Origin of the sequence: Streptomyces thermoalcalitolerans (assembly GCF_039525155.1) — a bacterium.
Taxonomy (GTDB): domain Bacteria; phylum Actinomycetota; class Actinomycetes; order Streptomycetales; family Streptomycetaceae; genus Streptomyces; species Streptomyces thermovulgaris.
This window is the reverse complement of the sequence record NZ_BAAAHG010000012.1, coordinates 56380-114050: the sequence shown is the minus strand read 5'-3', so window position 1 is coordinate 114050 and position 57671 is coordinate 56380. Positions and strand designations below refer to the sequence as shown.

50 protein-coding genes, 1 tRNA gene and 1 pseudogene (2 of these 52 only partly in view) are annotated in these 57671 nt (G+C 71.5%); 24 read left to right on the top strand and 28 right to left on the bottom strand.

Features of this window, described 5'->3' with window-relative positions:
• Positions 1-62, bottom strand: partial view of an MFS transporter gene (locus ABD224_RS10300; protein ID WP_344049104.1) — the beginning only. The gene continues 1207 nt to the left of window position 1, outside the view; the window shows 62 of its 1269 coding nt (coding positions 1-62); it begins with the start codon at positions 60-62; its stop codon lies off the left edge, out of view.
• A 122-nt stretch (positions 63-184) separates the two neighbouring features.
• On the opposite strand from ABD224_RS10300, the gene ABD224_RS10295 reads away from it, so the two are divergent.
• Entirely contained in the window at positions 185-1201 is a 1017-nt protein-coding gene (locus ABD224_RS10295; protein ID WP_344049130.1) for a LacI family DNA-binding transcriptional regulator, read from the top strand.
• 108 nt (positions 1202-1309) lie between these two features.
• Here ABD224_RS10295 and prcA read toward each other — a convergent pair whose 3' ends face one another.
• The 5 genes from prcA to arc all read right to left on the bottom strand — a co-directional run bounded on the left by prcA (position 1310) and on the right by arc (position 7042).
• The gene (gene prcA, locus ABD224_RS10290) at positions 1310-2059 is read right to left on the bottom strand and encodes a proteasome subunit alpha (RefSeq protein WP_344049103.1); all 750 of its coding nucleotides are present in this window, start codon (positions 2057-2059) and stop codon (positions 1310-1312) included.
• 66 nt (positions 2060-2125) lie between these two features.
• Complete coding sequence (gene prcB / locus ABD224_RS10285; RefSeq protein ID WP_344049102.1) at positions 2126-2971, bottom strand: proteasome subunit beta; 846 nt, start codon at positions 2969-2971, stop codon at positions 2126-2128.
• A 150-nt stretch (positions 2972-3121) separates the two neighbouring features.
• The gene (locus ABD224_RS10280; protein WP_344049101.1) at positions 3122-3340 is read right to left on the bottom strand and encodes a ubiquitin-like protein Pup; all 219 of its coding nucleotides are present in this window, start codon (positions 3338-3340) and stop codon (positions 3122-3124) included.
• A 190-nt stretch (positions 3341-3530) separates the two neighbouring features.
• On the bottom strand, positions 3531-5042 hold the full coding sequence (gene dop / locus ABD224_RS10275; RefSeq protein ID WP_344049100.1) for a depupylase/deamidase Dop: 1512 nt from the start codon (positions 5040-5042) through the stop codon (positions 3531-3533).
• Positions 5043-5275: 233 nt separating this feature from the next.
• Positions 5276-7042, bottom strand: a complete 1767-nt coding sequence (gene arc / locus ABD224_RS10270; RefSeq protein WP_344049099.1) for a proteasome ATPase — start codon at positions 7040-7042, stop codon at positions 5276-5278.
• A gap of 243 nt (positions 7043-7285) precedes the next feature.
• Between arc and ABD224_RS10265 the strand changes: the two genes are divergently transcribed.
• Positions 7286-7591, top strand: coding sequence for a ferredoxin (locus ABD224_RS10265; protein ID WP_344049098.1), 306 nt, complete (start codon positions 7286-7288; stop codon positions 7589-7591).
• Between the two features lie 57 nt (positions 7592-7648).
• On the opposite strand, the gene ABD224_RS10260 is transcribed toward ABD224_RS10265, so the two are convergent.
• From ABD224_RS10260 to ABD224_RS10250, 3 genes are all read right to left on the bottom strand, one after another.
• Complete coding sequence (locus tag ABD224_RS10260; protein ID WP_344049097.1) at positions 7649-8215, bottom strand: hypothetical protein; 567 nt, start codon at positions 8213-8215, stop codon at positions 7649-7651.
• A gap of 240 nt (positions 8216-8455) precedes the next feature.
• A complete protein-coding gene (locus ABD224_RS10255; RefSeq protein WP_344049096.1) occupies positions 8456-9358 on the bottom strand; it encodes a tRNA (adenine-N1)-methyltransferase in 903 nt (300 codons plus the stop codon).
• A 155-nt stretch (positions 9359-9513) separates the two neighbouring features.
• A complete protein-coding gene (locus ABD224_RS10250) occupies positions 9514-11103 on the bottom strand; it encodes a site-2 protease family protein (RefSeq protein WP_344049095.1) in 1590 nt (529 codons plus the stop codon).
• A 189-nt stretch (positions 11104-11292) separates the two neighbouring features.
• Here ABD224_RS10250 and ABD224_RS10245 point away from each other — a divergent pair, with 189 nt between their 5' ends.
• Both ABD224_RS10245 and ABD224_RS10240 read left to right on the top strand, forming a co-directional pair.
• Complete coding sequence (locus ABD224_RS10245) at positions 11293-12276, top strand: RecB family exonuclease (protein ID WP_344049094.1); 984 nt, start codon at positions 11293-11295, stop codon at positions 12274-12276.
• A 14-nt stretch (positions 12277-12290) separates the two neighbouring features.
• Positions 12291-12962, top strand: a complete 672-nt coding sequence (locus ABD224_RS10240; RefSeq protein WP_344049093.1) for a response regulator — start codon at positions 12291-12293, stop codon at positions 12960-12962.
• A 265-nt stretch (positions 12963-13227) separates the two neighbouring features.
• Here ABD224_RS10240 and ABD224_RS10235 read toward each other — a convergent pair whose 3' ends face one another.
• From ABD224_RS10235 to metH, 3 genes are all read right to left on the bottom strand, one after another.
• Positions 13228-14841, bottom strand: coding sequence for an ABC transporter substrate-binding protein (locus ABD224_RS10235; RefSeq protein WP_344049092.1), 1614 nt, complete (start codon positions 14839-14841; stop codon positions 13228-13230).
• Between the two features lie 429 nt (positions 14842-15270).
• Positions 15271-16014, bottom strand: a complete 744-nt coding sequence (locus tag ABD224_RS10230; RefSeq protein WP_344049091.1) for an HAD family hydrolase — start codon at positions 16012-16014, stop codon at positions 15271-15273.
• A gap of 297 nt (positions 16015-16311) precedes the next feature.
• A complete protein-coding gene (gene metH / locus ABD224_RS10225; protein WP_344049090.1) occupies positions 16312-19824 on the bottom strand; it encodes a methionine synthase in 3513 nt (1170 codons plus the stop codon).
• 317 nt (positions 19825-20141) lie between these two features.
• On the opposite strand from metH, the gene ABD224_RS10220 reads away from it, so the two are divergent.
• From ABD224_RS10220 to ABD224_RS10195, 6 genes and pseudogenes are all read left to right on the top strand, one after another.
• Positions 20142-20906 carry an IclR family transcriptional regulator gene (locus ABD224_RS10220; protein WP_344049089.1) on the top strand — a complete coding sequence of 255 codons (765 nt, stop codon included), beginning with the start codon at positions 20142-20144 and terminating at the stop codon, positions 20904-20906.
• A 353-nt stretch (positions 20907-21259) separates the two neighbouring features.
• Positions 21260-22054: an MIP/aquaporin family protein gene (locus ABD224_RS10215; protein ID WP_344049088.1), complete on the top strand. Its 795-nt coding sequence runs from the start codon at positions 21260-21262 to the stop codon at positions 22052-22054.
• A gap of 148 nt (positions 22055-22202) precedes the next feature.
• On the top strand, positions 22203-23738 hold the full coding sequence (glpK, locus tag ABD224_RS10210) for a glycerol kinase GlpK (protein WP_344049129.1): 1536 nt from the start codon (positions 22203-22205) through the stop codon (positions 23736-23738).
• Positions 23739-23746: 8 nt separating this feature from the next.
• A complete protein-coding gene (locus ABD224_RS10205) occupies positions 23747-25363 on the top strand; it encodes a glycerol-3-phosphate dehydrogenase/oxidase (RefSeq protein WP_344049087.1) in 1617 nt (538 codons plus the stop codon).
• A 206-nt stretch (positions 25364-25569) separates the two neighbouring features.
• Positions 25570-26238: pseudogene (locus ABD224_RS10200) on the top strand (FadR/GntR family transcriptional regulator); the annotation flags it as partial.
• 167 nt (positions 26239-26405) lie between these two features.
• On the top strand, positions 26406-27449 hold the full coding sequence (locus ABD224_RS10195) for a PAC2 family protein (protein WP_344049086.1): 1044 nt from the start codon (positions 26406-26408) through the stop codon (positions 27447-27449).
• An 87-nt stretch (positions 27450-27536) separates the two neighbouring features.
• Here ABD224_RS10195 and mshC read toward each other — a convergent pair whose 3' ends face one another.
• The 5 genes from mshC to ABD224_RS10170 form a co-directional block, all read right to left on the bottom strand.
• Positions 27537-28766: a cysteine--1-D-myo-inosityl 2-amino-2-deoxy-alpha-D-glucopyranoside ligase gene (mshC, locus tag ABD224_RS10190; protein WP_344049085.1), complete on the bottom strand. Its 1230-nt coding sequence runs from the start codon at positions 28764-28766 to the stop codon at positions 27537-27539.
• Between the two features lie 223 nt (positions 28767-28989).
• The gene (locus tag ABD224_RS10185) at positions 28990-29820 is read right to left on the bottom strand and encodes an SCO1664 family protein (RefSeq protein ID WP_344049084.1); all 831 of its coding nucleotides are present in this window, start codon (positions 29818-29820) and stop codon (positions 28990-28992) included.
• Positions 29784-30374: a DUF3090 domain-containing protein gene (locus ABD224_RS10180; protein WP_344049083.1), complete on the bottom strand. Its 591-nt coding sequence runs from the start codon at positions 30372-30374 to the stop codon at positions 29784-29786. The genes ABD224_RS10185 and ABD224_RS10180 overlap by 37 nt, the downstream gene beginning before the upstream one ends.
• 111 nt (positions 30375-30485) lie before the next feature.
• Positions 30486-31172 (bottom strand): histidine phosphatase family protein, encoded by a 687-nt coding sequence (locus ABD224_RS10175; RefSeq protein WP_344049082.1) that lies wholly within the window; start codon positions 31170-31172, stop codon positions 30486-30488.
• A 606-nt stretch (positions 31173-31778) separates the two neighbouring features.
• Positions 31779-32834, bottom strand: a complete 1056-nt coding sequence (locus ABD224_RS10170; protein WP_344049081.1) for an LLM class F420-dependent oxidoreductase — start codon at positions 32832-32834, stop codon at positions 31779-31781.
• Positions 32835-32954: 120 nt separating this feature from the next.
• Between ABD224_RS10170 and ABD224_RS10165 the strand changes: the two genes are divergently transcribed.
• Positions 32955-33938 (top strand): aldo/keto reductase, encoded by a 984-nt coding sequence (locus tag ABD224_RS10165; RefSeq protein ID WP_344049080.1) that lies wholly within the window; start codon positions 32955-32957, stop codon positions 33936-33938.
• Complete coding sequence (locus tag ABD224_RS10160) at positions 33935-36238, top strand: helix-hairpin-helix domain-containing protein (protein WP_344049079.1); 2304 nt, start codon at positions 33935-33937, stop codon at positions 36236-36238. Before ABD224_RS10165 ends, ABD224_RS10160 begins: the two co-directional genes overlap by 4 nt.
• A gap of 43 nt (positions 36239-36281) precedes the next feature.
• Here the strand turns inward: ABD224_RS10160 and ABD224_RS10155 are convergent, their stop codons facing one another.
• Positions 36282-37013 (bottom strand): hypothetical protein, encoded by a 732-nt coding sequence (locus tag ABD224_RS10155; protein WP_344049078.1) that lies wholly within the window; start codon positions 37011-37013, stop codon positions 36282-36284.
• A gap of 47 nt (positions 37014-37060) precedes the next feature.
• Between ABD224_RS10155 and ABD224_RS10150 the strand changes: the two genes are divergently transcribed.
• Positions 37061-37249 carry a DUF5703 family protein gene (locus ABD224_RS10150; RefSeq protein ID WP_344049077.1) on the top strand — a complete coding sequence of 63 codons (189 nt, stop codon included), beginning with the start codon at positions 37061-37063 and terminating at the stop codon, positions 37247-37249.
• A 73-nt stretch (positions 37250-37322) separates the two neighbouring features.
• Here ABD224_RS10150 and ABD224_RS10145 read toward each other — a convergent pair whose 3' ends face one another.
• From ABD224_RS10145 to ABD224_RS10135, 3 genes are all read right to left on the bottom strand, one after another.
• The gene (locus ABD224_RS10145; RefSeq protein ID WP_344049076.1) at positions 37323-38444 is read right to left on the bottom strand and encodes a chaplin family protein; all 1122 of its coding nucleotides are present in this window, start codon (positions 38442-38444) and stop codon (positions 37323-37325) included.
• A gap of 240 nt (positions 38445-38684) precedes the next feature.
• Positions 38685-38918, bottom strand: coding sequence for a chaplin ChpH (gene chpH, locus ABD224_RS10140; protein ID WP_344049075.1), 234 nt, complete (start codon positions 38916-38918; stop codon positions 38685-38687).
• Between the two features lie 181 nt (positions 38919-39099).
• Positions 39100-40425 carry a M20/M25/M40 family metallo-hydrolase gene (locus ABD224_RS10135; protein WP_344049074.1) on the bottom strand — a complete coding sequence of 442 codons (1326 nt, stop codon included), beginning with the start codon at positions 40423-40425 and terminating at the stop codon, positions 39100-39102.
• Positions 40426-40634: 209 nt separating this feature from the next.
• Here ABD224_RS10135 and ABD224_RS10130 point away from each other — a divergent pair.
• Positions 40635-40721, top strand: a tRNA-Leu gene (locus ABD224_RS10130).
• Between the two features lie 143 nt (positions 40722-40864).
• On the opposite strand, the gene ABD224_RS10125 is transcribed toward ABD224_RS10130, so the two are convergent.
• Positions 40865-42163, bottom strand: coding sequence for a phosphoribosyltransferase family protein (locus tag ABD224_RS10125; RefSeq protein ID WP_344049073.1), 1299 nt, complete (start codon positions 42161-42163; stop codon positions 40865-40867).
• Between the two features lie 15 nt (positions 42164-42178).
• Positions 42179-42490, bottom strand: coding sequence for a dsRBD fold-containing protein (locus tag ABD224_RS10120; RefSeq protein ID WP_344049072.1), 312 nt, complete (start codon positions 42488-42490; stop codon positions 42179-42181).
• Positions 42491-42616: 126 nt separating this feature from the next.
• Between ABD224_RS10120 and ABD224_RS10115 the strand changes: the two genes are divergently transcribed.
• The gene (locus ABD224_RS10115; protein WP_344049071.1) at positions 42617-42991 is read left to right on the top strand and encodes a YchJ family protein; all 375 of its coding nucleotides are present in this window, start codon (positions 42617-42619) and stop codon (positions 42989-42991) included.
• Positions 42992-43082: 91 nt separating this feature from the next.
• Here the strand turns inward: ABD224_RS10115 and ABD224_RS10110 are convergent, their stop codons facing one another.
• On the bottom strand, positions 43083-43784 hold the full coding sequence (locus tag ABD224_RS10110; protein ID WP_344049070.1) for a FadR/GntR family transcriptional regulator: 702 nt from the start codon (positions 43782-43784) through the stop codon (positions 43083-43085).
• Positions 43785-43927: 143 nt separating this feature from the next.
• Between ABD224_RS10110 and ABD224_RS10105 the strand changes: the two genes are divergently transcribed.
• The 7 genes from ABD224_RS10105 (at position 43928) to ABD224_RS10075 (ending at position 49999) form a co-directional block, all read left to right on the top strand.
• On the top strand, positions 43928-44434 hold the full coding sequence (locus ABD224_RS10105; protein ID WP_344049069.1) for a gluconokinase: 507 nt from the start codon (positions 43928-43930) through the stop codon (positions 44432-44434).
• 119 nt (positions 44435-44553) lie between these two features.
• Positions 44554-45951 carry a GntP family permease gene (locus ABD224_RS10100; RefSeq protein WP_344049068.1) on the top strand — a complete coding sequence of 466 codons (1398 nt, stop codon included), beginning with the start codon at positions 44554-44556 and terminating at the stop codon, positions 45949-45951.
• Positions 45952-46294: 343 nt separating this feature from the next.
• Positions 46295-46810: an NUDIX hydrolase gene (locus ABD224_RS10095; protein ID WP_344049067.1), complete on the top strand. Its 516-nt coding sequence runs from the start codon at positions 46295-46297 to the stop codon at positions 46808-46810.
• A gap of 22 nt (positions 46811-46832) precedes the next feature.
• Positions 46833-47225 carry a YidH family protein gene (locus tag ABD224_RS10090; protein ID WP_344049066.1) on the top strand — a complete coding sequence of 131 codons (393 nt, stop codon included), beginning with the start codon at positions 46833-46835 and terminating at the stop codon, positions 47223-47225.
• The gene (locus tag ABD224_RS10085) at positions 47222-47554 is read left to right on the top strand and encodes a DUF202 domain-containing protein (protein ID WP_344049065.1); all 333 of its coding nucleotides are present in this window, start codon (positions 47222-47224) and stop codon (positions 47552-47554) included. Before ABD224_RS10090 ends, ABD224_RS10085 begins: the two co-directional genes overlap by 4 nt.
• A gap of 202 nt (positions 47555-47756) precedes the next feature.
• Positions 47757-48779: a phosphotransferase family protein gene (locus ABD224_RS10080; RefSeq protein ID WP_344049064.1), complete on the top strand. Its 1023-nt coding sequence runs from the start codon at positions 47757-47759 to the stop codon at positions 48777-48779.
• 5 nt (positions 48780-48784) lie between these two features.
• On the top strand, positions 48785-49999 hold the full coding sequence (locus tag ABD224_RS10075; protein WP_344049063.1) for an acyl-CoA dehydrogenase family protein: 1215 nt from the start codon (positions 48785-48787) through the stop codon (positions 49997-49999).
• Between the two features lie 203 nt (positions 50000-50202).
• On the opposite strand, the gene ABD224_RS10070 is transcribed toward ABD224_RS10075, so the two are convergent.
• Positions 50203-50796 carry a TetR/AcrR family transcriptional regulator gene (locus ABD224_RS10070; RefSeq protein ID WP_344049062.1) on the bottom strand — a complete coding sequence of 198 codons (594 nt, stop codon included), beginning with the start codon at positions 50794-50796 and terminating at the stop codon, positions 50203-50205.
• Positions 50797-51024: 228 nt separating this feature from the next.
• Entirely contained in the window at positions 51025-51786 is a 762-nt protein-coding gene (locus ABD224_RS10065) for an SDR family oxidoreductase (protein ID WP_344049061.1), read from the bottom strand.
• Between the two features lie 162 nt (positions 51787-51948).
• Between ABD224_RS10065 and ABD224_RS10060 the strand changes: the two genes are divergently transcribed.
• Positions 51949-53187, top strand: a complete 1239-nt coding sequence (locus ABD224_RS10060; protein WP_344049060.1) for an exo-beta-N-acetylmuramidase NamZ family protein — start codon at positions 51949-51951, stop codon at positions 53185-53187.
• 127 nt (positions 53188-53314) lie between these two features.
• On the opposite strand, the gene ABD224_RS10055 is transcribed toward ABD224_RS10060, so the two are convergent.
• On the bottom strand, positions 53315-56158 hold the full coding sequence (locus ABD224_RS10055) for a penicillin acylase family protein (RefSeq protein WP_344049059.1): 2844 nt from the start codon (positions 56156-56158) through the stop codon (positions 53315-53317).
• Positions 56159-56447: 289 nt separating this feature from the next.
• On the opposite strand from ABD224_RS10055, the gene ABD224_RS10050 reads away from it, so the two are divergent.
• Positions 56448-57050, top strand: a complete 603-nt coding sequence (locus ABD224_RS10050) for a hypothetical protein (RefSeq protein ID WP_344049058.1) — start codon at positions 56448-56450, stop codon at positions 57048-57050.
• Positions 57051-57221: 171 nt separating this feature from the next.
• Here ABD224_RS10050 and soxR read toward each other — a convergent pair whose 3' ends face one another.
• Positions 57222-57671, bottom strand: the 3' portion of a protein-coding gene (soxR, locus tag ABD224_RS10045) for a redox-sensitive transcriptional activator SoxR (protein ID WP_344049057.1). The gene runs 36 nt beyond the window's last position; the window shows 450 of its 486 coding nt (coding positions 37-486); its start codon lies beyond the right edge, outside the window; the stop codon is at positions 57222-57224.

The window sequence follows — 57671 nt, the reverse complement described above, 5'->3', positions numbered from 1 at the left end:
AGCAGCCGGGCGGCGTGCCGCGCCCGGAGGACCTCCAGGTATCCCGCGATTCCCGCGGCCATCGTCCCGCCTTCCCGCCGGCTCACCCGAGGTGCTGGAGCAACCTACGGTGTTACGTATAACGTCCTCGGTCATACGTACCATGTGCGCTGTTCGCCGGTCCAGACGAAGGAGCAGCTCCGTGGTGGCACGAGAGAGCACGCGCCCCACCAGCCGTGACGTCGCCCGGGCCGCGGGGGTCTCCCAGGCCGCCGTCTCGCTCGTCCTCGGCGACAAGTGGCGCGGCCGGGTGTCCGAGGCGACCGCCGAACGGGTGAGGCAGGCCGCCCGCGCCCTCGGCTACCGGCCCAACCTGGCCGCCCGCAATCTGCGCCTGGGCCGCACCCGGACCGTGCTCCTCGTCGTCCCGGCGCTGACCACCGAGTTCTTCGCCGGGGTCTACACCGGGGCCGCCCGCGTCGCCGCCGAGCACGGCTTCGGTGTCGTCCTCTACCCCTCCCCCGAGGGCATCGGCCCGGCCCGGAATCCCTTCGCCTCCGCCCAGGCCGCCCTGGACGGCGTGATCGCCTCCTCCATGGCCGCCGACGCCCTCACCGCGATCCGCGGCGACGAGCTGCCCCTGGTCATGCTGGACAGCGACCCCGAGGGCAGCCCGGGCGCCGCGACCGTCAACCTGGACATCGCGGACGGCGTACGCCGGATCGCCGACCACCTGCTGGGCCTGGGGCACCGCAGCTTCCTGCACCTCGCGGCGGACGTGGCCTCCTGGACCTTCGAGGTGCGGGCCCGGCAGCTCGCGGCGCGGGTGGGCGCCGTGCCCGGCACCTCGGTGCGCACCGTCCGCTCCGCCCTCTCCTTCGAGGACGCCCGGGCCGCCGTCGAGACCGCGCTCGGCGCCCCCGGCCCCCGGCCCACCGCCCTGGTGTGCGACGACGACATGCTGGCCGTCGGCGCCTACAAGGGGCTGCGCCGCCTCGGACTGCGCGTGCCCGACGACATCTCCGTCACCGGCCTGGACGATCTCGCCCTCGCCACCGCCGTCGACCCCGAGCTGACCACCGTACGGCTGGACGCGGAGCTCTTCGGCGAACGGGGCATGCACGCCCTCCTCGCCCTTCTGGAGGGCCGTGCGCCCGAGGGCGGCGACATTCCCGTGGACCTGGTCGTACGGGGCTCCACGGCGCCGCCGGGCGCCTTCTGAGACGCCGGTGCCCCGGCCGACGGCACGGCCGGGGCACCCGGAGCGAGGGGATGGCCAGGAGAGGGCGGCAAGGATGCGGGGCAGGCGGGTCGTGCCTGCGGGGCCGGGCTACTTCTCCCCGGAGCCCTCCTCGGAGCTCTCCGCCTCCGTCACGGCACCGTCGGCCTGCAGCAGCCGCTGGAGCTGCCGGCCCACGATCCGCTTGAACTTGCGCTTCTGCGGGCGCGTACGGTCCAGCACGGCCACCTCCAGGCGCTCGGCCGGGATCTCCCGCTCGCTGCCGTTGGTGTCGCGGGACAGGGCCTGCACCGCCAGCTTCAAGGCCTCGGCCAGGGACATGCCGTCCCGGTGGCGCTGATCCAGGTAGCTGCTGATCTGCTCGGCGTTGCCGCCGACCGCGACCGAGCCGTGCTCGTCCACGATCGACCCGTCGTGCGGCAGCCGGTAGATCTGGTCGCCCTCCGGGGTCTCCCCCACCTCGGCGACCACCAGCTCCACCTCGTACGGCTTCTCCCCGGCACTGGAGAAGATCGTGCCCAGCGTCTGGGCGTAGACGTTCGCCAGACCGCGGGCCGTCACGTCGTTCCGGTCGTAGGTGTAGCCGCGCAGGTCGGCGTAGCGGACACCGCCGATGCGCAGGTTCTCGTACTCGTTGTACTTCCCGGCGGCCGCGAACCCGATCCGGTCGTAGATCTCGCTGAACTTGTGCAGCGCGCGGGACGGATTCTCACCGACGAACACGATTCCGTCGGCGTACTGCATCACGACCAGGCTGCGACCGCGGGCGATGCCCTTGCGGGCGTACTCCGCCCGGTCGGCCATGGCCTGCTGAGGTGAGACATAGAACGGCGTCGACACCGGTTTATCCGTCCCTTTCTGTCGAAGTCACTGGATCACCCTGAACACAAACCGGCCGGCCGTCGGCTACCGCAGCGCGGCCCGCGGACCGTCGGGCTGCTCCATCCGCTGCTGCAGGACCGAGCGGGCGATCTCGGAGGTCTCGTCCTCGGTGAGCCGGCGGAAGCCGTCCTCGGTGATCACGGTGACGATCGGATAGATCCGGCGGGCGACATCGGGACCACCGGTCGCCGAGTCGTCGTCTGCCGCGTCGTACAGGGCCTGCACCACCAGCGTGGTGGCGTCGGCCTCCGTCAGGTCCTCCCGGTAGAGCTTCTTCAGCGAGCCGCGCGCGAAGAGCGAGCCGGAACCGGTGGCGGCGTAGCCGTACTCCTCGGAGCGGCCACCGGTGACGTCGTAGGAGAAGATCCGGCCCTTCTCGCGGTCCAGGTCGTACCCTGCGAAGAGCGGGACCACGGCCAGGCCCTGCATGGCCATGCCCAGGTTGGAGCGGATCATGGTCGACAGCCGGTTCGCCTTGCCCTCCAGCGACAGCTGCGTCCCCTCGACCTTCTCGAAGTGCTCCAGCTCCAGCTGGAACAGCTTCACCATCTCCACGGCGATGCCCGCCGTGCCGGCGATGCCCACGGCCGAGTACTCGTCCGCCGGGAACACCTTCTCGACGTCCCGCTGCGCGATGACGTTCCCCATGGTCGCCCGCCGGTCACCGGCCAGCACGACGCCCCCCTGGAAGGTCACCGCCACGATCGTCGTCCCGTGCGGCGCCTCGATCGCCCCCTGGACGGGAGGCAGCTGCCGTCTGCCGGGCAGCAGCTCCGGCTGGTACTCGGCGAGAAAGTCCATGAAGGACGAGGACCCGGGCGTCAGGAAGGCAGCCGGCAGACGCCCGGTGCTACGAGGGTTGGGTTCCACGCGATTCCTTCCGCATAAGGCTGCGGCCCCGCCGGGAACGGCCGAGCCGATCATCAAATCCGTGCACGGACCATACCCGTACCGGCGCCGGTCATCCGTCCCGGTGCCGACCCGCTCGCCACGGGCCGGCACCGGGACGAACGCCGTGCGTCACTCGCCGCCCTTTTGAACGAAGCTTCGGACGAAGTCCTCCGCGTTGGACTCGAGCACGTCGTCGATCTCGTCGAGGACGTCGTCCACGTCCTCGCTCAGCTTCTCGTGGCGTTCCTTGAGGTCCTCCGCGGCCTGCGCGTCCTGGGCCTGCTCCTCGATGTCCTCGGTGGAGCGTGTGGCCCTCTGCTGGCCGCCGCCGGTGTCCTTCGTTGCCATAACCCTCACCCCGCTCTGTTCGCCCGACATGGTCGGCATTACGGCCGATCGGTGTTGATCAGACCCTACAAGGCAGGTCCGACATCGGCCCCGCAGTTCCTTCAACGCACGGGGGCCACCTCGATGATTCCCGGCCTACGGCGTTTCCACCCCGGACGTCCCGTCCGGTCCGGTGCCCCCCGGTGTCCTCTCAGCCTCCGGACAGGACCCTGACCAGGTCCTCCGCGGTGCGGCAGCGGTCCAGAAGCTCCTTGACGTGTTTACGCGTTCCGCGAAGCGGTTCCAGGGTGGGGACGCGCTGGAGCGAGTCCCGGCCCGGCAGGTCGAAGATGACCGAGTCCCAGGAGGCCGCGGCGACGTCGTCGGCGTACTGCTCCAGGCAGCGTCCGCGGAAGTACGCGCGGGTGTCCTCCGGCGGCTTCGTACGGGCCCGGTCCACCTCGGCCTCGTCCAGGAGCCGCTTCATGCGCCCCCGGGCCACCAGACGGTTGTACAGGCCCTTCTCGAGGCGTACGTCCGCGTACTGGAGGTCGATGAGGTGGAGCCGGGCGGCGTCCCAGTCGAGGCCGTCACGGCGCCGGTAGCCCTCCATGAGCTCCCGCTTGGCGACCCAGTCCAGCTCGCCGGACAGGCTCATGGGGTCGTTCTCCAGGCGGTTGAGGACGTCCTCCCAGCGGGCCAGGACGTCCTTGGTCTGGTCGTCGGCGTCCGTCCCGAACCGTTCCTCCACGTACTTGCGCGCCAGCTCGTAGTACTCCATCTGGAGCTGTACGGCGGTGAGCGTCCGGCCGCTGCGGAGCGTGATCAGATGCTTGAGCGACGGGTCGTGCGAGACCTGGTGGAGCGTGCGGACGGGCTGGTCGACGGCCAGGTCGACGGCGATGAAGCCGTCCTCGATCATGGACAGGACCAGGGCGGTCGTGCCCAGCTTCAGATAGGTCGAGATCTCGGAGAGGTTCGCGTCGCCGATGATCACATGCAGCCGGCGGTACTTCTCCGCGTCGGCGTGCGGCTCGTCGCGCGTGTTGATGATCGGCCGCTTCAGGGTCGTCTCCAGGCCGACCTCGACCTCGAAGTAGTCCGCGCGCTGGCTGATCTGGAAACCGTGCTCGTGGCCGTCCTGGCCGATGCCGACGCGCCCGGCGCCCGCGATGACCTGGCGGGAGACGAAGAAGGGCGTGAGGTGGCGCACGATGTCGGAGAACGGGGTCTCCCGCTTCATCAGGTAGTTCTCGTGCGTGCCGTAGCTGGCGCCCTTGTTGTCGGTGTTGTTCTTGTAGAGGTGGATCGGCTGGGCGCCCGGCAGCTGGGCGGCCCGCTCGGCGGCCTCGGCCATGATCCTCTCGCCGGCCTTGTCCCACAGGACGGCGTCGCGCGGGTTGGTCACCTCGGGCGCGCTGTACTCCGGATGGGCGTGGTCGACGTAGAGCCGGGCACCGTTGGTCAGGATGACGTTGGCCAGGCCGATGTCCTCGTCGGTGAGCTGGCTGGGGTCGGCGGCCTCACGGGCGAGATCGAAGCCGCGGGCGTCCCGCAGCGGGTTCTCCTCCTCGAAGTCCCACCGGGCCCGGCGGGCCCGGTGCATCGCTGCCGCGTAGGCGTTGACGATCTGGGACGAGGTGAGCATGGCATTGGCATTGGGATGACCGGGGACGGAGATCCCGTACTCCGTCTCGATGCCCATTACTCGCCGTACGGTCATGCGGCCCTCCTTGCCCGGCGACGCCCTCGGTCGTGGGCGCCGCACAAGTACCGCTGGTGCTCGGCTGTCCGTGCGGTGCCCGTCCCCGCACTGCGCGACCCGGCGGTACGAAAGAGCCTAGAACGCCTTTGCGCGGGTGGGGAGATCATTTGTGTCATTGCCTGCTCCATGCGGTGGCCCGGAAACAGCTGACTGCGGGTACCCCCGGAAGGGCACCCGCAGCCGCCCTGTTTTTACAGGTACTGACCGGTGTTCGCCACCGTGTCGATGGAGCGCCCGGTGTCCGCGCCCTGCTTTCCGGTGATGAGCGTGCGGATGTAGACGATCCGTTCGCCCTTCTTTCCGGAGATCCGGGCCCAGTCGTCCGGGTTGGTGGTGTTGGGCAGGTCCTCGTTCTCCTTGAACTCGTCCACACAGGCCTGGAGCAGATGGGAGACGCGAAGACCTTTCTGGTTCTTCTCGAGATAGTCCTTGATCGCCATTTTCTTGGCCCGGCCCACAATGTTCTCGATCATGGCGCCGGAGTTGAAGTCCTTGAAATAGAGAACTTCTTTGTCGCCGTTGGCGTAGGTGACCTCCAGGAAGCGGTTCTCCTCGGTTTCGGCGTACATGTGTTCCACCGCGGCCTGGATCATCGCCTGGACCGTGGCGGTCTTGTCCCCGCCGTGTTCCGCGAGGTCGTCCGCGTGCAGCGGGAGACGCTCGGTGAGGTACTTGCTGAAGATGTCCTTGGCCGCCTCGGCGTCCGGACGCTCGATCTTGATCTTCACATCGAGACGGCCGGGCCGCAGAATGGCCGGGTCGATCATGTCCTCGCGGTTGGAGGCGCCGATCACGACCACGTTCTGCAGGCCCTCCACACCGTCGATCTCGGCGAGCAGCTGCGGGACGATGGTGTTCTCCACGTCCGAGCTGACACCGGAGCCACGGGTGCGGAAGAGGGACTCCATCTCGTCGAAGAAGACGATGACGGGAGTGCCCTCGCTGGCCTTCTCCCGGGCGCGCTGGAAGACGAGGCGGATCTGCCGCTCGGTCTCGCCCACGTACTTGTTCAGCAGCTCGGGGCCCTTGACGTTGAGGAAGAAGCTCTTGCCGGTGGGCTGGCCGGTCACCTCGGCGACCTTCTTGGCCAGCGAGTTGGCGACGGCCTTGGCGATGAGCGTCTTGCCGCATCCGGGCGGCCCGTAGAGCAGGACGCCCTTCGGCGGACGCAGCTCGTGCTCCTTGAACAGATCCGGGTAGAGGTACGGCAGCTCCACGGCGTCGCGGATGGCCTCGATCTGGCTGCTGAGGCCACCGATCTGCTCGTAGCCGATGTCGGGCACCTCTTCGAGGACGAGCTCCTCGACCTCGCTCTTGGGCACGACCTCGTAGACGTAGCCCGACCTGGGCTCGAGCAGGAGGGCGTCGCCGGGGCGGATGGTGACGCCCAGCAGCGGTTCGGCGAGCCGCACCACCCGTTCCTCGTCGGTGTGCCCGAGTACCAGGGCGCGCTCGCCGTCCTCGAGGACCTCCTTGAGGGTGACGATCTCGCCGACGCGCTCGAAGTCCATGGCCTCGACCACGTTGAGCGCCTCGTTCAGCATCACTTCCTGGCCGCGCTTGAGCTCCTCGAGCTCGACGCTGGGGCTGACGTTCACCCGCAGCTTGCGGCCGCCGGTGAAGATGTCGGCGGTGCCGTCCTCGTTGGCCTGCAGAAAGACCCCGAAGCCGGCCGGTGGCTGAGCGAGCCGGTCGACCTCTTCCTTGAGGGCCACGATCTGGTCGCGGGCCTCACGGAGCGTGTTCGCCAGCCGCTCGTTCTGCGCGGACACGCCGGCCAGGTTGGTCTGCAGCTCGACGATCCGCTCCTCGAGAATCCTCGTGTGTCGCGGAGAGTCGGCGAGCTTGCGTCGCAGGACGGCGATCTCCTGCTCAAGGTAGGCAATGTGCCCGGCCGGGTCGTCGGACCCCTGTCCCGGGCGGATGCCGCGGTTCATGTCGTCGTCGTGGGCTGCCACGGTCCTCACCTCCTCCAAGGGGAGCTGGACGCTTCCAGACCCTACCTGGGTGGGTGCCGATTGAAACCCCTAGATCACAAAGACTGTCGAGGTGTGTCCGATCTTCACCCTTGCGCTCTCCCCCACGCCAGGGGAATACCCACCGAACACGAATGGAAAGCCGCCGGATGTAGGGTCGAGTCGTTCAACACCCGTCGGAGCTGGCCGGATTCCCGTGCGGCTCGGCGTGATACGGCAGGAGAGATGGGCGTACAGCAGCGGACCCCGGGCGACGGCGAGGAACTGGAGGTCTGGATCGACCAGGATCTGTGCACCGGTGACGGCATCTGCGCACAGTACGCGCCGGAGGTGTTCGAGCTGGACATCGACGGTCTGGCGTATGTGAAGAACGCCGACGACGAGCTCCTGCGGGACAAAGGGGCGGCAACCCCTGTGCCGCTGCCGCTTCTCACGGATGTGGTCGACTCGGCGAAGGAGTGCCCGGGCGCGTGCATCCATGTGCGTCGCGTTTCGGACAAGACCGAGGTGTACGGACCTGACGCGGAGTGATCACGTCCGCGCGATCCGTGATCATCGTCGGCGTGCCCCCGGCTCCGGGGCACGCGGTCAGACGCCGCGCGCCCCGGCGGGCGTGGAGCGGACGAACACGCCGTCGCGCCACTGCCACTTCACGCTCTCCTCGAGGTCGGGGCAGCAATTGGGCACGTCGGGCGAGGAGTAGCCGAGCAGGGTGGCGGTGACGGCCCCTTCACGGACGGCGAAGTCCGTGACCGTGTACCGGTCCTTGGTGTCGACGAGGGTGGCCACGACCCGGGGCGCGGCCTCGTCGGCGCCCCGGGTGATGACGTAGACGGCGTCGGGCGGAGTGCCCATGGAGGCGTCGCAGTGCACGACGGCGACGGTCTCCGGCCTGCCGTCCTTGTCGAGGTCTCCGGACGCCTCCTTCGCCACCACGGTCTTCACGGGTCCGCAGTCGAGCGGAAACGTCACGCCAGTGGTGCCGGGAGCAGCCACGGGGGTGGGCTTCGCACGGGGGCCGTCCGGCTGGGCGGCGGTGGCGGGCTGCACGACCGAGGAGAGGGCCACCACTGCGGAGACCGCGGTGGCGGTGGCCACCCAGTGGATGGGACGGGTCTGTGTGTGAGCCAGTTCCGGAACGGCGGATTGCTGCACGAGGAGCGTCTCCTGTGAGGGCTGTGCCGGGTGAGGGTGGCCAGCATCGTGCCACACGTCACAGTGCGGGGGAACGCCGGGGTGGGTCCTCGTACGGGCCGTGCGCGGCGGGCGTTGCGGTGCGGCGTTGCGGCGGTGCCGGGTCAATGCGAGGGCGCCGTGGCCGAGTTCCCGGTCGTCGTCGGTAACTCGGCCACGGCGCCCGTGCGTTGCCGGCCGGCAGGACTGGAAGGAGCCGTGTCAGCGGGCGGTGCCCCCGCCGGCGTTGGGGCCCTCGTAGTCCTCGCCGTAGGCGCCCTTGGCGGGGCGGCGGCGGCGCATGGGCGGCTCGACGCCGTCCGCGAGGCGGCGGGCGGTGAGCAGGAAGCCGGTGTGGCCGATCATGCGGTGGTCGGGGCGGACGGCCAGACCCTCGATGTGCCAGGTGCGGATCATCGTCTCCCAGGCGGTCGGCTCGTTGAAGCAGCCGGTCTCGCGGATGGACTCCACGGTCCTCGCGAGCTGGGTGGTGGTGGCGACGTAGCAGCACAGGATGCCGCCGGGGACGAGTGCCTTGGAGACGGCCTCCAGGCACTCCCAGGGGGCGAGCATGTCGAGGATGACCCGGTCGACGTCGGTGTCGGACAGGTTGTCCTGGAGGTCGCCCACGGTGAGCTGCCAGGCGGGGTGCGGACCGCCGAAGTAGCGCTCGACGTTGGCCCGGGCGATCTCGGCGAAATCGGCGCGGCGCTCGTAGCTGTGCAGCATGCCCTGGTCGCCGACGGCACGCAGCAGGAAGGTGCTGAGCGAGCCGGAGCCGACGCCGGCCTCCACGACGCGGGCGCCGGGGAAGATGTCGGCGAAGGCGAGGATCTGCCCCGCGTCCTTGGGGTAGACGACGGCTGCCCCGCGGGGCATGGACAGGACGTAGTCGGGGAGCAGGGGACGCAGCGCGAGGTAGGCGACATTGCCGCTGGTGCGGACAACGGTGCCCTCGGGTGCGCCGATCAGTTCGTCGTGCGGGAAGGACCCCTTGTGGGTGTGGAAGCTCTTCCCGGCCTCGAGCGTGAACGTGTAGTGGCGGCCCTTGGGGTCGGTCAGCTGTACCTGGTCCCCGACCTTGAAAGGCCCGCGGCGGCGGGCGGCACCGGTCGGTTCGGACATGCGACCAGCCTACCGGTCCTGAACCGGCCCCCCGACCACGCGGAGGCGGACGGGCGTCCTGCGGCCGGGCCCGGGCGTCGTCCGGATCCCGCCGCGGGCCGGGTGGCACCGCTCACCGGAGCCGGACCGACCCGAGGCCCCTTCCGGCACCCCTCTCAGGAGGAGGCCGAGGGACGGGCCATGGCCTTGACGAAGGCCTGCTCCACGTCGGCCGCGGAGAGCACGCCGTAGATCTCGCCGGTCTCCTCCACGACGAGGTATTCGGTGGCCGGGGTGGCGCGCAGGGCGTCCAGGAGCTCCTCCCCGGCGAGTTCGGCGGAGACGCGCATGCCGTCGGTGAGCTTCTGGGCGAGGTCGCTGGCGGTGACCCAGGGGCGGCGGTGCTCGGGTACGCCGGCGATGGCGGACTCACGGACCAGGGAGATGGGCTCGCCGTGGCCGTCGACGACGACCAGGGCACGGGCACCGGCGGCGTTGGCGCGGCGCAGGGCCTCGGCGAGGGAGGTGTCGGTCTCGATCGGGACGGCGCGGCGGGTGAGGGTGCGGGCGCGCAGTGCGGGGAGGTGCTCACGCAGCCGGGCCATGCGCAGGCTGTTGCCGGCGCCGGTCCAGATGATCGCGGCGAGGATGGCGGCGAGCAGGGCGTTGGTGAGGGTGCCGGCGGTGTCCTCGGTGGAGCCGACGCCGGGCTGGGTGACCAGGGGCAGGCCGATCAGGACGGCGACGGCGAGTGCGCGGCCGGCCCAGGCGGCGGCGACCGTGCCGCTCATGGGCCTGCCGGTGATCTTCCAGACGACGGCGCGGAGCATGCGGCCGCCGTCGAGAGGCAGACCGGGCAGCAGGTTGAAGGCGGCGACGATGAGGTTGGAGATCATCAGGCCGGCCAGCAGGACGCTGGGGACCGTGCCGGGTTCGGAGAGCCGCAGGGCGAGGTAGAAGACGCCGGAGAGGATCAGGGAGAGCAGCGGGCCGACGAAGGCGAGGACGAACTCGCGGCCGGGGGTCTCGGCCTCCTTCTCGATCTCCGAGACACCGCCGAAGAACTGCAGCTGAATGCGGCGGACCGGCAGCTTGAAGCGGAGGGCCGCGAGGGTGTGGGCGAGCTCGTGGACGAGGACGGAGGCGTAGAAGGCGACCGCGAAGAACAGGGACACCAGGTAGCGGGCGGCCCCGAGCTCGGGCAGGACGCGGTCGAGCTGGCCGCCGAACACCCAGGTGATCAGCGCGGCCACCAGGAACCAGCTGGGTGCCACGTACACGGGCACCCCGAAGGGCCGCCCCATGAGCAGACCGCCTCCGGGCTCCTTCGGCCGTGCGGGCGGGGGCGTCTGCCCGGAGCGCGCGCGGGCGCGGTCCGGGTGGGTGTCACCGACGGGCCGTGTGCGGTCGCCGGAGCCCCGCGCGGGCTCCCCGCCACCGGGGGCCCCGCCGGGGCTCTGCTCCTGACCGTCCCCGGCGCGCGGGGCCGCATCGGCGCCGCCCGGGCGGGTCTGCTCCGCCGGGGCCTCGGCCGGGCCGTCCTGGGACGTCGCGGGCGCGGGCTCCGGGTGCGGCGGGTGCTCGCCGGGGTCCTGCTTCCCTGCCTTCCCTGCGGTCTCGCCTGTCTTCCCTGCGGTCTCGGCGTTCCGGGGCGGGGTGGCACCGGGGTGCGGGGCGTCAGGGGGTGGCGCCCCCGGGCCGGTGCGGCGCTCGGCCGACTCGTCGTTGCCGGAACGCGGCTGCCCGCTCCCGCCGCTCACGTCCACGGTGTCCCCTCGTTCGAAGCACGTCTTCCGCACCTGTCGGCCGGAAGGTCTCGGATCGATGGTATGCGGCCGCGGCGGATGGTTCCGCCCGGCGTCCCAGTGTCTTCCCTGGCACACGGTGTTTTTCCTGCCGCTTTTCCCGGGCCCGTGGCCGGATGGCCGTCGGTGGCGGGCCGTAGGGTGTGCGGCATGGAGACGAGCATGGAGGGCGAGGCGGTCGCCCGCGACAGCGGCCCGGTGCCGGGGGAATCGGTGCAGGAGGCGCCGCCCTCGAGGGCGGCGACCGCGGCGGTGGCGGACACGGACCCGGGGACGGCTCCCCGTCCCGCCGCACCGCCCTCCTCCCTGTCCCCCTCCCGTGCCGGGGACTTCATGCAGTGCCCGTTGCTGTACCGGTTCCGGGTGATCGACCGGCTGCCCGAGAAGCCGAGCGAGGCGGCGACGAAGGGCACTCTGGTGCACGCCGTGCTCGAGCGGCTGTTCGACGCCCCGGCCGCCGAGCGGACCGCGCCGCGGGCGAAGGCGATGGTCCCGGGACAGTGGGAGCGGCTGCGGGAGGCCAGACCGGAGCTGGCGGAGCTGTTCGCCGACGACCCGGACGGCGAGCGGCTGGCCCGCTGGCTGGCGGAGGCGGAACAGCTCGTGGAGCGCTGGTTCACGCTGGAGGACCCGACACGGCTCGAGCCGGCCGAGCGGGAGCTGTTCGTGGAGGCGGAGCTGGACTCGGGGCTCAGGCTGCGCGGGATCATCGACCGGGTGGACGTGGCGCCCACGGGCGAGGTGCGGATCGTCGACTACAAGACGGGGAAGGCACCCCGCCCCGAGTACGCCGAGGACGCGCTGTTCCAGATGAAGTTCTACGCCCTGGTGGTGTGGCGGCTGAAGAGGATCGTGCCCCGGCGGTTGCAGCTCGTCTATCTCGGCAGCGGTGATGTGCTGACGTACGACCCGGTCCCCGCCGATCTGGAGCGGGTGGAGCGCAAGCTGCTGGCGCTGTGGGAGGCGATCCAGCGGGCCACCGAGACCGGTGACTGGCGGCCGCGTCCCACGAAGCTGTGCGGCTGGTGCGACCACCGGGCCCACTGCCCGGAGTTCGGCGGCACTCCCCCGCCCTACCCGTTGCCCCTGAGACGAATCCCGGCGCCGGAGCAGGGCAGAATGGGCGCGGACTAGCGAAGGAGACTCACGTGGCCATCCGCGTCCTACTGGTCGACGACCAGCCGCTGCTGCGCACCGGATTCCGGATGATCCTGGAGGCCGAGCAGGACATCGCGGTCGTGGGCGAGGCCGGAGACGGTCAGCAGGCTCTGGACCAGGTGCGGGCCCTGCAGCCCGACGTGGTGCTGATGGACATCCGCATGCCGCGGATGGACGGCGTGGAGGCGACCCGGCGGATCACCGGCTCGGATCGCAACGGTCCGGCGAAGGTGCTGGTGCTGACCACCTTCGACCTCGACGAGTACGTGGTGGAGGCGCTGCGCGCCGGCGCGAGCGGCTTTCTCCTCAAGGACGCGCCCGCGGACGAGCTGGTGCAGGCGATCCGGGTGGTCGCGGCCGGCGAGGCGATGCTGGCGCCGAGCGTCACACGCCGGCTGCTGGACAAGTACGCCACGCATCTGCCCTCCGGCGAGGAGTCGGTGCCGGAAAGCCTGCACACCCTCACCGACCGCGAGATCGAGGTGCTGAAGCTGGTGGCGCGCGGGCTGTCGAACGCGGAGATCGCCGCCGATCTGTTCGTCAGCGAGACGACCGTGAAGACCCATGTCGGGCATGTGCTGACCAAGCTGGGCCTGCGCGACCGCGTGCAGGCCGCGGTGTACGCGTACGAGAGCGGTCTGGTGCGCCCCGGCTCCCAGTAGTCCCAGTAGAGAAGTCGGGCGGCACGGGCCCGGCGAGGTCCCGCGCGGCACGAGAGCGCCCTCTCCCGGAGGACCGGTGAGAGGGCGCTTCTGATCCGGCTTCTGGTCCGGGGTGCGCGCGGCTGTGTGACGGAGGTTCGGCTCTTTCCCGCACCGCTGGGCGGGGCCGGTTTCCTCGGCGCGGGTGCCCTGCCCCGGGTCCGGCACCGGAGCGCCGTGTCCGGTGCCGGACCCGGCCCTGGGACACAGGGCCGGGAGAAGGGCCTCAGCTGTTGCCGCCTCCGGTACCGCGGCCGAGCTCCCACAGCTGGAGCGTCGCGGAGGAGTTGAGGGCGTACGCGGTGCCCGTGACGGTGTTGCGGGCGGCCACGTACTGCTTGCCCTGCCACAGCGGCAGCACCGGGACGTCGTCGGCGACGATGTCCTGAATCCGGGTCAGGCTGGAGGAGGCGGAGAGCCGGTCGGCCTGCCGGCGGGACTGCGGGATCAGGTTGTTGCGGATCTCGCTGTTGGCGTACGGGCTGCCGAGGGTGTTGCCCTTGTCGAGGAACGGGGCCAGGTAGTTGTCGGCGTCCGGGAAGTCCGGGAACCAGCCCATGCCGTAGACGTCGTACTTGCCCTTCTGCTCGGCCGGACGGTAGGTGGCCCAGGGGGTTCCCTTGATGTCGACGTCGAACAGACCGCTGGCGTTGAGCTGCTGCCGGAGGACCTCGAACTCCTTCTTGGTGGCCGGGCCGTAGTGGTCGGTCGTGTAGTGCAGCGTCAGCTTCACCGGGGTGGTGACGCCGGCCTTGGACAGCAGGTTGCGGGCCTTGTCCACGTTCGGATCGCCGTACTTGTTGAAGAAGGAGTTGGAGTGGCCGGTGATGGTGGCCGGGACGATCGAGTACAGCGGCTCGGCCTGATTGCCGTAGACCTCGGAGACGAGCTCGGTGCGGTTGATGATCTGGGCCATGGCCTCGCGCACGGCCGTGTTCTTCACCGACGCGGCATCGGTGTTGAAGCCCAGGAAGCGGATCTCCAGACCGGGCGTCTCGACGACCTCGATGTCGTCCTTGGAGTTGCCGGAGAGCTCGCGGATCTGCTCGGGCGACATGGTGCGGGTCATGACATCGATGTCGCCCTCGTTCAACGCCTTGCCCATGGACTCGGCGTCATGGAAGGTGCGCAGCTCCACCTTGTCGTTGTTGAGCTTCAACGTCCCCTGGTAGTGGGGGTTCTTGGTGAAGACGAGCTTGACCGCCTCGTTGTTCTGGACCTCGGCCTTCATGGTGTACGGGCCGGAGCCGTCCAGTTCGAAGCCCTCGCGCAGCTCGCCCTTCTCGTACTTCTTGGGGTTGACGATGCCCGCGACGGGGGTCGACAGCTTGTACGGGAAGGTGGCGTCGGAGGTGTTGAGGTGGAAGATGACCTCGCGGTCGCCCTGGGTCTCCACGGTGTCGATGGTGGACAGCAGGCCCGCCACACCGCTGTCGGCGTTGATGGCGCGGGCACGGTCGATGGAGAACTTCACGTCGGCCGCGGTGATGGGGTTGCCATCGGCGAACTTCAGGCCTTTGCGCAGGGTGCAGGCGTACCGCTCGTTGCCGGTGTCGGTGAAACCGCACTTCTCCGCCGCCTCGGGGACGGGGTCGCCGTCGCCCTTGGGCTGGATCATCAGGGTCTGCACGGTCTGACGCAGGATGTTCCAGGTGCCGACGTCGTAGGCGTACGCCGGATCGACGGGCGCGGGGGCATCCTTCGAGGCGGTGAACCGGTCCGTGGTGCCGACGACGATGGCGTCGCCGTTCTCACTGCCGCTGTCGGAACTGCCGCACGCGGCGAGTACCGGCGCAAGCAGACCGACCACGGCCGGCAGCACCAAAGTCTTGCGGTTCATGCTCGAGTTTCTCCAGAGCTGTCAAGTCCGTGTACCCGGCATGCAAGGGGTGTTGCTTCGGATCACGGGGTGGGGTTGATGTTCCGCAATGAGGTTAGTCGGCCTTCGCAGTGGGGTTCACAGCCGCACAGTTGAGTTCCCATCACACAGCGGAACCGGGCGCGGACGTTCCGAAAAACCCGCGACCACAAGGATTCGTGCAGTGTCTCACCAATCGGGACACATGGGCGCGCCCACAGCCCTCGAAAAGAGAGGAGCGTCACACTTCAAACCCCTTGTCGGCCCCCTGAGAGGTGGGGAACGTCACATGAACCACCGGGGGCGGCACCGTCGAAATCCGGCCGTCCCGCGGCACGGGAATTTCCTCGGATGCCCTTCGCAAGGCTTTTCCCAGGTGTTCCCAAGTGTTTTGCACGCTGGGTGAACGGGTCAGCGCATTTCTGTCATCAGACCGCGCAGAAATGACAGATCCACGTCTTCCAGGGAGGAAACGACGGTGCGCCGGGGGGCCGGTGCGATGGGGGCGATGGAGGGTACGGCGACCACCTGGCAGCCGGCGGCCTCCGCCGCGGCGACTCCGGTCGCGGTGTCCTCGATCGCCGCGCACCGGGCCGGATCCACACCCAGTCCGACGGCGGCCAGCAGGTAGGGGTCGGGGTGCGGCTTGGTGCGGGAGACCTCGTCGCCGGCCACGGACAGGGCGAAGTGATGGGAGCCGAGCGTGTCCAGAACGCGGTCGATGATGCGGCGGTGGGAGGCCGAGACCAGGGCGGTGGGGATCTTGTGCGCGGACAGTTCGGCCAGCAGCCGTGCGGCGCCGGGCATCAGCGGCAGCGAGCCGTCGATGCGGGCCTCGAAGGCCTCGTTCAGCAGGACGGTGACCTCCTCGAGGGTGACGGAGGCGCCGGTGGCCTCGATCAGGAAGCCCGCGCTGCGGGTCATGGGTCCGCCGACCACGACATGTCTCCAGGACTCGTCGAGTCTGTGTCCGAGCGCGGCGAAGACCTCCACCTCCACGTCCCACCAGAAGCCCTCGGTGTCCACCAGTGTGCCGTCCATGTCGAGGAGCACGGCCTGCAGTTCCGCTGCTTCGACGGCCGTGGGGGTCTTCCCCGTCCGGACGGGGCCGAGGGTCTGGGAAAGGGAGCCGAGTGCGGGGACGGTGCTGGTCATCCGACGTGCCTCCTTGAGGGACAAGCAGGCCGGTCCCCCGCGGGGAACCGGCCTGCAATGGACCGACCAGTGTACGACGCTCCCGGTCGAAATGCCTCGCAACGGACACCGCGACGGCCCGGACGGCCTGGTTCGCGCCCGTACGCCGGGAAGCCGGCGGCGCGGCGCCCGCGGCCGTGTCCCGGGCGGGCGTTCCCGCCCGGGACACGCCGGGACAGGGCCGGGACCGGTGGGAACGGGGCCGGGACCGGCGGGAACGCGCCGGACAAGGCCGGGAACGGACCGCGGACGGAGGCGTCAGCGGGCGTTGAAGTACTTGGCCTCCGGGTGGTGGATCACGATGGCGTCGGTGGACTGTTCGGGATGGAGCTGGAACTCCTCCGACAGGCGGACACCGATGCGCTCCGGCCGGAGCAGATCGGCGATCTTGGCGCGGTCCTCCAGGTCGGGGCAGGCGCCGTAGCCGAGGGAGAAGCGGGCACCGCGGTACTTCAGCTCGAACATGCCCTGGATCTCGTCCGGGTCCTCGTGCGCGAAGCCCAGTTCGGCGCGGACGCGTGCGTGCCAGTACTCGGCCAGGGCCTCGGTCAGCTGCACGGACAGGCCGTGCAGCTCCAGGTAGTCGCGGTAGGCGTCGGACGCGAACAGCCGGGCGGTCTCCTCGCCGATCCTCGAGCCGACGGTGACCACCTGGAGGCCCACCACGTCCGTCTCGCCCGACTCCTCCGGGCGGAAGAAGTCGGCCAGGCACAGCCGCCGGCCCCGGCGCTGGCGCGGGAAGGTGAACCGGGTGCGCTCGTTGCCCTCCTCGTCCAGGATGATCAGGTCGTCGTCCTTGGAGACGCAGGGGAAGTAGCCGTAGACCACCGCGGCCTCGAGCAGGTTGTCCGTCTGCAGCCGGTCCAGCAGGCCGCGCAGCCGGGGGCGGCCCTCGGTCTCGACCAGTTCCTCGTACGTCGGCCCGTCACCGGTGCGGGCCTGCTTCAGCCCCCACTGGCCCTTGAACAGCGCGTTCTCGTCCAGCCAGGACGCGTACTCCTTGAGCTGGATGCCCTTGATCACCCGGGTGCCCCAGAACGGCGGGGTCGGGACCGGGTTGTCCGTGGCGACGTCCGAGCGGACGTGCCCCTCCTCCGGGAGCCGGTCGGCCTCCACCGCCGACGCCCGTACCCGGCGTCGCCTGAGTTCCGGCAGCCTCGCTCCCGGCACGCCCCGCTTGACCCCGATCAGCGCGTCCATCAGCTTCAGGCCCTCGAAGGCGTCCCGGGCGTAGCGGACCTCGCCCTCGTACAGCTCGTACAGGTCCTGCTCGACGTAGGCCCTGGTCAGAGCCGCTCCGCCGAGGATCACCGGATAGGTCGTCGCCAGGCCGCGGGCGTTCAGCTCCTCCAGGTTCTCCTTCATGACCACCGTGGACTTCACCAGCAGTCCGGACATGCCGATCACATCGGCCTTGTGCTCCTCGGCGGCCTCCAGGATCGCCGAGACCGGCTGCTTGATGCCCAGGTTGATCACGTTGTAGCCGTTGTTGGACAGGATGATGTCGACGAGGTTCTTGCCGATGTCGTGCACGTCCCCGCGCACGGTGGCCAGCACGATCGTGCCCTTGCCGGCCTCGTCGGTCTTCTCCATGTGCGGCTCGAGATGGGCGACGGCCGCCTTCATCACCTCGGCGGACTGCAGCACGAACGGCAGCTGCATCTGCCCGGAGCCGAACAGGTCGCCGACCACCTTCATGCCGTCCAGCAGGGTGTCGTTGACGATGTCCAGGGCCTTGCGGGTCTTCAGGGCCTCGTCCAGGTCCTGCTCCAGGCCGTTGCGCTCGCCGTCGATGATCCGCCGCTTCAGCCGCTCCTCCAGCGGCAGCGCGGCCAGCTCCTCCGCCTTGCTCGCCTTCAGCGACTTCGCCGTGGTGCCCTCGAACAGCTGCATGAGCTTCTGCAGAGGGTCGTAGCCCTCGGACCTGCGGTCGTAGATCAGGTCCAGGGCCGTGCGCACCTGCTCCTCGTCGAAGCGGGAGATCGGCAGGATCTTGGCGGCGTGCACGATCGCCGAGTCCAGGCCCGCTTTGACGCACTCGTCCAGGAAGACGGAGTTCAGCAGGATCCGGGCGGCCGGGTTCAGGCCGAAGGAGATGTTGGACAGACCGAGGGTGGTCTGCACTCTCGGGTGCCGCCGCTTCAGTTCGCGGATGGCCTCGATGGTGGCCATGCCGTCCTTGCGGGACTCCTCCTGACCGGTGCAGATGGTGAAGGTCAGGCAGTCGATGAGGATGTCCTCCTCACGGATGCCCCAGGTGCCGGTCAGGTCGGCGATCAGCCGCTCGGCCACCTCCACCTTCCTCTCGGCGGTGCGGGCCTGGCCCTCCTCGTCGATGGTCAGCGCGATCAGCGCCGCACCGTGCTCGCGGGCCAGCGCGGTGATCCGCGCGAACCGCGACTCGGGGCCGTCGCCGTCCTCGTAGTTCACCGAGTTGATCACCGCACGGCCGCCCAGCTTCTCCAGGCCGGCCCGGATGACGTCGACCTCGGTGGAGTCCAGCACGATCGGCAGCGTCGACGCGGTGGCGAGACGGCCGGCCAGCTCCTGCATGTCCGCGACGCCGTCCCGGCCCACGTAGTCCACGCACAGGTCGAGCATGTGCGCGCCCTCGCGGATCTGCTCCCGTGCCATCTCCACGCAGTCGTCCCAGCGGCCCTCCAGCATGGCCTCGCGGAACTTCTTCGACCCGTTGGCGTTCGTCCGCTCGCCGATCGCCAGGTAGGAGGTGTCCTGCCGGAACGGGACGCTCTGGTACAGGGAGGCCGCACCCGGCTCGGGGCGCGGGTCGCGCCGTGCCGGCGTCAGGTCCCGTACCCGCTCCACCACCTGACGCAGATGCTCCGGCGTCGTGCCGCAGCAGCCGCCCACCAGGGACAGGCCGTAGTCACGGACGAAGTGCTCCTGGGCGTCCGCCAGCTCCGGCGCGGTCAGCGGGTAGTGCGCCCCGTCCTTGGTGAGGACGGGCAGCCCGGCGTTCGGCATGCAGGACAGCGGGACGCGCGCGTGCCGGGACAGGTAGCGCAGGTGCTCGCTCATCTCGGCCGGGCCGGTCGCGCAGTTGAGGCCGATCATGTCGATGCCCAGCGGCTCCAGCGCGGTGAGCGCCGCGCCGATCTCCGAGCCGAGCAGCATCGTCCCGGTCGTCTCCACGGTCACCGACACGATCAGCGGCACCTCGTACCCGGCGACCCCCATCGCGCGGCGGGCGGCGATCACCGCGGCCTTGGTCTGCAGCAGGTCCTGCGTGGTCTCCACCAGCAGGGCGTCCGCGCCGCCCGCGAGCAGGCCCTCGGCGCTCTGCTGGTAGGCGTCGCGGAGGGCGGTGAACGTGGTGTGCCCGAGGGTGGGCAGCTTGGTGCCGGGCCCCATCGAGCCGAGGACCCAGCGGGGCCGGCCGTCCCGGCCGGCGAACTCGTCCGCCGTCTCCCGGGCTATCCGGGCGCCCGCCTCGGACAGCTCGGCGATGCGGTCGGCGATGTCGTACTCGGCCAGGGCGGTGAGGTTGGCGCCGAAGGTGTTGGTCTCCACGCAGTCCACGCCCGCCTCCAGGTAGGCGGCGTGGACCGAGCGGACGATGTCCGGCCGGGTGAGGTTGAGGATCTCGTTGCAGCCCTCGAGGTTCTGGAAGTCCTCGAGCGTCGGCTCCTGGGCCTGGAGCATGGTGCCCATCGCTCCGTCGGCGACCACCACACGGGTGGCGAGCGCTTCGCGGAGAGCGGCCACACGGGCCTGGACGTCGGCGGAAGAGGTCAGCGGCAACGAGGCCATGAAGAGGCTCCCTCGGGTGCGACGGCTGTCGGCTTTGCGCCCTTCCCCCGGAGGCGGAGCGCCGGTTCCGAGGAACGGGGCGCACAGCTCCCCGAGGGGGCGCACGTCGCCAGCGTAGCCGGGACCGGACCCCGGCGAGCCGGGCGTCCACCAGGCGGACGAGGATGACCGGCGGGTCATCCTGAGGGCCGGGCCGTACAACAGGCACCGGCCACCCATTGGCAGCAAGTCGGCATGGACCGGTAGTGTTCGGCATTGCCGAACGGGCGGCGCGGGAGTCGTCCGCCGACGGTCGGAGGGACGGAGGCAGGACGGCGATGGCACGGAACATCCAGTCGCTCGAGCGGGCGGCCGCGATGCTGCGACTGCTGGCGGGCGGCGAGCGGCGGCTGGGCCTGTCGGACATCGCCTCCGCGCTGGGTCTGGCCAAGGGCACCGCCCACGGGATACTGCGCACCCTGCAGCAGGAGGGCTTCGTCGAGCAGGACGAGGCCTCCGGGCGCTATCAGCTGGGCGCGGAGCTGCTGCGTCTGGGCACCACCTATCTCGATGTGCACGAACTGCGGGCGCGTGCCCTGGTCTGGACGGACGACCTGGCCCGCTCCAGCGGAGAGAGCGTCTACCTGGGCGTACTGCACCACCACGGCGTGCTGATCGTGCACCACGTCTTCCGCCCCGACGACAGCCGGCAGGTGCTGGAGATCGGCGCGATGCAGCCGCTGCACTCCACGGCCCTGGGCAAGGTGCTCTCGGCCTACGACCCCGTGGCGCACAGCGAGGCGGTCGAGGCCGACCGCAAGGCGTTCACGGACCGCACCGTGTGCGACCTGGAGGGCTTCGAGCGCATCCTCGACCTCACGCGCGCGCGGGGCTACGCCTCCGACGTGGAGGAGACCTGGGAGGGCGTCGCCTCCATCGCCGCCCCCATCCACGACCGGCGGCGGATGCCGGTCGGCGCGGTCGGCATCACCGGCGCCGTGGAGCGGGTGTGCCCTCAGGGCGAACTGCGGCCCGAGCTCATCGCGGCGGTGCGGGACTGCGCCCGCGCGGTCTCGCGGGACCTGGGCGCCCGGCGGTTCTGAGCGCCCTCCCTCCCCGGCCGCCCCCCTGCCGGACCCCATCACCGGATCTCACATCACCGGATCACATCGCACAGGCCGGTACGCCCTGCCGTACCGGCCTTCCGCATGCCCGCGGCGGACCCCGTCGCCCACGCCTCATAACGATCACATTTTCGACAGCAGAACCCTTGACGCCCACCTGACGGCAGGGCGAGACTCCCGTCCATCGGTCGGCATTGTCGAACATCTTTTGGCAATACACGCTAGAGTGCGACAACGCCAGGGCCGGTTATCGCTCTCATCCCCCCAGGGGCGCCAGAGCCCATGGAATCCGGGGCCGACTCCCCCGGACGAAGGACGTGAAGGAGTCTCGGGTGTCCAGCTCCGACATCTTCATCGGCGAGACCATCGGTACCGCCGTACTCATCCTGCTCGGCGGCGGGGTCTGCGCCGCCGTGACCCTGAAGGCCTCCAAGGCCCGCAACGCCGGCTGGCTCGCCATCGCCTTCGGGTGGGGCTTTGCCGTGATGACGGCGGTGTACGTCTCGGGCCCGGTCTCCGGCGCCCACCTCAACCCGGCCGTGACGCTCGCCCTCGCCATCAAGAACGGCGCCTGGGCGGACGTGCCCGTCTACGTCGCCGGCCAGCTGCTCGGCGCCATGATCGGCGCGGCTCTGGTCTGGGTCGCCTACTACGGCCAGTTCCGGGCCCACCTCACCGACCGGGAGATCGTCGGCGGTCCGGGCGCCCAGGCCACCGCCGCCCAGGCGGTCGAGGCCCGGGAAAAGGGCGCCGGCCCGGTCCTCGGCATCTTCTCCACCGGTCCCGAGATCCGCAACGCGGTGCAGAACCTCGCCACCGAGATCGTCGGCACGGTCGTGCTGATCCTCGCGGTCCTCACCCAGGGCCTGAACGACCAGGGCAACGGCCTCGGCGTCCTCGGGGGCCTGATCACCGCGCTCGTCGTCGTCTCCATCGGCCTGTCCCTCGGCGGCCCCACGGGCTACGCGATCAACCCCGCCCGCGACCTCGGCCCCCGTATCGTCCACGCCCTGCTCCCCCTGCCCAACAAGGGCGGCTCCGACTGGAGCTACGCCTGGGTGCCGGTGGTCGGCCCGCTCGTCGGCGGCGCCGTCGCCGCGGGCCTCTACGACGTGGCCTTCGCCTGATGAGCCCGGCACTCCCCGTTCCTTCCTCCCCTCCCACCCACCCGGCGACTCCCCTCCCGCCCGCCCGGCGCACCGCACTCGCCCCGACCACCGCCCCATCGACCACGGACCCCAGGAGCACACAGTGACCGACGCCCGTCCCGCCGGCATCGCATCCCACGGCCAGGGGCCGTTCATCGCGGCCATCGACCAGGGCACCACCTCCTCCCGCTGCATCGTCTTCGACCGGGACGGCCGGATCGTCTCCGTCGACCAGAAGGAGCACGAGCAGATCTTCCCCAGGCCGGGCTGGGTCGAACACGACGCCACCGAGATCTGGACCAACGTCCAGGAGGTCGTCGCCGGAGCCATCCGGAAGGCCGGCATCACCCGCGACGACATCAAGGCCATCGGCATCACCAACCAGCGCGAGACCACCGTGCTGTGGGACAGGAACACCGGTGAGCCCGTCCACAACGCCATCGTCTGGCAGGACACCCGCACCGACGCCCTGTGCAAGGAACTCGGCCGCAATGTCGGCCAGGACCGCTTCCGCCGCGAGACCGGCCTTCCCCTCGCCTCCTACTTCGCCGGCCCCAAGGTCCGCTGGCTGCTCGACAACGTCGAGGGCCTGCGCGAGCGCGCCGAGGCGGGCGACCTGCTCTTCGGCACCATGGACACCTGGGTCGTCTGGAACCTGACGGGCGGCCCGAACGGCGGCAGACACGTCACCGACGTCACCAACGCCTCCCGCACCCTCCTGATGAACCTCCACACCATGGAGTGGGACCCGAGGATCTGCCAGTCGATCGGCGTGCCGCCGCAGATCCTGCCCGAGATCCGCTCCTCCGCCGAGGTCTACGGCGAGATCAAGGGCGGCAGGCTGGGCGAGCTGCTCGGCGGCATCCCGGTCGCCTCCGCCCTCGGCGACCAGCAGGCGGCCCTGTTCGGCCAGACCTGTTTCTCCGAGGGCGAGGCCAAGTCGACGTACGGCACCGGCACCTTCATGGTGATGAACACCGGTGACAGGATCATCAACTCCTACAGCGGACTGCTGACCACCGTCGGCTACCGGATCGGCGACGACAAGCCGGTCTACGCCCTGGAGGGCTCGATCGCCGTCACCGGCTCACTGGTGCAGTGGATGCGCGACCAGATGGGCCTGATCTCCACCGCCGCCGAGATCGAGACGCTGGCGCTCTCGGTCGAGGACAACGGCGGCGCCTACTTCGTGCCGGCCTTCTCCGGCCTGTTCGCCCCGTACTGGCGCTCCGACGCCCGCGGTGTGATCGCCGGCCTGACCCGGTACGTCACCAAGGCGCACCTCGCGCGCGCCGTCCTGGAGGCCACCGCCTGGCAGACGCGGGAGATCGCCGACGCCATGACCAAGGACTCCGGGGTGGAGCTCACCGCCCTCAAGGTCGACGGCGGCATGACCTCCAACAACCTGCTGATGCAGACCCTGGCGGACTTCCTGGACGCCCCCGTGGTGCGCCCGCTGGTCGCCGAGACCACCTGCCTCGGCGCCGCCTACGCCGCCGGTCTCGCCGTCGGCTTCTGGAACAGCACCGACGACCTGCGCGCCAACTGGCGCCGGGCCGCCGAATGGACCCCCCGTATGGACGCGGAGACCCGCGACCGCGAGTACAGGAACTGGCTCAAGGCCGTCGAACGGACCATGGGCTGGCTCGAGAACGAGGAGTAGAAACCGCGATGACCAGTCGGTCCACCCTGCAGACCGTGCCTGCCCTGGGGACGCGCCCGGCCTCCGGCCCGAATCCGAGCCGCGCCGAGACCCGGGAGCAGCTCTCCAAGGCGACGTACGACCTCCTCGTGATCGGCGGCGGCATCCTGGGCATCTCCACCGCCTGGCACGCCGCGCAGTCCGGTCTCAGGGTGGCTCTGGTCGACGCCGGCGACTTCGCCGGCGCCACCTCCTCCGCCTCCTCCAAGCTGCTCCACGGCGGTCTGCGCTATCTGCAGACCGGTGCGGTGAGGCTGGTGGCGGAGAACCACTTCGAGCGCCGTGCGGTCTCCCGCCAGGTGGCCCCCCACCTGACGAACCCGCTCACCTTCTACCTCCCCGTGTACAAGGGCGGGCCGCACGGCGCGGCGAAGCTCGGGGCCGGTGTGTTCGCCTACTCCGCGCTGTCCGCCTTCGGCGACGGCGTGGGCCGTCTGCTCAGCCCGGCGAGGGCCGTGCGGGACGTGCCCGAGCTGCGCACCGAGAACCTCAAGGCCGTGGCCGTCTACGGCGACGGCCAGATGAACGACGCGCGCCTGGCGCTGATGACGGTCCGCGCGGCCGTCGAGTCGGGCGCGGTCGTCCTCAACCACGCCGAGGTGACCGGGCTGCGCTTCACCCGGGGCCGGGTCACCGGCGCGGAGCTGAAGGACCGGCTGTCCGGCGACGAGTTCGGGGTGAACGCCCGGCTGGTGCTGAACGCGACCGGACCGTGGGTGGACCATCTGCGCAGGATGGAGGACCCGAACGCGGCGCCGTCCATCCGTCTGTCCAAGGGCGCGCACCTGGTCCTCAAGCGCACCTCGCCGTGGCGGGCGGCGCTGGCCACCCCGATCGACAAGTACCGCATCACCTTCGCCCTCCCCTGGGAGGACATGCTGCTGCTCGGCACGACCGACGAGGAGTACGAGGGGGACCCGGCCGAGGTCGCGGTCAACGACAAGGACATCACCCAGATACTCGACGAGGCCGCGTTCTCCCTGCGCGACCAGCAGCTCGACCGCGGCCTGATCACCTACGCCTTCGCCGGTCTGCGGGTGCTGCCGGGCGGGCCCGGCGACACCGCCAAGGCCAGGCGCGAGACGGTGGTGACCGAGGGCAGGGGCGGCATGCTGTCGGTGGCGGGCGGCAAGTGGACGACCTTCCGGCACATCGGCCGTACGGTGCTGAAGAAGCTCCAGACACTGCCGGGCGCCCCGCTGGGCGAGGACTTCGAGCCGGTCTCCTCGCTGCCGAAGAGGATGCCGCTGCCGGGCCTCTCCCACCCGCGCGCGGTCGCCCACCGGCTGCTGGTGGACCGTCCGGCGCCCGGTCCGCGCATGGCCGCCGACACCGCCCGGCACCTGGCCACCCACTACGGGTCGCTGGCCTTCGACATCGCCCGGCTGGCGAACGAGAACCCGGAGCTGGGCGAGCGGATCCACCCGGACGCCCCGGAGATCTGGGCGCAGGTCGTCTGGGCCCGCGACCACGAGTGGGCCGAGACCCCGGAGGACGTGCTGCGCCGGCGGACGACGCTGACCATCCGCGGTCTGGCCACGGACGAGATCCGGGCGAAGGTGCAGGAGCTGCTCGAGGCGAGGTGACCGCCGGCAGGGCGGCGGCCGGCTCCCTCCGCACGGGGACCGGCCGCCGCCCTGCCTCCGTTGCTCCCTGTCTCCGGTGTCTCCTGTGTCTCCGATATCCCCGTTGCCTCCATTGCCGTCATCGCCTTCATCGCCCGCGTTGTCTTTCTCGCGCGCCTCCATAATGTGCTCAGACATCCGATGTCTGAGCGACCGGGAGGCCCGGCATGGCGGTGACCGACGAGGCGATCGAGAAGATCAAGAGCATGATCGTCTCCGGCGCGCTGCGCCCCGGCGACCGGCTGCCCAAGGAGAGCGAACTCGCCGCGGAACTGGGCCTGTCGCGCAACTCCCTGCGGGAGGCGGTGCGCGCGCTGTCGCTGATCCGGATCCTGGACGTGCGGCAGGGAGACGGCACGTACGTCACCAGCCTGGACCCGCACCTGCTGCTGGAGGCAGTGGGTTTCGCCGTCGACGTCCACCGCGACGACACGGCGCCGGAGTTCCTGGCGGTGCGCCGCATCCTGGAACCGGCCGCGACCGCGATGGCGGCCACGCGCCTTGGCGAACAGCAACTGGACGCGCTCGAAGCCCTGCTGGACGCGCTCGGCGACACGCCCTCGGTGGAGGAACTGGTCACCTGCGACCTGGAGTTCCACCGGGGCATCGCACGGGGCTCGGGCAACTCGGTGCTCTGCTCCCTGCTCGACGGGCTGTCCGGGCCCGCCGCCCGGGCCCGGATCTGGCGCGCCCTGATCCAGGAGGGCGCGGTCGGCCGCGCCCTGCACGAGCACCGCGCGATCCTCGGGGCGCTGCGCGACCGGGACGCGGAGGCGGCACGGTCCTGGGCGACCGTGCACATCGCGAGCGCCGAGCGGTGGCTGCGCTCCGCTCTCCGCGCCGATGGCGCTCCTCTCCGCTCCGGTGCCGCTCCCGAGGTGTTCGATCATGGGGAACGGGGCAGTCATCCGTTCACTCCCCCGTGCAAGGGGGCTGCGAGCGTCCCCGCCGCACGCCGTAAGGTTGGTGGGTCAGGCGAGGGCACGTCGGAAGGAGGCACTGGGTGATCGAGCTCGAGGGGGTTCCCGAGCTGATCGACCCGGTCATGGTGGCCGCGTTCGAGGGCTGGAACGATGCCGGCGACGCCGCCTCCGCCGCGGTCGCGCATCTGAACAGGGAGTGGAAGGGCGAGGTGTTCGCGGCGCTGGACGCCGAGGACTACTACGACTTCCAGGTGAACCGCCCCACGGTGTTCATCGACAACGGCACACGCAAGATCACCTGGCCGACGACGAGACTGTCGGTGGTCCGGGCCGACGGGGAGAAGCCGCGTGACCTGGTGCTGGTCCACGGCATCGAACCGTCCATGCGCTGGCGCTCGTTCTGCAACGAGCTGCTCGGCTTCGCCCACGAGCTCGGTGTGGAGCTGGTGGTCCTCCTGGGAGCGCTGCTCGGCGACACTCCGCACACACGTCCGGTGCCGATCAGCGGGACCACGTCGGACCCGGACCTGGCCCGCCGGATGGACCTGGAGGAGAGCAAGTACGAGGGGCCGACGGGCATCGTGGGCGTGCTGCAGGAGGCCTGCACGCACGCCGGGGTCCCGGCGGTCTCGCTGTGGGCGGCGGTGCCGCACTACGTCGCGCAGCCGCCGAACCCGAAGGCCACGCTGGCCCTGCTCAACCGGCTGGAGGACCTGCTCGACCTGCGCATTCCGCTGGGCGAGCTGCCGGAGGACGCACGGGCCTGGCAGGTCGGGGTGGACCAGCTGGCCGCCGAGGACAGCGAGGTCGCGGAGTACGTGCAGACGCTGGAGGAGGCCCGGGACACCGCGGAGCTGCCCGAGGCGTCGGGCGAGGCGATCGCCCGCGAGTTCGAGCGGTATCTGCGGCGCCGGGACCGCAGCGGTACGTCGTCGGGCGGGTCCGCCGAGGCGGACGGCGCCGAGGGCGGCTCGTACCGGCGGGAGGGACCCGGGGGCCGTGCACGGCCGTCGGGTCCGGCGACGCCGGAGACCGGGGCCGCCGGCACCGCTGACGGCACGGATGCCGGGGGCGGCACAAAGGACGCCGACGGCACGGACGGCGAGGACTCGTCGGAGGAGTGAACAGTGCGGGGGCGGTGCGCGTGACGCGCACCGCCCCCGGTGTCCGATGCCCTGTCCGGCGCTCGGCGTCCGGTTTCGGCGTCCGGCTCAGAGAGCCACGCCCAGCAGGGCGTCCACGGCGCGCGAGACAAGGCCGGGAGCGCCGGTGTCGTCGCCTCCCTGCTCCTGCTGGAGGGCCACCCAGCGGTCGACCGCGGCGAGCGCCGCGGGGGCGTTCAGATCGTCGGCGAGGGCGTCGCGGATCTCCTCGAGCAGCGCGTCGGCGGACGGGCCGTCGGGCCGGGAGACGGCCGAGCGCCAGCGGCCCAGACGGGCCACGGCGTCCTGGAGGACCTGATCGGTCCACTCCCAGTCGGAGCGGTAGTGGTGGGCGAGGAGGGCGAGCCGGATGGCGGCCGGGTCCACGCCGTCGCGCCGCAGCTGCGACACAAAGACCAGATTGCCCTTGGACTTGGACATCTTCTCGCCGTCGAGGGCGACCATGCCGGCGTGCACATAGGCCTTGGCCATCGGGAACTCGCCGGTGAGCACCTGGGCGTGCGAGGCGCCCATCTCGTGGTGCGGGAAGGCGAGGTCGGAGCCGCCGCCCTGGATGTCGAAGCCCATGCCGAGGTGCTTCAGGGCGATCGCCACGCACTCGATGTGCCAGCCGGGCCGGCCCCGGCCGAGGGAGCCGCCGTCCCAGCTGGGCTCCCCGTCCCGGGCGGCCAGCCACAGGACCGGGTCGAGGGGGTTCTTCTTGCCGGGGCGGTCGGGGTCGCCGCCACGCTCGGCGGACAGCAGACGCATCGTTTCCGCGTCCAGGTGGGAGACCTCGCCGAAGTGGGGGTCGGACTCGACGGAGAAGTACACGTCCCCCTCGAGCTCGTACGCCGCGCCCAGGTCCCGCAGCCGTTCGACCAGCGGGACGATGCCGGGTATCGCCTCCACGGCGCCGACGTAGTGCCGGGGCGGCAGCATGCGCAGAGCGGTCATGTCCTCACGGAACAGGGCCGTCTCCCGCTCGGCCAGCCGCACCCAGTCGACGTTGTCGCGCTGGGCCCGCTCCAGCAGGGGATCGTCGACGTCGGTCACGTTCTGGACGTAGTGGACCTGCCGCTTGGTGTCGAGCCACACACGCTGCACGAGGTCGAACGCGTTGTAGGTCGCCGCGTGCCCCATGTGGGTCGCGTCGTACGGGGTGATGCCGCAGACGTAGATACGGGCGACGGGACCGGGCCGAAGGGTGACCAGGCCCCCGGTCGCGGTGTCATGGATCCTCAGGTCGCGGCCCCGGCCCGGCAGGGCGGGGACCTCGGAAGCGGGCCAGGCATGCATGTCATGAGCGTAACCGGACCGCGGTCCCGTACACGAACCGGACCGGGCCGGTTGACCGGAAAAGCGCTCTTGCGCGATTCCGCCGGATGTGCCGCCGCCCGCCTCCGACAGGGCGGCGGTCCCGCGCCTGCCGCCGCCCGGTGCGGCCGGGTGCGGCCGTCCGTCGCCCGACGGCCGCACCACGCCGACGACCGGCCTCCGCCGGCCCCTGCCAGCTGCCGGCCTATATCGGCGGCCAGGGGATCGCCGGCCAGTCCCCGGTGGGCTCCGGGTGGGTGCCGGTGGTGAGAAGGGTGCGCACGCGCGCGCGTGTGGCATCGAGTTCGGCCGGGGTGATCAGGGAGGCCAGACGGGTGGCGAGGGGGGCGTCGTCGGCGAGGGCCTCCTCGAGAAGGCCGAGGACCTCCAGGATCTCCGGTGGGAGGGGTTCACCCGCCCAGCCCCACAGCAAGGTACGCAGCTTGTTCTCGACGTTGAAGGTGACGCCGTGATCGATGCCGTACAGATTCCCGTCGGGGGTGGGCAGCAGATGGCCGCCCTTGCGGTCGGCATTGTTGATCACGGCGTCCAGGACGGCCAGGCGGCGCAGCCGTTCGTCGTCCGCGTGCACCAGCAGCGCGGTACGGCCCTGGCCGACCTCGGCGAACCCGATCGCCTTCCAGCCCGGTCCCGGCTCCTCGGCGTCCAGCAGCGCGAGCAGCCCGCCGTCGGCGGTCGCCTCGACCCACAGCTGCACCATGCCCTCGCCGTACGGGCCGTCGCGCAGCACGGTGGGCGGCACCAGGCCCCAGCCGGTCGCCTCGGAGACCTCGTACGCGGCCACTTCCCGCGCGGCGAGCGTGCCGTCGGGGAAGTCCCACAGCGGGCGCTCCCCCGCGACCGGCTTGTAGATGCAGGACGCCTCCTGGCCGTCGTACGCGACCGTGCACAGCAGCGCCGCGTTGGACGCCTCGCGGATCCGGCCGCGCACGGTCAGCTCGCCCCGGGCGAGCAGCTCGGTGGACGCCGCTTCGGGCGTCACACTCCGCGGCGGTATCCGTTCTGGCGCGGACATACATGTCCCTCCGGGTCGAGCGGGAGACTGCACAGCGGACACGGCGGCCGTCCGGCGTTGACGACGTCCATGGCACGCTTGGCGAACGCCCTCGCCTGCGCGCCGGTGAGCCGGACCCGCAGCACCGGGGGGCCGTTCTCCTCGTCCTGCAGCAGCCGCTCCTCGGCCTCGGCGAGATCCTCCTCCGACTCCACGTCGATCTCGACGAGCGCCTGCGCCTCGACGATCAGGCGCTGGTCCTCACCGTCCCAGGCAAGTGCCATGGTGCCGACCCGGAACTCCTCCTCGATGGGGGTCTCCAGCGGGTCGGTGTCGGTGATCTCGGCGGGCGCCACGGCGGGCACGGCGGCACTGCCGCCGCTGCGGCGCACCACCTCGTCGAGCAGTTCTTCCATGCGCTCGGCGAGCGCGGCGACCTGGGTCTTCTCCAGGACCACGCTGGTCACCCGTGAGCCGGCGGAGGCCTGGAGGAAGAACGTACGGCGCCCGGGCAGTCCGACCGTCCCGGCCACGAAGCGGTCCGGGGGGTCGTAGAGGAACACCTGACGGGACACGTCCTGTCTCCATGGGAATCGTGTGAATGGCGGAATCGGGAGAGCCGACGGGATCGGCGCATCGACCCGGCCGGCATGTCGGCGACCGCTTCACCCTACTGCGGCCGACGATCACGGTGCGCCCGCACCGCCTCCGACGGGTGCGTCGTCGTCCGCGGACTCCTCGCGCGGCACCAGGGACGCGAAGTCCCCGGTGTCCCCGAGCCTGACCAGAAAGGGCCGCAGCCGGGTGTAGCGGATCGCGGTGACGGAGCACGGTTCGACCGAGATCCTCTGGAAGAGGTCCAGGTGCAGGCCGAGCGCGTCCGCGACGAGGGACTTGATGATGTCGCCGTGCGAGCACATCAGGTAGACCGCGTCGGCTCCGTGGTCGCGCTCCACGCGCGCGTTCCACTCGCACACCGCCTCGACGGCACGTGCCTGCATCGCACGCAGGGACTCGCCGCCGGGGAACGCCGCCGCCGAGGGGTACGCCTGCACCACCTCCATCATCGGCTCGTCCTTGAGCTCGGCGAGCTTGCGGCCGGACCAGTCGCCGTAGTCGCACTCCCCGATGCGCTCGTCGATGTGCGCCGTCAGCTGCGGCCGGGCCTCCAGCAGCGGCCGTATCGTCTCCTGGCAGCGCTGCAGCGGGCTGGTGACGACCTCGGCGATCGGCAGCCCGTCGAGCCGCCCGGGCAGCGCCGCGGCCTGTGCGGCACCGCGTTCGTCCAGGGCGATCCCGGGAGTCCGGCCGGCCAGCAGTCCGGCGGTGTTCGCGGTGGAACGTCCGTGCCTGACAAGGATCAGCGTGGGCATGCGGCCAGCGTAGGCGTACGGACGGTCCGGGCGGTGTCCCGGGACGAAACCCGGGACGAAACCCGGGACGAAACCCGGGACAAAAGGAGAACACATTCTTCGACACCTCTCCCGGACGGCGCGGAGGACCTCTCCCGGACGGTGCGGAGGGTCGGAACCAGCCCGGTTTCCCCGAGGACTGGAGGCGGATGTGCGGGCCCGGTTCTCGCTCGGCGCGTCGTGCGCGCCCGGTTCCCGCCCCGTGCGGGACGCGGCTCGGCCGATCGGGCGTACGGTCCTCCCGCTCCGCCCCGGGGGCCGCGGCACGCCCGGAGGGGCCCGCTGATCGTCGACTGCGCCGTCCACCGCGACGGCCGCCGCACCCCGGGCCCCGGGACTTCTCCGGCGCGCCGGCCGAGGCGCGGGCCGCCGGGGGTTCGTCCGGGTGGAGCCGTACGAGCCGGACGAGCAGGAGTCCGGTCCGGTCGCCGAGGAGCTCGCACTGCCTCCGCCGGCGGTCGAGGACGCCCTGAAGGCCCATCAGCGGCCCAAGCCGAGGGAAAGCCTCTGTGCTTGCCGGGCGTGGTCGGCGTGGCCCCGTCGGACGTGCCCCGGTGACCCGCTGCTCTACGCCAGCCCCGCGCGCTCCAGGGCCTCGACACCGGCGCGGAGGGAGGCGAGCCGCTCCTCCAGGGTGAGGCCCGCGGGGGCGAGGGTCAGCGTGGTGACACCGGCCTCCGCGTACGCCTTCATGCGGTCCGCGATCCGGTCGACGGAGCCGAGCAGCGTGGTCTGGTCGATGAGTTCCTGCGGTACGGCGGCCGCGGCGCCCTGCTTGTCGCCCGAGAGGTACTTGTCCTGGATCTCGGCCGCCGCCTTCTCGTAGCCCATGCGGCAGGCCAGCCGGTTGTAGAAGTTCTGCTTGCGGCTGCCCATGCCGCCGACGTACAGCGCGGTGTAGGGACGGAAGGTGTCGGCGAGCCGGGCCACGTCCCTGTCGTCGCCGACGGCGAGCGGCAGGGTCGGGCAGACGTCGAAGCCCTCCATGGTCAGACCGGCCTTCTCGCGGCCCGCGCGCAGGTGCTTGATCGCCGTCTCCTCCAGATGGCCGGCGGAGGGGAAGATGAGCAGGGCGCCGTCGGCGATCTCGCCGGTCTGCTCCAGGTTCTTCGGGCCGATGGCGGCGATGTAGAGCGGGATGCGCTCGCGCTGCGGGTGCACGGTCAGCTTGAGCGGCTTGCCCGGGCCGCCGGGCAGCGGCAGCGTCCAGTGCTCGCCCTCGTACGTCAGCCGCTCACGGGACATCGCCTTGCGGACGATCTCGACGTACTCACGGGTGCGGGCCAGCGGCTTGTCGAACTTGACGCCGTACCAGCCCTCGGAGACCTGCGGACCGGAGACGCCGAGACCGAGCCGGAAGCGACCGCCGGACAGCGAGTCCAGGGTGGCGGCCGTCATCGCCGTCATCGCGGGCTGCCGGGCGGGGATCTGGAAGATGGCCGAACCGACGTCGATGCGCTCGGTCTGCGCGGCGACCCAGGCGAGCACGGTGGCCGCGTCGGAGCCGTAGGCCTCGGCCGCCCAGCACACGGCATAGCCGAGCCGGTCCGCCTCCCGTGCGACGGCCAGGTTGTCCGTGTCCATCCCGGCACCCCAGTAGCCGAGGTTGATCCCGAGCTGCATGCCGTTCCCCTTACCGGTCAGTAACGTCTCTTGTCCCGGGAACACTAGCGCGGGCCGGAGGGATTGTGGGTCCCCCACGGGTGACCCACGTCTCAACTCCGGCCAGTAATCTCGGCGTCCATGGAGCAGAGGTATCTCGGCCGTACGGGCCTGCGTGTGTCCCGCATCGGCCTCGGCACCCTGACCTGGGGCCGGGACACCGACGAGCACGACGCCGCGGACATGCTGAAGGTGTTCTGGGAGGCGGGCGGCACCCTCGTCGACACGGCCGACGTGTACGGCGACGGGGAGGCCGAGTACCTGCTCGGGCGGCTCATGGATGGCCTGGTGCCCCGCCGTGACCTGGTCATCTCGACCAAGGCGGGCAGTGTCCCGGACCCGGACCGCCGCTTCGACTGCTCCCGCGGCCATCTGCTGGCGGCGCTGGACGCCTCGCTCGCCCGTCTCGGCACGGACTACATCGACGTGTGGCACATCCACGCCTACGACCCCCACACACCGCTGGAGGAGACCCTTCAGGTGCTCGACCTGGCCGTGCGCAGCGGCCGGGTGCGCTACGCCGGGGTCTCGAACTTCTGCGGCTGGCAGCTGGCCAAGGCGGCGACCTGGCAGCTCGCGGCGCCGGACACCCGGACGCGGCTGGCGAGCGCGCAGATGGAGTATTCGCTGCTGCAGCGGGGCATCGAGCGCGAGGTGCTGCCGGCCGCCCTCGACCTGGGCATCGGCCTGCTGCCCTCCTCGCCGCTGGGCCGCGGTGTGCTGACCGGCAAGTACCGCAACGGAACGCCGCCGGACTCGCGGGGCGCCTCGGAGCACCTGGCGCCCTTCGTCGAGCCGTACCTCGACGACACCGCACGCCGCATCGTGGACGCGGTGTCCACGGCGGCGGACGGGCTGGCGGTGACCCCGCTCCAGATCGCCCTCGCCTGGGTCCGCGACCGCCCCGGCGTGACCGCGCCGATCGTCGGCGCCCGCACCGCACAGCAGCTCACGGCGGCATTGTCAGCGGAGGCACTTAGTCTTCCTGACGAGATCTGCCGGGCGCTCGACGACGTGTCGGCGCCCGTGCACCGCTATCCCGATCACGACTGGAGCACGCTGTGAGCGAGCCGGAGAGCACCCCACACTCCGGACCTGACACCCCGGAGCCCGGCCCGGGAGCCGGCCCCTGGGACACCGGCACCGCGACGACGGAGAGCGACGAGCGGGACGACGCCGCGGAGCACGACGGTGCGGCTCCGGCAGCCGACTCGGACACGGGGGTCGGCTCGGATGCGGAGACGGGTGCGGACACGGGGGCCGATACGGACGCGGGAGCGGATGCGGACGCTCCGGCCGGCGCGGACCCGGCGGACGGTGCCGGCGCGGCCGGGCTGTCCGAGGCCGAGGCGGAGCTCGCGGCCCAGCGGATCGAGCGGGAGCGGATCGAGCGGCGCAAGGCGGCGAAGAAGGGGCCGATCGACAGCGGCAGGAAGCTGAGCGGCAAGGCGGCCGCTCTGCTGGCGGCGGTGCGGGCCGTGGAGAGCGGGAAGACCCCTCCGGCCGACCTCTTCGCCGAGCCGCGGACCGCGCCCCGGCAGACCGCCTCCGAGTCGGCACGGCGGCCCGGGTCCGTCTCCGTCGAAGCGGCCCCCGCGCCCATGGCCCCCATGCCCGCGGTCCCCGCGCCCGAGGTCGTCCAAAGGGTGCGCCGCGTGCTGAGCGAGGGGGGCGCCCCGGAGACGCTCGCGCCTCGGGTGGCCGCGGCCCTCGGGGAGGGCGCGGAGGAGCGGCTGCGCGCCGACCCCTGGCAGCTGCTGCGTGTGCAGGGCGTACGGCCGGAGCAGGCCGACGGGTTCGCGCGTGCCCTGCTCGGCGCGGAGTGCGGCCCAGGCGACGAACGGCGCGGCCGGGCCTTCACCGTGTGGCTGCTGGAGCAGGCGGCCCTCGCCGGGCACACGGCGCTGGACGCCCCGGCGCTGACCGCCGCCCTGGCCCAGCGGGCGGTGCCCGACCCCGACGCGGCCCTGCAGAGCACCCTCGCGGAGGGCGAGGCCCTGGCCTTCCAGGACGCCCCGGCCGCGGGTGAGGAGGGCGAGCGCCCGGTGCGCGTCCTCGTGGGCCTGGAGCGGTACGCACTCGCCGAGGAGAGTCTCGCCGACGGACTGGCCCGGCTGCTCAACTCCGCACCGAAGGAAGGCGGTTCGTCCGAGGACTGGGAGCGGGCCGCCGCCTCCGCCCAGGGTTCCGCCGCCGAGCTGCTCCGCGCGGTCGCGGGCCACAGCCTCGTCCTGCACACCGGAGGCGAGGCCTCCCGCACGGAGCCCGCCCGGCTGCTGGACGAGGCGCGGCGGCTCGGGCTGCGCGCATGGGCCGCCACCCACAGCCCGCTCGGCCGGGACGGCTTCGCGGAGCTGCTGCGGCAGTCCCAGGAGGCCGACGGGACGTCCGCGCCTCCCGTCGCCACGGTGGCCGGACTGCTGTCCGGCGCCGAGGGCCCCGGCCGGGACGACGACGGCTCGCTCGCCCTGGACCTCCTCGTCGTGCTCGACGCCCCCCAGCTGGACGTGGAGACCGCGGCCCTGCTCGTGGAGTCGCTGCCGGACGGCGCCCGGCTGGTGCTGGCCGGCGATCCGGGGGTGCTGTGGTCCGTGGGGCCCGGACGGGTCTTCGCGGATCTGCTGGCGGCGCGGGTCTGCCCCCGGATCGCCTCACGGGTGCCCGACCCCGGCCCGCTGGGCGAGCTGGTCTCCGGCATCGGCATCGGCGAGCTGAACGAGGTGGCGGCGCCCGACCGGGAGGTCGTGATCGTCCCGGTGCGGGACGCGGGCGAGGCCGTGCACCGGACCGTGCAGCTCGTCGTGGACTCGGTGCCGCGGGCCATCGGCGTCCCGGCCGAGCGGACGACGGTGATCACTCCGGGTCATGGGGGCGCGGCCGGCACCCGCGCGCTGAACGCGGCCCTGAAGGCACGGCTCCACCCGGGGCCCGGCCGCTTCGGCGGCTTCGACCCGGGCGACCGGATCGTCTACTCCCCCGCCCCGGGCCGTACGCTGCCCGGTCATGTGGTGAAGGGCGACGCCGAGGGGCTGCACCTGTCCTGCTCGGGCACCCCCGTGGTCGTGCCGAGGGAGTGGGTGGAGACACGGGTGCGGCACGGGTGGGCGCTGACCGCGCACCAGGCGGTGGGCTGCCGGTGGCCCGCGGTGGTCGTGGTGCTGCCCGGTGACGCGACGCGGGCGCTCAGCCGGCCGTGGGTATACACGGCGTTCAGCCGGGCGAGCCGTCATCTGTCCGTGGTGCACGGGGCGGAGCAGGCGCTCCCGCGGGCCGTGGCCGAGGTGCCGGCGAAGCCCCGTACGACCCGTCTGCCCGACCTGCTCCGCGCGCAGACGCAGGCGGCGGAGGAACGGACGGCGGGCTGAGATCCGTCGCCGTCGTCGCAGCCCTCCCGTCGTCCGCCGCCGCTCAGCGGTCGAGCGCGTCCAGCGGCTCCAGGTCCTCGTCGTCGGGTCCGATGTCGAGATCGTCGTCGTCGATGTCGGTCCCGTCGACACCGACGACATCATCGTCGTCGTCCTCGTCGTCGTCCTCGTCGTCGAAGACCGCGCTGACGTCGAAGCGGCAGACGACCCGCTCCGGATCGACGTGGTCGAAGGGCGCCTCCAGCCAGTCGCCCGGGTCGGCGGGCTCGTCCGCGGCCGTGACCCACAGGGTGGAGTCGCCCTCCTCCAGGCCGAACTCGCTGTGCCGGGAGGCGATCTCGTCCGGTTCGAACTCACTGAACAGGATGCCGAGCGCCCCGGGAACCGTCCTGGAGGCGTTCCCGTCGTCGCCCGTGCCGGCCTCGCTGTCCGCAGCCTCCACCCGCCGGGCCTGGGCCAGCAGCCGACGCGGCTCGACCACGGAGTAGTCGCGGCGGATCAGCACGCTGATCGCATGCGGTTCCTCCGGTCCCGTGTACGGCGGCAGCGAGTCGTCACCGGGGATCTCGAAGGGTGTGACCTCGTCGTAGCGGTCGTAGAGCAGTTCGTCGTACGCCTCTGCGGCCGCGGCCAGCTGATTGAACGCCTCGTAGACGGCCGGGTCGTCCTCCCCCGACCTGCGTTCGACCGCGGCCAGGTGGCGGTCGAGCGCGGCCTTGAGCGCCTCGGCGGCGGCGCGTACCTCGGCAGCGGTGGGCTGCGCAGCATCAGACATAGTGCAGACGCTATCCGTACCGGGCCCAAGACCGCACAATGGTTGCGATGCCGGAATACGAATTTGTCGACGTCTACGTACCACGGGGAGTCTCCCGCAAGGAGACGACACAACTACTGACGGACCACGCCGAGTACGGACATTGGGAGTTGTACCGTCTGAGCCTGATGCGCGACGGCAGCCGCAAGGTGCGGTTGCGCCGGCGGATCATCCGCCAGGTGCGTGCCACGTGGTGAGCTGAGACGGCCGGGCCGCAGCGGGCCCCGCGTCCGCGGGGCCCGCTCCGTCATGCGCACCGCAGGCGGGTGGTCACCGAGCGGTGGACCGGGCCTTGCGGTACAGTACGGCGCCCGCGAGCAGCGCTCCGGCGCCCGCCGGCAGAACGGCTCCCAGGGGCAGGTCGCTGCCGGTGTCGGCGAGCTGCGCCCGACCGCCGGACGCGGTGGACTGCGTGCCCGGCTGGTTCACCTGCACGGAATCCCCGGGGGTGCCACCGCCCGGAGCGGGAGGCGTGGTCGGCGTACCGGGGTGGGCGGGAGTGCCCGGCCGGCCCGGCTGGCCCGGGGTGCCGGGGTCTCCCGGCTCGCCCGGCTGACCCGGAGTACCGGGGTTCCCCGGCTCGCCCGGCTGACCCGGAGTACCGGGGTTCCCCGGCTCGCCCGGCTGACCCGGAGTACCGGGGTTCCCCGGCTCGCCCGGCTGACCCGGAGTGCCAGGGTTCCCCGGCTCGCCCGGCTGACCCGGCGTCCCAGGGGTGCCGGGCGTGCCCGGAGGCGTGTCCTGGCCATCTCCGCCGCCATTGGCACAGCGGTTGCCCGTCGCCGGATTGCCCGCGCCGATCACATCGACACTGTTGCCGCAGACATTGACCGGCACGTGGACCGGCGCCTGCACCGTGTTACCGGACAGCACACCCGGCGAACCACCGGCGTGCCCAACGGCGTGCGAGCCGGTGTGCGAGCCGGCGCCCCCGGACCCGTGGCTGGCACCACCCTGATTGCCGCAGCCGTTGCCCACCGCCGGGTTGAGCAACCCGGCAACACTGACCGTGTTGCCGCAGACATTGACCGGCACGTGGACCGGCGCCTGCACCGTGTTGCCCGACAACACCCCCGGCGAACCACCGGCGTGCCCAACGGCGTGCGAGCCGGTGTGCGAGCCGGCGCCCCCGGACCCGTGGCTGGCACCACCCTGATTGCCGCAGCCGTTGCCCACCGCCGGGTTGAGCAACCCGGCAACACTGACCGTGTTGCCGCAGACGTTCACCGGCACATGGACCGGCGCCTGCACCGTGTTGCCGGACAGCACCCCCGGCGAGCCGGACGTGGCGCCGGACGCGCCCGCGTCGGCGTGGGCGTAGCCACTTGCGGCGGCGATCACGCCGGTGGCTGCGGCCACAGTCATCAGGCCCTTGCGGGTGACCTGTCGCATATCGCTGAATCCCTGCTTTCGGCCTCTTCGGCCTCTTCTGGCTCTTCTGACTTTCGGAACTTCTCGGTCTCGGCTCTTCGAACGTCGAAAGTCCTTCGAATATCGAAAAGCCTTCCGGAACACGTATTCGCCCCGGCCGGAAATCGCCGTTGCGACCACAGGAAACCGGCCGGGCCCGGAGCGCATGGCGTGCGCTCCGGGGCCGACGGGTCTCAGACCCTCACGGGGTGAGGCACAACGTCACTTGTTCATGCAGGCGTTGCCGAAGGCGGGGTTCAGCAGCCCGATCACCGAGATCGTGTTGCCGCAGGCGTTCACCGGCACGTGGACCGGAACCTGCACGACGTTGCCGGAGAGCACACCCGGGGAGTGCGCGGCGGCACCCTGAGCGCCGGAGTCGGCAGCGGCCACGCCGGCACCCGCGAGAACCAGTCCACCGGTGGCAACCGCGGCAGCGACGACCTTCTTGATCATTAATTCCTCCTCGTTGCTAACGCGATCTCTCTTGGTGATCGCATCACTTGTAACGAGGAGGGAGTAATGGAGCTACGAGCTTATCGTCGCATTCACCCTTCCTTGGTCATCTCCGTACACGCGGCCGATTATTCGGGGCTCTTCGGGGGCCGTCCGCACCGGAGAACATCCGAAAACGCCCTCAGGATGCGTCGATGAACCGATCAAGCACACGTACACCGAACTTCAGACCGTCCACCGGCACCCGCTCGTCCACCCCGTGGAACATGCCTGCGAAATCCAGCTCCGGCGGCAGCCGCAGCGGCACGAAGCCGAAGCAGCGGATGCCCAGATCGTCGAAGGACTTGGCGTCGGTGCCGCCGGAGAGCATGTACGGGATGGCCTTGGCAGCCGGGTCCTCCGCCACCAGCGCGGACTGCATCGCCTCCACCAGGGCCCCGTCGAAGGTGGTCTCGACGGCCTTGTCGGCGTGCACGTCCTCGCGCTTGACCTTGGGCCCGAGGATCCGGTCCAGATCGGCGAGGAACTCCTCCTCGTAGCCGGGCAGGAACCGCCCGTCGACATGCGCGGTGGCCTCGCCCGGGATGACGTTGACCTTGTAACCGGCGTTCAGCTGTGTGGGGTTGGCGGTGTTGCTCAGGGTCGCGCCGATGAGCTTGGCGATGCCGCCGAGCCTGGCGATCGTGCCGTCCATGTCCTCCGGGTCGAGCTCGACGCCGAGCGCGTCGCCGAGTTCGTCGAGGAAGGCCCGAGTGGTCTTGGTCACCCGCACCGGGAACTTGTGCCGCCCGAGGCGGGCCACGGCCTCCGACAGCTCGGTGATCGCGTTGTCCCGGTGGATCATGGAACCGTGCCCCGCAGTGCCGGCCACGGTCAGCTTCATCCAGTGCATGCCCTTCTCGGCCGTCTGGATCAGGTACAGCCGCCGCTGTTCGCTGACCGTGAAGGAGAAGCCGCCCACCTCGCTGATCGCCTCGGTGACCCCCTCGAACAGGTCGGGGTGGTGGTCGACCAGGTAGCGCGCCCCGTACGTCCCGCCGGCCTCCTCGTCCGCGAGGAACGCCAGCACGATGTCCCGCGGGGGCTTGCGGCCGCTGCGCAGCCGGTCCCGTACGACCGCCAGCGTCATCGCGTCCATGTCCTTCATGTCGACCGCGCCGCGGCCCCACACGCATCCGTCCGCGACCTCTCCGGAGAAGGGGTGGTGGGTCCAGTCGTCGGCGTTGGCCGGTACGACGTCGGTGTGGCCGTGGATCAGCAGCGCGGGCCGGGAGGGGTCCTCGCCCTCGATACGGGCCACGGTGGAGGCGCGGCCCGGGTGCGACTCGAAGATCTTCGGCTCCAACCCCACCTCGGCGAGCTTCTCGGCGACGTACTCGGCGGCCTTGCGCTCGCCCGGCCCCGAGTGGTCGCCGTAGTTGCTGGTGTCGATCCGGATCAACTCGCGGCAGAGGTCCACGACCTCGTCCTCTGCGGTGACGCTCCTGGTCGTGTCCGTCTCGCTCACGCTGCTTCCTCCCACTGTGCGCCGGTGGTCCACCGCGTATGCCGGTGGCCCCCTCATCCTCCCCCTCTCCTCGCCCCGTCCCAAGTGCCCCGCCCCGTCACCCCCGGCCCGCAGACCGTCCGGCACGCGAGCCGGGTGATCGAGCCCGCCCGAAAGCCTGGTAAGGTTTCCTTCGTCGCCGCGGGAGTCCCCCGCGCGACACACGCCTCGTCCGGGTGGCGGAATGGCAGACGCGCTAGCTTGAGGTGCTAGTGCCCGTATAGGGCGTGGGGGTTCAAGTCCCCCCTCGGACACCACACGGAAACGGTGTCGGCCGACTTCTTCGGCCGGCACCGTTTTCTTGCTTCCTCCGCCGTTTCCTGCTGCCTTCCTTCTGCCTTCCTCGCTCCCCTTCGCTCTCCGTCCGTCTTCCGCCTGTCTTTCTTCCGGCCGCGCAAAGTCACACGTGCGCCGCCGCCATGTGGTCCGTGAACCAGTCGCGGGCCAGTTCCGTCACCCTCTCCAGGGCGCCGGGCTCCTCGAAGAGATGGGTGGCGCCGGGGACCGTGACCAGCCGGTTCTCGCAGTGCAGGCGGGCCTGCGCCTGCCGGTTGAGATCGAGGACCATGAGATCGGCCCCGCCGACGATCAGCAGCGTGGGGGCGGTCACCGCCGGGAGCCTCGGCCCCGCGAGGTCCGGCCGGCCCCCGCGGGAGACCACGGCGGCGATACGGGCGTCGGGTTCCGCGGCGGCCCAGAGGGCGGCCGCCGCACCGGTGCTGGCGCCGAAGTAACCGACGGCCAGGCCTTCCACGGCGGGCTGGGCGCGCAGCCAGGCGGTGGCATCGGTGAGGCGGCCGGCCAGCAGCACGGTGTCGAACACATGGGCGCGGTCTTGTGCCTCGTCCTCGGTGAGCAGGTCGAACAGAAGGGTGCCCAGACCGGCCTTGTGCAGGCCGTCGGCGACGAAGCGGTTGCGCGGGCTGTGGCGTCCGCTGCCGCTGCCGTGGGCGAAGACCACGACGCCGGTGGCGTCGGGAGGCACGGTCAGGTGGCCGCCGAGGTGTACGGCCCCGGCCACCACCTCCACCTCGCGGTCGGCCACTGCGCGGCCGGCCGGGCAGCGGCCCGCCGCCCGGCGGAGGAAGGCGACCACGTCCTCGTCGTCGAGCTGGGCGAAGTCGGCGTAGAACTGGCCGACCGCGAAGAAGTCCGCCGGAGTGGCCAGGCAGACCAGTTCGTCGGCCTCCCCGGCGAGCCGGTCCGTCCAGTCCGGTGGCGCGACGGGGACCGCGAGGACGACCCTCGCCGCCCCCCGCGCACGTACCGTGCGGCAGGCCGCCCGTGCGGTGGAGCCGGTGGCCACGCCGTCGTCGACGATCACGGCGGTCCGGCCGGCGACGGCGACCGGGGGCCGCTCGCCCCGGTAGCGGACGGCCCGCCGCTCGAGCTCGCGGCGCTCGCGCTCCTCGATGCGGGCCAGCATCTCGGGCTGGACCCGGGCCGCGCGCAGCACCTCCTGGCCGAGGACGCGCACACCGTCCTCGCCGATGGCTCCCATGCCGAGCTCCGGCCGGGAGGGCACCCCCAGTTTCCGTACCAGGCACACGTCCAGGGGTGCGTCGAGGGCCTCCGCGACGGCCGCGGCGACCGGCAGGCCTCCCCGGGGCAGACCGAGCACCACGACGTCCTGGCCCTTGAGATGTTCCAGACGGGCGGCCAGCCGCCGGCCCGCCTCGGTACGGTTCGCAAAGAGCACTGTCGGCTCCTTCGTTCACTCCCTGGGCTCCCACAGGGGGGCGGGGGACGTCGCCTCGGACGCTCCCACCGCCTTGATGTCGCCGTTGGCGGCGCGCAGCAGCTCACGGCCCAGCGCGATCAGCGCACGGCCGGCCGCGAGTTCCTCGCCGATCTCGGGCACGTCCGGGTCGTACGGGCTGCGGTGGGCCCTTGCGCAGGCCTCCAGGACGTTGTCGCCGGTGTCCAGGACGACCCGGGCGGTGGTCTCCGGGTCGTGCTCGGACAGGTACAGGCTCAGCCGCCACTCCTTGGCGGACGGAGGCCGGTTGCCCACGGGTCGGGTCATCGTCGGTCCCTCCTCGGCCGGGCCGGACATGCGGCACGGGACGGCGCCCTCTTCCACTGTGCCCCCGCCGGGCGTGCGCCGCACCGGTGGCGGGACGCCCCGCCCGGCGGGGACAGAATGGGGGGCATGACCACGCGTTCCTGCCCGTGCGGGCTGCCCGGGCCGTACGAGAAGTGCTGCGGCCGCTATCACCGCGGTGCCGCCGCGCCGACCGCGGAGGCGCTGATGCGCTCGCGGTACTGCGCCTTCGTCCGCGGGGACGCGGGATATCTGCTGCGGACGTGGCATCCGCGCACCCGGCCCGCGCGGCTCGACCTGGACCCTGGAATGCGCTGGACCGGGCTCGAGGTGCTGGACACGACGGGCGGTTCCGCCTTCCACACCACCGGGACGGTGACGTTCCGGGCGTCCTACCGGGGCGGCTCCCTGTACGAGCACAGCCGGTTCGAGCGGCTGGACGGCGCCTGGGTGTACGTGGACGGGGACTTCCCCGAGACGTAGGCGGAACGGACGCGCAAATCAGGGCAGACCAGAGCAGATCAGGGCAGATCGGGACGGACGCGGAGCCCGCGGGGCGCGTGGGCGGCCGGGGCTACGGCGCCAGGATGTCCAGTTCCCGCAGCGCGCCGACGGTGATCTCGCGGGTCAGGCGCTCGGCGCGCTCCGCGTCGCCCGCGCGGACGGCCTCGGCGACCTGCACATGGAGGGTGACGGCGGCCGGGTCGGGGTCGTCGAACATGACCTCGTGCCGGGTGCGGCCGCTCAGGACCTCGGCGACGACGTCGCCGAGGCGGGCGAACATCTCGTTGCCGGAGGCCGTGAGGATCACGCGGTGGAAGGCGATGTCGTGCACCAGGTACTCCTGCAGCCGGTGGCCGCGTGAGTTCGCCACCATGCCGAGGGCGCACTCGGTGAGTTCGGCGCACTGCTCGGGTGTGGCGTGCTGCGCGGCCAGGCCGGCCGCGACCGGTTCGACCGCGGAGCGCAGCACGGTCAGGGAGCGCAGCTGCCGGGGCCGGTCGGCGCCCGCCAGGCGCCAGCGGATGACCTGCGGGTCGTAGACGTTCCACTCCGACTGGGGCAGCACGGTCACACCGACCCGGCGGCGTGAGGCGACCAGACGCATGGACTCCAGGACGCGGACCGCCTCGCGCATGACGGAGCGTGACACGTCGAAACGCTGTGCCAGCTCGTCGGTTCTCAGCACGCTGCCCGGCGGGTACTCCCCCGCGGTGATGGCTGGGCCAAGGATGTCCAGTACATGGCCGTGCAGCCCCCGGCCCGGTGCGCTCATGCCCCACAGAGTACGGCGTGGATCAAGGAACTCAAAAGTCAGACTTATACATCACAGACTCTTGAATTTGTCGTACCTATGGGTTTCAGTATGGCGGACGTCGGACATCGACGTCGCTCGTCGAGGAAGACAGCGAGGCAGTGATGCGCACCCCCCACGTCGTTGTGGTGATGGGCGTCGCCGGCACGGGCAAGACCACGATCGGTCCGCTGCTCGCCGACCGGCTCGGCGTCCCGTACGCCGAGGGCGACGACTTCCATCCCGAGGCCAACATCGCCAAGATGACGGCCGGGATCCCGCTCGAGGACGAGGACCGGTGGCCGTGGCTGGACGCCATCGGCGCCTGGGCACGCGGGCGGACGGGACGGGGCGGGGTGGTGAGCAGCTCGGCGCTGAAGCGGTCGTACCGCGACCGGCTGAGGGCCGCGGCTCCCGGGATCGTGTTCGTCCATCTGACGGGCGACCGGGAGCTCGTCGAGCGCCGTATGGCGAACCGCCGGGGCCACTTCATGCCGACGGCGTTGTTGGACTCCCAGTTCGCCACACTGCAGCCGCTCCAGCCGGACGAGCCGGGCGTCGCGGTCGACATCTCCGGCACCCCCGAGGAGATCACCGCGCGTGCCCTGGCCGCGCTGGAGGACCTCGGCTAGCACCGCCCAGCCGACCGAGGCGCGGCCGCCCCAGCGGTGACGTCTCTCCCCGCGGTCACCGACTGCGGTACACCCCCCACTCCCCCTGAAACACCCCACCTCATCTGCAAGGGAACACCGTGACCAGACTCAGCGTCGAGATGCTGGCAGCGGACGCGCCCCCGCCGATCACCTCGGCCGGACACGCTCAGCTGGGCATCGCCGTCCTGGCGGGCATCGCCGTCATCGTCCTCCTCATCACCCGGTACAAGCTGCACGCCTTCCTGTCACTGACCATCGGGTCGCTGGTGCTCGGCGCGCTCGCCGGGGCACCGCTCGACAAGGCGATCAGCAGCTTCACCTCCGGCCTGGGCTCGACCGTCGCCGGTGTGGGCGTGCTGATCGCCCTCGGCGCGATCCTCGGCAAGCTGCTCGCCGACTCCGGCGGCGCCGACGAGATCGTCGACACGATCCTGGCCAGGGCCCGGGGCCGGGCGATGCCGTGGGTGATGGTGCTGATCGCCTCCGTGATCGGTCTGCCGCTGTTCTTCGAGGTCGGCATCGTGCTGCTGATCCCGGTGGTGCTGATGGTGGCCAAGCGCGGCCACTACTCCCTGATACGCATCGGTGTCCCGGCACTGGCCGGTCTGTCCGTGATGCACGGCCTGATCCCCCCGCACCCCGGCCCGCTGGTCGCGATCGACGCGGTCGGCGCCAACCTGGGCATCACGCTGGCGCTCGGCCTCCTGGTCGCCATCCCGACGGTGATCGTCGCCGGTCCGCTGTTCTCCGGGTTCGCGGCCCGCTGGGTGGACGTCCCCGTCCCCGACCGGATGCTGCCCCAGCGCCCGTCAAAGGAGCTGGAGCGGCGTCCCGGCTTCGGCGTCACGCTGGTCACGGTGCTGCTGCCGGTGGTCCTGATGCTGGCCAAGGCCCTGGTCGACATCGTCGTGGACGACCCCGGGAACATGACCCAGCGCGTCTTCGACATCATCGGTTCCCCGATGATCGCGCTGCTGGCCGCCGTGCTCGTCGGCATCTTCACGCTGGGCCTGCCGGCCGGGTTCGGCAAGGAGCAGATCGCGCGGACCGTCGACACGAGCCTCATGCCCATCGCCGGCATCCTGCTGATCGTCGGCGCGGGCGGCGGCTTCAAGCAGACGCTGATCGACTGCGGTGCGGGTCAGATGATCTTGGACATATCCAAGGACTGGTCGATCCCGGCACTGCTGCTGGCCTGGCTGATCGCGGTGGCGATCCGGCTCGCGACCGGTTCGGCGACCGTGGCGACCATCTCGGCGGCCGGTCTGGTCGCCCCGCTCGCGGCCGACATGTCGACCACCCACACCGCCCTGCTGGTTCTGGTCATCGGCGCCGGCTCGCTCTTCTTCAGCCACGTCAACGACGCCGGGTTCTGGCTGGTGAAGGAGTACTTCGGCATGAGCGTCGGACAGACGGTCAAGAGCTGGTCGGTCATGGAGACGATCATCTCGGTGGTCGCCGGTGCCCTGGTCCTGCTGCTGTCCCTGGTGATCTAGGGGCCCGGCGGGAGGGCTCGCCCCTCCCCGGCCTCAGTGTGTGGACCGGCCGCCACGTGCATGGCGGCCGGTCCTTGTTCCGCATGGGTTGTGTCATGGGTTCCGCAGGGGCGGCGCGTCGTTCCGCATGGGCGGCGCGGCCGGTCAGCCCTCCTGAGGGTTCACACCCCCTTGTCCTGACGCAGTCGGACACCTGCCGTCGTCTTCCCGTGTCCCTCGGCGCGGACCCGCCCGGAGCGTCCGCTGTCGCGGCTTGGAGACGCCCTGGAGCAAACCGGCGACGGGAGCCGTGGTCCCGTCGAACAGCTGCGTCGGTCATGCGCGCGGCTGATTGGATGGCCCCATGAGCGCTGCGGAGGAGATCCTCGACATCGTCGACGACCACGATCGCGTCATCGGGCAGTCACCGCGCGGGGAGGCGTACGCCAGGAAACTGCGCCACCGCTGTGTCTTCGTGCAGGTGCGGGACGCCGAGGGGCGGCTCTTCGTGCACCGGCGCACACCCGCCAAACTGGTCTTCCCCTCGCTGTACGACATGTTCGTCGGCGGGGTCGTCGGGGCCGGTGAGACCTACGACGACGCGGCCCTGCGCGAGGCCGAGGAGGAGCTGGGGGTGACGGGACTGCCCCGCCCCGAGTACCTGTTCAAGTTCCTGTACGACGACGGCGCCGGCCACACCTGGTGGTCGGCGGTCTACCAGGTCCGCTGCGATCTGCCCGTGCGGCCGCAGGCCGAGGAGGTCGCCTGGTACGGCTTCCTGTCCGAGGACGAGGTGGAGCGCCGTCTGCGGGAGTGGGAGTGGGTGCCGGACGGGCTGGCCGCCTACGAACGGCTGAAGGCGTACCGGTCCACGCGGTGAGCGGGCCCTAGAGTTCCCTCGCGTGATCGACTTCGTACGGAACGTCCGGCTGTGGTTCGCCCCCGAGGAGGTCCGGGAGGAGGGCAGCACCCCCGACTACCGCTTCTCGCTGGCGAACGAGCGCACCTTCCTCGCCTGGCTGCGCACCGCCCTCGCCCTGATCGCCGGCGGCTTCGCGGTGGACCAGTTCCTGCCCCGTCTGCGCTGGGGCTGGCGCATCGGGCTCGCCCTCACACTGCTGGCCGCGGGTGTGCTGTGCTCCCTGCGCGCGGTCGACCACTGGGTGCGCTGCGAGCGGGCCATGCGCCGCGGCGAGGACCTGCCCGCCTCGCGCTTCCCGGCCGTACTGAGCCTGATCGTCGCGGCCGTGGCCGTCGTCATGGTCGTCGTCGTGTTCGCCGGATGGGCCGGATGAACACGGGCACACGGTCACCGGGCCCCGACCGGGACCCCGGTCTGCAGCCGGAGCGGACCCGGCTGGCCTGGCGGCGTACGACCCTGGCCTGCACCGTCGTCACCGCCCTCGCCGCAAAGTCGGCCCTGCACGGCGGCGCGTCCGCACCCGGTCTCGCCGTCACCGCCCTGTGCTGCGTCCTGTGGGCGGCCTTCCTCCTGCTCGCCCAGCTCCGCATCCGCGCCCTCGCCCGGCCGGGACGCCCTCCGGCCCTCACCGCCCGGCACGCCACGGCGGCGGTCCTGTGCACGGTCGCCGTGGCGGTCTGCGCGGCGGCGCTGGTCTTCTGAGCGCCCCCTGTCCCCTTAAGTACTCCCATAAGTGCCCCCACGCACCGGCCGGAGCCGCGGTGGCACACGCGCCCCGCGCAGAGGGGACCCGCCGTACCGCCCACCGCCGTGGCGACGGACATGTCCGGTCGGCACACTGGACGGCATACCGACCGGTCGGCATCATGGTCGCGTCCCCTCTCCCCGGCCCACAGGAGCGCCGATGAGCCCCGACCACCCGCCCGGACTCGACCTCGACCGGCTGCGCGGCCTGCTCGACCGGGAGCTGCCCGGTCTGGCCCAGGGCCCCCTGACCGGCCGGCTGATCGAGGGCGGCCGGTCGAACCTGACGTACGCGGTCTCGGACGGCACCTCGCGGTGGGTCGTACGGCGTCCCCCGCTCGGCCACGTCCTGGCCACCGCACACGACATGAGGCGCGAGCACCGGGTGATCAGCGCCCTGCACCCGACCGACGTGCCGGTGCCGCGCCCGCTGCTGCTGTGCGAGGACGAGGAGGTGCTGGGCGCGCCGTTCTATGTCATGGAGTTCGTCGAGGGCACCCCGTACCGCACCGCGGAGCAGCTCGCCCCGCTGGGCGAGGAGCGCACCCGGAACGCCGTGCTGTCGCTGGTGGACACCCTCGTCGAGCTGCACGCGGTGGACCCCGCCGAGGTGGGCCTCGCCGACTTCGGCCGGCCCGAGGGCTACCTGGACCGGCAGCTGAGGCGCTGGAGCAAGCAGCTGGACGCCTCCCGCAGCCGCGACCTCGCCGGCATCGACGAACTGCACGCGGCGCTCGGGCGCACACTGCCCGACTCCCCCGCGCCGGCCGTCGTGCACGGCGACTACCGGCTCGACAACGTCCTGATCGGGGCCGACGACCGGATCACGGCGGTCCTCGACTGGGAGATGTCCACGCTCGGCGACCCGCTGACCGACCTGGGCCTGCTGGTGATGTACAGCCGGCCGCCGGCCCTGCCGGACTCGCCCGTCTCCACCACCGCCCTGGCCCCCGGCCACCCCTCCCCCGCCGAGCTGATCGAGCGGTACGCCGCGCGGTCGGGGCGCGATGTCTCGGCCGTGTCCTGGTACACGGCGTTCGCCTGCTTCAAGCTGGCCGTGATCCTGGAGGGCATCCACTACCGGTACACGCTCGGCCGGACGGTCGGGCACGGCTTCGACCGCATCGGCGACCTCGTCCCCGTCTTCATCGAGCACGGGCTGACCGCTCTTCAGGAGGGCTGAGCGACATGGACTTCGCGTTCGACGCACGCACCGAGGAACTGCGCGCCAGGCTCCTGGCCTTCATGGACGAGTACGTCTACCCGGCCGAGGCGGTGGCCCGGGAGCAGCGGGCCGCGCTGCCCTCCCCCTGGGACACCCCGCCCGTGGTGGAGGAGCTGAAGGCCGAGGCGCGCCGGCAGGGCCTGTGGAACCTCTTCCTGCCGGACGCCGAGTACGGCGCCGGGCTGACCAACCTCCAGTACGCCCCGCTCGCCGAGATCACCGGCCGCTCCCCGCAGCTGGCGCCCCTCGCCACCAACTGCGCGGCGCCGGACACGGGCAACATGGAGCTGCTCGCGCAGTTCGGCGACGAGTGGCAGAAGAAGCAGTGGCTCGAGCCCCTGCTCGCCGGTGAGATCCGTTCGGCGTTCGCGATGACCGAGCCGGAGGTGGCCTCCTCGGACGCCACCAACATCACCACCCGCATCGAGCGGGACGGCGACGAGTACGTCATCACCGGCCGCAAGTGGTATATCTCGGGCGCGATGCACCCGGACTGCACGATCTTCATCGTGATGGGGAAGACGGACCCGGACGGGCCGGACCCCCACCGCCGGCAGTCCATGGTGCTCGTGCCGCGTGACACGCCCGGTGTCACCGTCGCGCGGGCGATGCGGGTGTTCGGGTACGAGGACCACTTCCACGGCGGTCACGCCGAGGTGGTGTTCGACCACGCGCGCGTGCCGGTGTCCCATCTCATCGGCGAGGAGGGCGGCGGGTTCGCCATCGCGCAGGCGCGCCTCGGCCCGGGCCGTATCCACCACTGCATGCGGCTGATCGGCATGGCCGAGCGGGCGATCGAGCTGATGTGCCGGCGGGCGGTGTCCCGCACGGCGTTCGGCAGGACGCTGGGCCAACAGGGTGTGGTGCAGAACTGGATCGCGGACGCGCGGGTGACCGTCGAGCAGCTGCGGCTGCTGGTGCTGAAGACGGCGTGGCTGATGGACACCGTGGGCAACCGGGGCGCGCACACCGAGATCCAGGCCATCAAGATCGCCACACCGCGGGCGGTGGTGGGCATCATCGACCGGGCGATCCAGCTGTACGGCGCGGGGGGTGTCAGCCAGGACTTCCCGCTGGCGGAGCTGTACGCGGCAGCGCGCACGCTGATGATCGCGGACGGTCCGGACGAGGTCCACCAGCGATCGCTGGCACGGCGGGAGCTGAGGAAGTATCTGTGACATGAGGGGGCGGCCGGGGAAAGGTCCTCGCCCCGCCGCCCCCGCTCGTCCGAGGACCGTGTCCCCGATGCCCCCGGTCCTCTCTTAAACGGCGCCGGTCCTCTTGATTGAGCGGCGCCGGCCCTCCTCGGCACCGAACGGGTTCCGCGGACTTCCGTTCCCGAAACCGGACGGAAAGCCGGACGGGCCGAAGACGCCGGCCCCTACGGGCGCAGCGCCCGCATCAGCAGGTCCGCCAGATGGTCGGCGACCTCCCGGGGACTCAGCGGGCCGTCCGGGCGGTACCAGGTCGCCAGGTGGTGGACCGAGCCGAAGTGGTAGTCGACCACCAGGTCGGCCGGGGTCGCCGTGGAGAAGACGCCCGTCCGCTGGCCCTCCTCGACGAGCGCGCGGAAGCGTTCGTGGTAGCGCCGGCGCTCGGCACGCACCTGCCTGTTCTTCTCCGGGCTCAGGTGGTGCATCGAGCGGAAGAAGATCATCGCGTCGTCGAGGTTCTCGATGGTGGTCACCACCACGTCCGCCGCCGCGTCCCGCAGCCGCTTCTCGACCGGCTCGTCGGCGTCCGCGAAGGCGTCCAGGCGCTCCTGCTGAAGGCGCAGCACGCGTGCGTACACCTCGTGCAGCAGGTCCTCCTTGGAGCCGAAGTAGTGGTAGAGCGCTCCCTTGGTGACACCGGCCGCCTCGACGATCTCCTGCACCGAGGTGCGGTCGTAGCCCTGTTCGGCGAAGAGCCGGGTGGCGGCGGCCAGGAGCCGCTGCGGCACCGGAGCGTCATCCGAGTCCGTCGTCCTGGGCACCTGCCGCCACCCGCCTTCCGTGGTCCTACTCGCTGCCGTGCTCTCGGGAACGAAGCTCCCGACGCAGGATCTTCCCACTTGCCGCCTTCGGCGCATCCGGCAGGATCGCGGCCCGCCGCGGGTGCGCACGGGCGGCCGGTCTCCTCCCCCGGTGTGCGTTCCCCCGGTGTGCGGCACGTGCGGCCGGGACCGTTTCGCCGGTGGCGCCGGGGCGGTGGCGGGAGGCGGTCACCGGGTCTCCTCCCAGGTGCGCTGGAGGCGGTTCATGCCCGCCAGCCAGCGGTCGGGGTCGGCGGCCCGGGCCCGGTGGAAACCGGCGACCTCGGGGTGCGGCAGGATCAGGAAGCGGTCCTCCTCCATCCCCTTGAACAGGGCGTCGGCCACGTCCTCCGGTTCGATCGCGGTCGGCCGGAGCACCAGGTCGCCCGCACTGCCGGCGCCGTCCAGCATGTCGGTGCGCACGCCCTGCGGGCAGATCGCGTGCACCTTGATCCCGCGGTGACGGTAGGTCAGCGACAGCCACTCGGCGAAGGCGAGGGCACCGTGCTTGGTGACGGTGTACGGGGCGGCGCCGATCATGGTGAGCAGTCCGGCCGCGGAGACGGTGGAGACGAACCGGCCGCTGCCGCGCTCCAGCCAGGCGGGGAGCAGCGCCCTGGCGGCGCGGACATGGGCCATGACATGGACGTCCCAGGCGCGCGCCCAGACCTCCTCGTCGGCCGCCTCCGAACCGGCGGACGGCAGGCCCGCGTTGGCGCAGTAGACGTCGACCGTGCCGCCGAGCGCGTCACGGGCCTCGGCCACGATCTCGGAGGCGTCGCCCGGCACCGCGATGCCGCCGATCTCCTCGGCCACGGCCTCCGCCTTGGAGGCGTCGAGGTCGTTGACCACGACCCGTGCTCCCTCGGCGGCGAACCGGCGGGCCAGCGCGGCGCCGATGCCCCCGCCGGCCCCGGTGACGACCACTCCCGCATCCCGCACGGCTTCCATCCTCGGTCTCCTTCCGCATGGCTGCGACACGGGCCCCTCGGCTCCGCGCCAGACTAACCGGTCGGTATGTGCCAGGGAAGGGGCGGGCGCAGCACCGTGGAGGGGGACCGCGGCACCGCAGGGGGCTCGCGGTCGGCACCGTCCACTCCACGGAGGTCACCCATGCACATGTCCAGACGAGGTGTGCTCGCAGCGGCCACGGCGGCCGTCACGGCGTCCGCACCGGCGGCCGCGTCCGGGCGCCGCGGGCCCGGGCGGTTACGGACCGGTTTCGAGCGTCTGGCCGCCGACGGCTACGCACTGCTGCGCGGGCAGCGGGTGGGGATCGTCACCAATCCGACCGGCGTCACCCGGGACGTACGGCATGTCGTGGACGTCATGCACGCCGATCCCCGGGTGAACCTGGTCGCCGTCTTCGGCCCCGAGCACGGCTTCCGGGGCACCGCGCAGGCGGGCGGCTCCGAGGGCCGCTACGACGACCCGGCCACCGGGCTGCCGGTGTACGACACCTATCTCAAGAGCGGGCGGCCCCTGGCCGACGTCTTCACCGCCTCCGGCGTGGACACGGTCCTCTTCGACATCCAGGACGTGGGTGCCCGCTTCTACACGTACATCTGGACGCTGTACGACTGCATGGAGGCCGCCGCCCTGGCCGGCAAGCGGTTCGTGGTGCTGGACCGGCCGAACCCGGTGACCGGGCGCGAGGCCCTGGGGCCGGTGCTGCACAGGGAGTTCGCGAGCTTCGTCGGACGGCAGCCGGTCGCGCAGGCGCACGGCATGACGGTCGCCGAGCTGGCGCGCTTGTTCAACGGGGAGTTCCTGGCCGCACCGGTGCCGCTGGAGACCGTGCCGATGACCGGCTGGAGGCGGTCGTGGTTCCACGACGCCACCGGGCTTCCCTGGGTGCCGCCGAGCCCGAACATGCCGACCCCCGACACCGCCCTGGTGTACGCGGGGACGTGTCTGTTCGAGGGCACGAACCTGTCCGAGGGCCGCGGCACCACCCGCCCCTTCGAGCTGCTCGGCGCGGAGGGGATCGACGGACGCTGGGCCGCCGCGGCGAACGCCCTGCGCCTGCCGGGCGTGCGCTTCAGGGAGGCGTACTTCACGCCCACCTTCTCCAAGTTCCAGGGCACGACGGTCGGCGGGGTGCAGATCCATGTGCACGACCGGGCCGCCTACGACCCCGTGCGGACCGGGATCGCGCTGCTGGTGACCGCCAGGCAGGTCTGGAGCGGCTTCGCCTGGCGCCCGGACCACTGGATCGACAGACTCACCGGCTCCGCCCGGGTGCGCACGATGATCGACGCCGGGGCGACCACCGACGAGGTGGTGGCCGGCTGGCGGCAGGAGCTGGCCGCGTTCCGGAAGGTACGGAAGGAGTACCTCCTCTACGACTGAGCCGTGCTGTTCACGCCTACGACTGGGCCGTGCTGTGCGACTGAGCCGTGCCAAGGCCGGCTCCCGCTCCGAACCGGCCCCGGCACCCGGCGGGCCGCGTCCGCGGACGCGGCCCGCCGCCCCCGGTCTACCGGTGACCGGTGAACTCCACGACCTGCTGGAAGGTGGGCCGGTTCTGCCAGCTGATCCTGCCGTGCTTGATGCCGCCCAGGGGCCTTTGGACGATCGAGTCGGCGCACCACTGGTCGCCCGCCGAGCACTGGTCGTCACCGGGGTAAACCCGGGCCGCGGGCGTTCCGGCGGCCTGTTTCAGGGTGCCGATCAGCACGTCCCGGCAGGCGGTGAGCTCACCGCCCCCGCAGAACTTCCGCGCGAGCGGGCCCCGCACGGGCTTGCCGAGCACCGCCCGGATGTCCTTGTCGACGTAGCTCCACCAGCCGAACTGGAAGGAGCTCCCGGCGTGCGCGCCGGTCGGGCCGTGCGCGGCCGACGGCGACTCGTCGATCGGCACATTGGCGGTGAAGGCGGTGTAGAGGTCACTGCCGAGGCCCGGCTCGAACTGGGCCTTCACCAGCAGCGGCCACCAGGCGTCCAGGATCCGGATGGCGTCGGCGTGCGCGTATCTCCTGGCACCGGCCGAGGTCTCGGTGCGCCGGGCGCCCGCGGCCAGCCAGGCCTGCAGTGTGCTCACGGCCGCCGAGGCCGTGGGATCGGTGACCGGCGAGCTGTTGATCACCTCGAGCAGGCCGGGCAGGACGTCCTCTCCCCGCAGGTCGGTCACGGCCGCGTCCGCCATCGCCTGCACCAGCGAGGCACGGGTGACCCCGCCGGCCGCGACCAGCTTCCTCACCCGGTCCTCGAGCAGGTTGCCGCGGTGCACGGAGCCCTCACCCCAGGCGGCGGAGGTGTAGTCCAGGGCCAGCTTGTTGTTCCAGGAGATGTAGTAGTCCTGGTCGACGGAGTTCGGGTGTGCGGACGGCGGGGTGTAGGCGGCGCCGTTGGTGGCCGGGTCCCAGTCGCGCCACTCGTACGCCGGCCGGGCCCACACCGGGAAGTCGGCGTCCACGCCGCTCGCCCGCACCGGGTTGTCGCCGCTGTTGTAGTACGCGGTGTGCTCAAAGTCGGCGTAGAACCAGTTGAACGTGTAGTTGATGTGCTGCGCGGCCTTCTGGAAGTCCTCCGGGCCCTCGATGAAGCCGGGGTCGTTGAGCATCTGGAAGCCGATGATCGAGTCGGCCTCACGCAGGAAGGAGGAGCGCAGGGTGGTGTAGGCGACCTTCTTCCCGCCGACGGTGGCGCGGTGGGTGACGGGACCGTACTTGGTGCGCCACACCCGCATGGTGTAGGAGCCGGCCGGGGTGGAGTCGGCGACGGTGGGTTTCCAGGAGTTGGTCCGCTCGACCTTCTCCATGGCCGTGCAGGTGCCGCGGTACAGGTAGTGGTAGTCGTCCTGGCACAGCTCGACGGCGTAGGTGTCGATGATGTCCTGGCCGGAGGTCGTGGCGCTCCACGCGTAGTCCTGGCCGCGGCCGAGGGCGACGTACATGCTCAGACCGGCGAAGGCGGCGCCGCGGGCGCTGATGCCCGGGCCCTGGATCTCCTGGAGCATCAGCAGCTGGGGAGCGAAGTAGCCGGTCTGCGGGCCGAAGACGGCGACCGGGTGGCCGCTCGCGGTGTGCCTGCCGCTGACGACGAGGGCGTTGGACATGCCGCGCCGGGCGGAGGAGAGGGCGTTTCTCGCGGCCGCGGCGGAGGCGTTCTTCGCGGCGGCGGTCACCGCGCTGCCGGTGCGGTGGTGGATCAGCGGCTCCTGGACCACGGAGCCGGCGTCGGGCAGGGCCATGCCCTGGGGGGTGCCGGGCCTGCCGGCGTACGGGTAGCGCTTGCCGTCGTGCACGGTGAGAACGGCCTCGGGGTCGTTGCGCTCACGGAAGGACTCCCAGATCCGGGTGCCCTCCTCGATGCCGTACTTCGACTGGGCGGCCAGCAGGGACAGCGCGTTGTCGACCTCTCCGCCTCCGCCGGAGCCGAACAGGGCGCCGATCACGGCGCCCAGCGCGACCAGGTCGCCGATCTTGAAGTGTTCGATGGTGCCGGCGTTGGTGATCGCGTCCTTGTGGCCGGTCAGGACGTATTCACCGGGGAAGTAGCGGCCGGAGTCGGAGGCGTCGATGTAGGCGTTGATGCCGTCGATGTAGGCCTGGGCGTCGGCGAGGGCCTGCTGTCCGCGGGCGCCGTTGCGGGCCACCGCGCCCTCGATCTGTGCCTGGAGCTCGGCCTCGGTGTACGGCGCGTTGCGCCAGAACTCCTGTTCCAGTTGCTGGTTGGCGGGTGCGCCGCCGGCGAAGGGGGTCAGCTGTCCGCGGCCGACGCGCCGGAATAAGTCCATGAGCCACAGCCGGTCCTCGGCCGCGGCGTATCCCGCGCCGAACTCGGTGCCGTAGCGGGTGGTGCCCGTGATGTGCGGCACCCCGGTCCTCTTGTCGCGGACGATGGTCACATCGCTGCGGCCCGCGGGCCTCACGGTGGAGGCGACCTGGTCGGGCGGGACGCCGAACGAGGCGTCGTTGAAGAAGGAGTTGATCTTGTCGTCGGTGAGCGCCGGGTAGCCCTTGGCCAGGTCGGCGTAGGGGCCGAGCTGGTCCCCGGCGTGGCTGGGCAGAGCGCCGAAGGCCTGGTTGAGGACGATCTGGGCGAGGGTGGCGCTGCCGTTCTCGCCGGGTGGCAGGATGTCGGAGCACCGGCCGCCGCAGTGATCGTTCGCGGCCGCCGCTCCGCCGGACGCCTCCGTGATCGCCTCGCCGGCCGCTCCCGCGGCCGTCCCGGCTGCCGCCGCTGGGGAAAACGCTGGGGAGAACGGAGACAAAAGACCGGTCACAAGGACGCATACGGAGGCGGCCTTCAGGAACCCGTGGAATCCGCGGGGAGCTCTCGGTCTGTCGAGCGCGGTGTGTGGGGTGCGCCGTGGCATGGCGGCTCCTCCCGACAGGGTGAGGGCAGGACGTTACCGTCGGTATCCCCGGGTTGGAAAATGAACATGCGTCACTTTTTGGAAGTACCTCGTGAAGGTCAACCAGGGCGACGTTATGGCGGACATCGGAAAACCGATGGAGCCGGATCGGGCGCCGGCACGTCTCTTCGGCGGTGCCGGTACGGCACGTCCGTGCGACGGCTTCGGACGCCGGCTCGATGCGGGGGACGCCGTACGGCGCCGCGGTGACCGCAGCACGCAGGTGCGGATGTGACGGAGGTGCAGAGCGATGGCCGGTTTCCGGAGTCTGGCGAGACAGGTGAGGGACCCGCGGTGCGACCTGGCGCTGCGGCGCTACTCGCTGCGCAAGTGTCTGGAGCGGTTCGCGCCGTACGGACACAGGGCGACCTGGGACCATCTGTGCTCCAGGGCGGGGTTCGACCCCGAGGACAGGTCCCCCGATCCGGCGCGGCTCGTGGCCGCACTGGAGGAGCTGGAGGAAGCGCGCGCGGTGTGGCTCGCCTATGAGGTGGAGTTCGCCAGGCGCCGCAAGAAGGAGAAGCACGAGGGGCTGCGCAGGCCCGGCAGCGTGGACGACTGGCACCGGCTGACCTGGGGCGGTTTCGGGGTGGCCTGGTGCGACGACCCACGGGTGCACCCGCGGGAGCCGCTGGCCGAGGTGCTGCGCCGGCTGATCGCCGCGCTGGAGCGCGAACCGGGCACGGCATGCCCGGTGTGCGGCGGGGAGCGGCTGGTCTGGACGTACGACCTGGACCATGAACCGTCGTCCGGTCCGGTCTGCACGCAGTGCGGAATCCTGGTTCCGCGCCCGGTCCTCACCCCCGAGGCCCTGGAGCACGCCAGGCGGGGGGAGCTGCTGGCGTCCGCCTGAGCGCGCCGGGGTGCGCCGGTCCTGCCGTACGGACGACGGGGCCGACGGGGCGTTCGTGACGCCCGCCCGGCGGCCGGGGGACCGCCGGTACGGCAGGACGGGAGCGGGCCGGCACGCCCGCGGGCCGGCCGGGACGCCGGCCCCGGGCGGCCGGGTCCGGCGTGCCCGCGGTCACGCGGGCGTGTCCCTGTTCTCGTGGTTCCCGCGCTCCACCATCAGGCGCGAGCCCGTCAGGCGTTCGCCGAAGATGTCGTCCGGGTTGGACAGGACGCAGGTGTCCAGGGACAGGCAGCCGCAGCCGATGCAGTCGGTGAGGTGGTCGCGGAGGCGGCTGAGCTGCTTGATGCGCTCGTCCAGCTCGGAACGCCAGGCCGCGGAGAGGCGGGCCCAGTCCTCCCGGGTGGGGGTGCGTTCCTCGGGCAGCCGGGCGAGCGCCTCGCGGATCGTGGCGAGCGGGATGCCGACGCGCTGCGCGGCCCGGACGAAGGCGACCCGGCGCAGGGTGTCACGGGAGTAACGGCGCTGGTTGCCCGCTGTTCGACGGCTTTTGATCAGCCCCTTGGACTCGTAGAAGCGCAGGGCGGAGACAGTGGCGCCGCTGCGTGCGGCCACCTGGCCGAC

Bases quoted from the DNA above. Each gene is read 5' to 3' on its own strand.
- ABD224_RS10280 (WP_344049101.1), bottom strand. From the start codon at position 3,340: ATGGCAACGAAGGACACCGGCGGCGGCCAGCAGAGGGCCACACGCTCC.
- dop (WP_344049100.1), bottom strand. From the start codon at position 5,042: ATGACCGTACGGCGAGTAATGGGCATCGAGACGGAGTACGGGATCTCC.
- ABD224_RS10265 (WP_344049098.1), top strand. From the start codon at position 7,286: ATGGGCGTACAGCAGCGGACCCCGGGCGACGGCGAGGAACTGGAGGTC.
- ABD224_RS10255 (WP_344049096.1), bottom strand. From the start codon at position 9,358: ATGTCCGAACCGACCGGTGCCGCCCGCCGCCGCGGGCCTTTCAAGGTC.
- ABD224_RS10245 (WP_344049094.1), top strand. From the start codon at position 11,293: ATGGAGACGAGCATGGAGGGCGAGGCGGTCGCCCGCGACAGCGGCCCG.
- ABD224_RS10235 (WP_344049092.1), bottom strand. From the start codon at position 14,841: ATGAACCGCAAGACTTTGGTGCTGCCGGCCGTGGTCGGTCTGCTTGCG.
- ABD224_RS10230 (WP_344049091.1), bottom strand. From the start codon at position 16,014: ATGACCAGCACCGTCCCCGCACTCGGCTCCCTTTCCCAGACCCTCGGC.
- metH (WP_344049090.1), bottom strand. From the start codon at position 19,824: ATGGCCTCGTTGCCGCTGACCTCTTCCGCCGACGTCCAGGCCCGTGTG.
- ABD224_RS10220 (WP_344049089.1), top strand. From the start codon at position 20,142: ATGGCACGGAACATCCAGTCGCTCGAGCGGGCGGCCGCGATGCTGCGA.
- ABD224_RS10205 (WP_344049087.1), top strand. From the start codon at position 23,747: ATGACCAGTCGGTCCACCCTGCAGACCGTGCCTGCCCTGGGGACGCGC.
- mshC (WP_344049085.1), bottom strand. From the start codon at position 28,766: ATGCATGCCTGGCCCGCTTCCGAGGTCCCCGCCCTGCCGGGCCGGGGC.
- ABD224_RS10185 (WP_344049084.1), bottom strand. From the start codon at position 29,820: ATGTCCGCGCCAGAACGGATACCGCCGCGGAGTGTGACGCCCGAAGCG.
- ABD224_RS10175 (WP_344049082.1), bottom strand. From the start codon at position 31,172: ATGCCCACGCTGATCCTTGTCAGGCACGGACGTTCCACCGCGAACACC.
- ABD224_RS10170 (WP_344049081.1), bottom strand. From the start codon at position 32,834: ATGCAGCTCGGGATCAACCTCGGCTACTGGGGTGCCGGGATGGACACG.
- ABD224_RS10165 (WP_344049080.1), top strand. From the start codon at position 32,955: ATGGAGCAGAGGTATCTCGGCCGTACGGGCCTGCGTGTGTCCCGCATC.
- ABD224_RS10155 (WP_344049078.1), bottom strand. From the start codon at position 37,013: ATGTCTGATGCTGCGCAGCCCACCGCTGCCGAGGTACGCGCCGCCGCC.
- ABD224_RS10150 (WP_344049077.1), top strand. From the start codon at position 37,061: ATGCCGGAATACGAATTTGTCGACGTCTACGTACCACGGGGAGTCTCC.
- ABD224_RS10145 (WP_344049076.1), bottom strand. From the start codon at position 38,444: ATGCGACAGGTCACCCGCAAGGGCCTGATGACTGTGGCCGCAGCCACC.
- chpH (WP_344049075.1), bottom strand. From the start codon at position 38,918: ATGATCAAGAAGGTCGTCGCTGCCGCGGTTGCCACCGGTGGACTGGTT.
- ABD224_RS10120 (WP_344049072.1), bottom strand. From the start codon at position 42,490: ATGACCCGACCCGTGGGCAACCGGCCTCCGTCCGCCAAGGAGTGGCGG.
- ABD224_RS10115 (WP_344049071.1), top strand. From the start codon at position 42,617: ATGACCACGCGTTCCTGCCCGTGCGGGCTGCCCGGGCCGTACGAGAAG.
- ABD224_RS10110 (WP_344049070.1), bottom strand. From the start codon at position 43,784: ATGAGCGCACCGGGCCGGGGGCTGCACGGCCATGTACTGGACATCCTT.
- ABD224_RS10105 (WP_344049069.1), top strand. From the start codon at position 43,928: ATGCGCACCCCCCACGTCGTTGTGGTGATGGGCGTCGCCGGCACGGGC.
- ABD224_RS10095 (WP_344049067.1), top strand. From the start codon at position 46,295: ATGAGCGCTGCGGAGGAGATCCTCGACATCGTCGACGACCACGATCGC.
- ABD224_RS10085 (WP_344049065.1), top strand. From the start codon at position 47,222: ATGAACACGGGCACACGGTCACCGGGCCCCGACCGGGACCCCGGTCTG.
- ABD224_RS10080 (WP_344049064.1), top strand. From the start codon at position 47,757: ATGAGCCCCGACCACCCGCCCGGACTCGACCTCGACCGGCTGCGCGGC.
- ABD224_RS10075 (WP_344049063.1), top strand. From the start codon at position 48,785: ATGGACTTCGCGTTCGACGCACGCACCGAGGAACTGCGCGCCAGGCTC.
- ABD224_RS10065 (WP_344049061.1), bottom strand. From the start codon at position 51,786: ATGGAAGCCGTGCGGGATGCGGGAGTGGTCGTCACCGGGGCCGGCGGG.
- ABD224_RS10060 (WP_344049060.1), top strand. From the start codon at position 51,949: ATGCACATGTCCAGACGAGGTGTGCTCGCAGCGGCCACGGCGGCCGTC.
- ABD224_RS10055 (WP_344049059.1), bottom strand. From the start codon at position 56,158: ATGCCACGGCGCACCCCACACACCGCGCTCGACAGACCGAGAGCTCCC.
- ABD224_RS10050 (WP_344049058.1), top strand. From the start codon at position 56,448: ATGGCCGGTTTCCGGAGTCTGGCGAGACAGGTGAGGGACCCGCGGTGC.